The sequence below is a fragment of the Aeromonas sp. R7-2 genome (genome assembly GCF_040908105.1).
Classification (GTDB): Bacteria; Pseudomonadota; Gammaproteobacteria; order Enterobacterales; family Aeromonadaceae; genus Aeromonas; species Aeromonas caviae.
This window is the reverse complement of record NZ_JBFODC010000022.1, coordinates 230,687-288,357: the sequence shown is the minus strand read 5'-3', so window position 1 is coordinate 288,357 and position 57,671 is coordinate 230,687. Positions and strand designations below refer to the sequence as shown.

The following is a 57,671-nucleotide window of genomic DNA, read 5'->3' as shown; positions in this document are numbered from 1 at the left end:
ATCGAACAGCTTGCCCACCCTGGGCTGGGTCGAACCGAACGCCGCCCGCAGCTCGCGCGGCGGCGGCAGCAGGGGCAGGCGCTGCAACAGGGCGCGCATGGCGGGGAAGCACATCACCTTCATGGCCTCGAGCAGCAGCAGGCCCCGTGCGTGGGCGAGCGCCACCAGGGCGTCCCAATCCGCCACCCGGGTCACCGCCGGTTTTTCCACCAGTACGTGCTTGCCCGCCAGCAGCATCTGCCTCACCAGGCCCGCGTGCTCCGGGTGGATGACCGCCACATAGACGGCCTCCACCTCGGGGCTGGCGGCCAGGGCCTCATAGCTGCCATAGGCGTGGGGCAGCCCCAGATCCCGGGCGAACTCGTCCGCCCGTCCCTGGTCCCGGGCGGCGATGGCCACCACCTCGGCTCCCCTGGCGTGCCCGTTCACATCGCGGCAAAAACGCCGGGCGATGGCCCCCGCCCCGGCAATGCCAAAGCGCAGGGGCGCCCTTGTCTCGTCGTGCATCGTCTCTCCTTGCTACCCAATGGTGGACCCCGGCATCACGCCGGGCGCGGGCTCCCGGCCAGGCTGCGCAGCCAGCTTATCTCCTCGCCCCAGATGGACTCGTCGATGGTCTCGAGGATAAGCGGGATGCCGTCGAAACGGTCGTCGTTCATGATGTGGTGGAACACCGCCTCGCCGAGGTTGCCCTCCCGCAGGCTGTGGTGACGGTCGACCCGACTACCGAAGGTACACTTGGCGCCGTTGATATGCATCCCCTTGAGGTACTCGAACCCCACGATGCGGTCGAAGTCGGCAAACACCGCCTCGCACCCCTCGGGGGTACGCAGATCGTAACCGGCGGCGAAGGCGTGGCAGGTGTCAAAGCAGACGCCGACCCGACTCTTGTCCTCTACCCCGTCGATGAGGGTGGCCAGGTGCTCGAACGACCAGCCGAGGTTGGTACCCTGGCCGGCGGTATTCTCGATCACCGCCGTCACCCCTTCACTGCGCTCCAGCGCCCAGTTGATGGACTCGCTCACGAGCTTGAGGCTCACCGCCTCGGGGATCTGCTTGAGATGGCTGCCCGGGTGGAAGTTCAGGTAGCACAGCCCCAGTTGCTCGCAGCGCTTCATCTCGTCCAGAAACGCATCCCGGGACTTGGCGAGGGCATCGGGGTCGGGATGACCCAGGTTGATGAGGTAGCTGTCGTGGGGCAGGATCTGCTCGGGGCGGAAGCCCTCCTTCTCGCAGGCGGCCTTGAAGGCGCGAATGCTGGCCTCGGAGAGGGGCGCCGCCTGCCATTGGCGCTGATTCTTGGTAAACAGGGCGAAGGCGTTGGCCCCGATGGCTTTGGCCCGGGCGATGGTGTTTTCCACCCCGCCCGCCGCACTGACGTGGGCTCCGATAAATTTCATCTCATCTCCTGTGCACTGTGACCGGGTGCCTGCCGCGCTGGCCACCGCACCCGTTGCCGGGGCGCCATTATGCCCAAGCCAACCCCTTGCGCCAAACCGGGATTGTCGATGGGGGCAATGGAAAAGGCGCCCGAAGGCGCCTTGATGAGAGACAGAACATCCCTGTCCGTCAATAGGCCAGACCGGCCCCGTAGGGATAGAGCGGGCTTTGTGAGTCCTTGGCCACATCCGGGGACTGGGCCAGCACCGCCTGCCAGCTCGAGGGCAGCTCGAAGGGGAGCTTGCCGCGTGCCTTCTGGGTGCCGCTCATGACATCGAACAGGGCCTGATCCAGGGCGCCGAAGTTGGCGAGCAGCACCCGGGCCGCCGGGGCGACCTCGGTCAGGATGGCGGGCCTGTCCAGATAGACGGAGAGCACCAGAGGCACCCCAGCCTGCTCGATGGCCTGGATGGCGGCATAGTCATCCGCGCCGCGGTAGACCCCTTCGTGGGCCGTCTCCTGCACCACCTGATCATTGCTGGCAAAGCCGAGCTGGCCGAAGTGGATGCTGCCAAACGGGAAGCGGGGATCCTGCTCGCCCGGGGCGTTGACCCGCACGATGGCAAGCTCCGCGTCGGCCAGGTTCGTCACCACCGTATAGCCGTTGGCCCTGGCCACCTCGGCGTTGACATTGTGCAGATAGACCCGCTTGCCGTCCGCCTTCAGCGGCAGCAGGGCCCCCTCGTTCTTCAGCAGCACGTGAGACGCCGCCTGGGCGGCCTGGGCCTCCTGCTGGAACTCGGCCTTGCCCACCAGGGCCACCGCGGCCTCGGCATCCACATAGGGATTCTCAAAGAGCCCGAGGGCGAACTTCTGTTCCAAGATCCGCTCGGCCGAGGTGGTGATGGCCGCCTCGGTCACCAGGCCGCTCTGCACCGCTGCCAGCAAGGGGGCTGGGTCTTCAACGCCACCAAACTGATCCACCCCGGCGTCGATGGCCTTGGCATAGCGCTCGGCCTTGGTGAGCTTCTCCACCCCCCAAGACATGCCAAAGGGCACGGTCCAGGGGCTCACCCCTGCATTGACTTCATCCTGGGTCAGCCCCTGCTCGCAGCGGCTGTCACAGTCATTGACGATGCCCCAGTCGCTCAGCACCACGCCGTCAAACTTGAAGTGACCCCGCAACAGATCCGTGATGATCTGGCGGTTGAAGCCAAACCCCACCTCCTCGACGGGCTGCCCATCCTGGGTCAGGCCCAGGGGCATGGCGTAGTAGGGCATCACGGCGGCCACCCTGGCCTCGAAGGCGCCCTCGAAGGGCACCAGGTGGTAGGCAAACTGGCCGCCGGGGTAGATCTGCTCCTTGCCCCAGGGGTTGTGGGCATCCAGCCCGTCCTTCTGGGGACCGGCCCCGGCGAAGTGCTTGACCACGGTGACCACGCTCTCCTTGCCTATCCCCTCGCTCCCCTGCTGGAAGCCCTCGATGTAGGCCTTGACCAGGGACTTGGCGAGCAGGTTGTCTTCCCCGAAGGTGCCGTTGATGCGGCCCCAGCGCGGCTCGGTCGCGAGATCCGCCTGGGGCGAGAGGGCCTCGTGGATGCCGACGGCCCGGTACTCCTGACGGGCGATGTCGCCAAAGCGCTGCACCAGGGCGGCATCGCCGATGGCGGCCAGCCCCAGGGTTTCGGGCCACTGGGAGAAGGCCCCGGCACCGATGCTGGTGGCGTTGGGATCATGGGTGAAGTGGTTGCGGGGATCCGTGCTCACCGTCATGGGGATGCCGAATCCCACCCCTTCCAGCAGGGCCTGCAGGGTGTTGTTGTCCGCGGCGATGGCCGCCGGATCACCGGCCATGCGGGTGATGAAGGTGTTGACCCCGTCCTCGCGCAGCATCTTGTCCATGGCCGCGAGGTTCACCCGCCCCGCCCCGTCCAGCACCAGGGTGCCGTGCATCATCAGCCCTGCCTTCTGGGCCAGGGTGAGCCTGCCCACCAGATCCCGGGCTCGCTCGGCGGCGCCGAGGCGCCAGTCCTCGTAGGGGGTCAGGGTGCCGCTGCCATCGAGGTCCTTGAATTGCAGGCCGTCCTGCTCGATGAGGGTGACGGTGCGGTGGCCCAGAACGGGCTGCTCGGGCTTGGGGGTGGAATCGTTGTCGTTGCACCCTGCCAGCAGCAGGGCCCCGATGGCGAGGGCGACACGGGTTCGGGAGAGCGAGTGGTGTTTCATTGTTGTTATCTTCCTTGTGTGTGTAGGAGTCGCCACTCTATGCAAAAGCGGCCCCTCTCACTTGCCCGTCGGGTGCAGGAAGTTGCCGGTTGGGAGCAGGATTGAAAAGTGTGAAAAGGGTTGCAGGGTTACCCTTGGTTACAAATCTGAAACATGAAAGCGGCGCTGGCTCACGGCAATCCGCCGCCGTTGGCCGATGATGGTGGGCCACCGCTGACAAGGATTTTTGCCGTGAAGACCGTCTCCAACCGGATTGCCCTGCACTGCCTCAACCACTGGCAGGCCCGCGGGCGAGATCCTGCTGCCCTCCTGCACCCCTGCGGCATCGCTCACGAAGAGCTGCTGATCCCCCAGGGGCGGCTCGACACCGGGCGCCACTTCCGGCTGCTGGCCGGGGCAGCCCCCCACGTGGATCTGGCCCTCGACTGGACGCCCCCCGCGCTCCCCGGCCTCTTTGCCGACTTCATGTCGCTGGCGAGCCTGTGCTGCAACGCCGCCACCCTTCGCCAGGCCCTGCACTTCTTCCTCGCCTACCGCCCCCTCATCGGCGAGAGCGACGAGATCCGCCTGCAAGAAGAAGAGGGGCAGGCCAGGATCAGCTACCACTCGGAGTCCGATCACCCGGACGTCATCGCCCTGAGCAGCCTGGCCAACCTCTGCCACCTCTATGCCCTGCTCCAGTTCTACCACCCGGGCCAGGGGCTGCTGGTGCTGCCCACCCCGGTACGCCCCAGGCTGTGGCGTGAGCTGGCAGGCTGGCTGGAGGGACGATTGCAACAGGGGGCAACCTTCGAGCTCCGCTTTCCCGCCGCCTTGCTCGATCTCGCCCACGGGCAGTGCAACCTGCCCCTGCAACCCCTGCTGCTCGGGGAGCTCGACCGGCAGATGGCCCAGCTTCGCCCAAGCAGCCGCTACCGGGACAGGGTGATGACACTCATTCGCCAGCAACTGTGGCAAGAGAGCGCCGAGGCCTCCTCTCTGCTCGATGGGGTGTGCGAGCACCTCAAGCTGACCCGCTGGACCCTCAACCGCCATCTGCGGGAGGAAGGGTGCCACTTCTCGGGCCTGCTGGAGCGGGTACGCCGGGAGGAGGCCTGCCGCCTGTTGCAGGATCCCGCCCTCCCCCTGCAGACTGTGGGGGAGCGCCTGGGTTTTGCCCGCCAGAGCAGCTTTACCCGCTTCTTTCGTGAGGCGTTTGCCCTCTCGCCCCGCGAGTTTCGCTCAAGGCGCAGCCGCCTCTGAGGCGCCCCCGAGATGGGCGGCGAGCAACCCCGCCAGCCAGTGGATGAAGAGCTGGACCCTGGGGGCCAGTTGGCGGCGATGGGCATAGAGGGCGTGGATGGGGAGCGGCGGCGCCTGCCACTGGGGCAGGATGCTCACCAGCTCGCCCCCCGCGAGCAGGGATTCGACCCCCACCCGCGGCATCTGGATGATGCCAAGCCCCGCCAGCGCCGCCGCCAGGTAGGTCTCGCTGTCATTGACCATGAGGGCCCCCGCCATGGGCAGCAGGGCGCGGCGGCCATCTTCTGCTAGGTATTCAAAGCCGGGCTCGCTGCGCCCCTGCCCGGCACCAAACCCGGGACCATAGTGCACCAGCCGGTGGCCCGCCAGATCCCCAAGGGTGCGGGGCACCCCGTGGCGAGCCAGGTAGCCTGCGCTGGCACAGTTGATCTGGCGATAGTGACCAAGGGGCCTGGCCACCAGGCTCGAGGGCTCAAGCGCCCCGACCCGCACCACGCAGTCAAACCCCTCGCGCACCAGATCCACCCGCCTGTCCGTGCTGCTCAGCATCAGTTGCAGGGCGGGATGCTGCGCCAGAAAGTCCGGCAGGGCCGGGATCACCAGGTGGCGGGCCATCCGGCTTGGCATGTCGACCCGCAGTTGTCCCGAGATCTGCCCCCCCTGGCGAAACAGGCCGTCAAACTCCTCCATGTCCGCCAAAAGCTCCCGACATCTGGCATAGCAGAGCTGGCCGTCCGTGGTGAGCTGCACCCGCCGCGTGGTACGCAGCAGGAGCCGGGTCCCCATGCGCTCCTCCAGCCGGCGGATGGCGGCAGAGAGGGTCGCCTTGGGGATGCCCGTCTGCTCGGCGCAGCGGGTAAAACTCTCCAGCTCGGCAACCCGCACGAAGGCTCTCATCGCATCCAGTTGATCCATGGCCTGATTGTCTCGATAAACGGAACAGTGATTCTATTATCACGCTATTTATCCAGTTTAAAAGGAACAATACAGTGATCTGGTCGGCTCGTATCGAGCCTGTGTCCGCCACCCTGACAGGAGTCATACCATGACCAGACCCATCGCCCTCATCACCGGGGCCAGCCGCGGCCTTGGCAAGCACGGGGCCCTGGCCCTCGCCGCCAAAGGCGTCGACCTCATCATCACCTACCGCAGCCAGACCGCAGAGGCGGAGGCGGTGGTGACCCAGGCCCGCGCCCTCGGCGTTCGGGCCCATGCCCTGGCTCTGGACGTGGGCGAGAGCGCCACCTTCGCGGCCTTTGCAGAGGAGGTGACGCAACTGCTCGCCCGGGAGTGGCAGCGCACCCATTTCAACTTCCTGGTCAACAACGCCGGGATCGGCATTCATGCCAGCTTCGAGCAGACCACGGAGCAGCAGTTCGACACCCTGCTCAACATCCACCTCAAGGGGACCTTCTTCCTGACCCAGGCGCTCCTGCCCCTCCTGGCAGATGGCGGTCGCATCCTCAACCTCTCCACCGGCCTCACCCGCTTCGCCATGCCGGGTTATGCCGCCTACGCCGCCATGAAGGGGGGCGTCGAGGTGCTCACCCAGTATCTGGCCAAGGAGCTGGGCCCCAGGGGCATCGCGGTCAACGTGCTGGCCCCCGGCGCCATCGAGACCGATTTTGGCGGCGGCGTGGTGCGCGACAACAAGGGGGTCAACGACTTTCTCGCGAGCCAGACCGCCCTTGGCCGGGTGGGTCAGCCCGACGACATCGGTGGCGCCATCGCCGCCCTGCTCTCCGATGACTGCCGCTGGATCACCGCCCAGCGCATCGAAGCCTCGGGCGGCATGTTTATCTAGGCGGTCATGGTTGCCTGCTGCACAAACAAGGAAGGCCCCCTCCGATGAGGGGGCCTTCCGGCATTGGGCAGACGAGGTGCGGCGCACCGGGCCCGTTACAGGGTCTTGCCACCGCTTGCAATGACCTGGCTGTACCAGTGGAAGCTCTCTTTCTTGATGCGACGAAGAGACCCTCCCTGCTCGTCCCTGTCCACGTAGACAAAGCCGTAGCGCTTCTGGTAGCCGTTGAGCCAGCTCAGGATGTCGGTGAAGGACCAGGCGCAATATCCAATCAGCTCGACCCCGTCCTGCATCGCCTCCTGGCACGCCTTGAGGTGGCTGTGCAGATAGGCGATACGGTAGTCGTCGTTCACCTTGTCCCCGGCTTCCAGCTTGTCGAACTCCCCCAGGCCGTTCTCGGTGATCATCAGCGGCAGGGCGTAGCGGGAGGAGAGCCGACGCAGGGCGATGCGCATCCCGGTGGGATCGATGGCCCAGTCCCAGTTGCTGGTCTCAAGGTGCGGATTGGGGGCCGTCTTGTAGAGGCCGGGAATGCCGCTGGAGGGCGTAGTGCCCTTCTTGCCCGTGGTGTTGATGCGCTGCATCGTCTGGCCGCCGAGGGGGTTGTCGGTGAAGGTCAGGGTGTAGTAGTAGTTGACCCCGATGTAGTCGGGGGTGCCTTCGCGCAAGAGCTCGAGATCGCCCGGCAGGATCTCCGGCGCCTCGCCGGTCTCCCGCAGATAGGCGAGCGCCGCCTGGGGGTAACGGCCGAAGCAGTAGGCATCCAGCCACCAGAGGTTGGTGAACTCCTCGGCATTCTCGAACGCCAGCATGTCGCTCGGGGCGCAGGAGGCCGGATAGGCGGGGGAGTACGCAAAGCTCGGCCCGATCAGGCCGTTTGGCACGTGCTGGCGAAACGCCTTGATGACCCGGGCATTGGCGAGAAACGCGATGTGGTTGGCGGCGAAGAAACGCTTTCTGTCCTGCACGGCGGGAGGATGGGTGCCAAGCTGGTAGGCGTTGGTCAGGTTGTAGTTCTGCTCGTTGAGGGACACCCAGTACTTCACCTTGCCGGCGAAGCGCTGATAGAGGGTCACGCAATAGCGCTCGAAGTCGTCGATGATGCGCCTGTCTTCCCAGCCGCCGTACTCATCCTGCAGGGCCTGGGGGAGATCCCAGTGATAGAGGGTCAGCACAGGCTCGATGCCGTGGGCCAGCAGGGCGTCGATGAGCCTGTCATAGAAGTCGAGCCCCGCCTCGTTCACCTCGCCACGCCCCGTCGGGTAGATGCGCGGCCAGCTCACCGAGAAGCGATAGGCCTTGAGCCCCATCTCGGCCATCAGCGCCACGTCCTCTTCCACCCTGTGGTAGTGATCCACCGCCACGTCTCCGTTGCTCCCGTCAAAGGTCTTGCCCGGCAGCTTGGTGAAGCTGTCCCATACCGAGGGGCCCTTGCCCTCCTCGTTCCAGGCCCCTTCCACCTGATAGGCGGCGGAGGCGGCGCCCCAGAGGAAACCGTTCGGGAAGTCATTGAACTTGTGATGATGCATCTGGTGTTGCTCCTTCTGCGCGGATGGCGGGGGCCATCCTGTGATACGTCGGCCCCGTACAGGGGCCCGAAATGAGTTGGCACCAGCATCCAACACTTCTAGAATTCCGTCCAATGACAAATATGGCCACCTATCATTCCTATCTGGAATCAAGCGAGGCACCATGGAGTTGAGAGACCTGAAAGCCTTCGTCACCCTGGGGGAGGTATTGCACTTTGGTCAGGCGGCGGCGCGCCAGCACGTCACCCAGTCGGCCCTGAGCAAGCAGATCCGCCGACTGGAGGCGGACCTTGGCGGCGAGCTGTTCGAGCGCAACGCCGGCAGCACCCGGCTGACGGTGCTCGGGCGCGCCCTCTACGCCGACGCCTGCACCCTGGTGGCCCAGAGCGAGCAGCTCGCCCGCAGCGCCCGCGACGTGCTGGCGGGCCACGCGGGTACCCTGCGCATCGGCTTCGGGGTCGCCACCAAGCTGCTGGTGCCCGCCGCCATCGCCCGCTTTCGGGCCAGCCGCCCCGGGGTCGCCATCGAGCTCAACGATCTCTCCACCCATCACCAGTTGCTGGCGCTGGCGGAGGGCCGCCTGGATCTCGGCTTCTGCCGCCTGCCCGCCCCCAAGGGCTGGCCGGTGCTGCCCGTGGTGCGCGCCCATTTCGTCGCCGTGCTGCCCGCAGGCTATCAGGGGGTGGCAGGGCTCGCCGATCTGCAGGAGAAGCCGCTCGCCATCCTGCGCCGGGACAAGGCCCCCTCTTTTTACGATCAGTTCATCCATTACCTCGCCCAGAGCGGCCTGCGCTTTCAGGACATCCAGTACGTGAACGACTTCGCCGCCGGCATCGCCACCGCGGCGGCCGGCATCGCCTGGACCCTGGTCCCCTCCTCCACCACCATTGAGCATCCCGATGTGCTGACCCTGCCCCTCGGGGAGGCCGACGCGAGCTGGATCATCGGGCTCATTCGCCCGCCGGGCAACGACAATCCCCTCGTCGCCCCCTTCTGGCAGACGGTGGCGGAGCTGGCGGATCCCGCCCTCACCGGCCTCATGACGACAGGGGACGGAACATCCCCCCGGGACACGCCATGAAAGGGAACCATTCGAGAATCACATTAACGATGGCATTGGGCGGTCACCCCCCTTAAAATTGCCGCACTGCCCCGACGCCACGACAAGGATCCGTTTCGTTCATGCACTCTCACTGGCTGCTGAGGTTTGATCTGCATCGCCTCATCCTTGCGCTGGCCGTCATCGGCGTGCTGGCTACCTTTGGCAACAGCTTTTACGCCATCTATCAGGCACAAAGACAACTGCTCATCGACAGCACCCTGGAGGCAAACCGGGTCTATGCCACCAAGCTCGCCGCCTCCACCGAGACCATGCTGCGTTCGGCCCAGGGACAGCTGGCCTATGGCGCGGCCCGGCTCGCCCCCTTGCTGCAGGGCAACGACCTCCATGGACTCGAGGAGGTGGCGGGCCAGTTGCGCCAGCAGACCAACACCTTCAACTCGGTGGCCATCGTGAACACCGATTCCGTCATCGTCGCCGTCTCTCCCGAGGCGTTGCATGTGAAAGGGGTCAAGCTCACCTCAGCCAATGCGAGCCGGACCCTGGCAAGCCAGCAGCCCCTCATCGCGGATCCCCTGGTCTCCCTCACTGGCAACTACCTCATCAGCCTCTCCCACCCCATCTTCTCGGCAGACAAGCGCTACCTCGGCTATGTCGCCGGCACCATCTATCTGGAGTCCGCCAGCGTGCTCTCCAGCCTGCTGGGGCAGCACTACTACCAGGATGGTTCTTATCTTTATGTGGTGGACCGCCAGCGCACCCTCATCTACCACCCGAACCCGGAGCGCATCGGCCAGAGGATTGGCAAAAACCGGGTGGTGGATGCGGTGCTCAAGGGGCAGGATGGCGCGCAAAGCGTGCTCAACTCCCGGGGCAGCGAGATGCTGGCAGGCTTTGCCCCGGTGGCGGACGCAGGCTGGGGGGTGGTGGCCCAGCGCCCCCGCAGCGCCACCCTGGCCGGTCTGGATGAACAGATGCTGGAGATCCTCAAGGGGATGATCCCGGTCACCCTCTTCATTCTCTTCGTCATCTGGCTCTCGGCCACCATCATCGCCAGACCCTTGCGGCAACTGGCCAACCGGGCCGGACTCATGGATCAGCAGGGGGCCGCCACCAGCATCTCGGGGATCCGCGCCTGGTATTTCGAAGCGGCCCAGTTGAAGCAGGCCATCCTCAAGGGGCTGGGGCTGCTCAACACCAAGATCGACAAACTGCACACCGACAGCCACACCGATCCCATGACGGGCCTGTTCAACCGCCGGGCCATGCAGCAGATGCTGGACGAGTACGAGGTCGAGCGTCAGCCCCTGACGGTGATTGCCCTGGACATCGATCACTTCAAGGCCATCAACGACCGCTTCGGTCACGACGTGGGGGATGCCGTCATCGTCTCCCTCGCCACCCTGATGCAGCAGGATCTGCGTTCCGATGCCGCCTTGTGTCGAAGCGGCGGCGAAGAGTTCCTGCTGCTGCTGCCCGGGGTCTCCCTTGTACAGGCGCAGAAGATCGCCGAGCGCCTGCGTACCCGGGTGGCGAGCCACGACATGGAGGTAGCAGGCCACATCACCATCTCCCTCGGCGTCGCCCACTGGGGGGCGGATGCCACCAGCATCGCCGCCGTGCTCAAGGAGGCGGACAAGGCGCTCTATGATGCCAAGAGCCAGGGCCGAAACTGCGTGGTGGTGGCCCTGGGCTGATCGGCCCAGGCTTTGCCGGACACCGTTCGGCCATAAAAAAACCCCTGCCATGGCAGGGGTCGGACGGTATCCATGTCAGGAGATCAGAGCGTGACAGCCAAGCTCTCGACCGAGGCGGCGCTCGGGGTCACCAGTACGGGCACCGATTTGGAGGTGGGGGTGAAAGAGCCCTCCCCTATGCTCTCGATGGCCACCAGGGGGTTGGTCTCCGGGTAGTAGGCGGCGATGTTGCCTTTCGGGATCTCGTAGAAGATGACGCTAAAGCCCCGCACCACCCGCTCGCGCCCGTCGTTGCACACCGCACTCATGTCCACCCGCTGCTCCTCGGCGAGCCCCAGCCTCCTGGCATCCTCCTCGTTCATGAAGACCACGTTGCGTCGCCCCTTGATGCCGCGATAGCGGTCATCCATGCCATAGATGGTGGTGTTGTACTGATCGTGGGAGCGCAGGCTCTGAAGCAGCAGCACGGGCTGGTCCACCATCTGCTCCGCGTGGCTGGTGCACTCGGGCAGGATGGAGTCCGGCAAACGGCTCGCCCTGAATTCGGCGCGCCCGCTCGCGGTGTTCCAGCGCAGCAGGGCGGCGCTGTTCTCCAGATGGAAGCCGCAGGGCTCCTCGATGCGGCGGTTGAAGTCGCCAAAGCCCGCGATGGTCTCCTCGATGAGATCCCGCAGCCGCCCGTAGTCATCCCGCAGCGCTAGCCAGTCCACCCGTTCGCTGCCAAGCGTTGCCTCGGCCATGCGGGCCACGATGTCTATCTCGGAGAGACAGAGCGGCGAGACCGGCTCGTTCATCCCGGTGGAGGCGTGCACCATGCTGAAAGTGTCCTCCACGGTGATCTTCTGCACCCCGGTGCGCTGCTGATCGAGCTCGGTACGGCCCAGGCAGGGCAGGATCAGGGCATCTTTTGACACCATGAGGTGGCTGCGGTTGAGCTTGGTGCTGATCTGCACGTTGAGCTCGCTCCTTCGCATCGCTTCATAGGTGAACTCGGTATCCGGCGCGGCGGCTGCCAGGTTGCCCCCAAGGCAGATGAGCACCTTGCTCTTGCCGCCATGAAGGGCTTTGAGGGCCTCGTAGACGTTGTGCCCCGGCGTGCGCTTGAAGCCCACCGGGAAGCGGCGCTCCAGGCGATCGAGGAAGGCGGCATTGGGTTTCTCGTTGATCCCCATGGTGCGGTTGCCCTGCACGTTGCTGTGACCGCGCACCGGACAGAGTCCGGCCCCCGGCTTGCCAATCTGGCCGCACATCAGGTGCAGGTTGACGATTTCGCGAATGGTGTCGACCGAATGCTTGTGCTGGGTGATCCCCATGGCCCAGCAGCTGATCACGCTCTCGCTGCTTGCGAAGATCTGCGCCGCCCGGGTGATCGCCTCCCGACCGAGGCCGGATTGCGCCTCGATCTGCGTCCACTCCGTGGCCTTCACCTGGGCCAGGTAGTCGTCAAAGTGCGCGGTATGCTGCTCGATGAAGGCGAGATCGATGCGCCCCCCCTCCTCTTCCAGGATGTATTTCGCCATGCCGCGAATGGCCGCCATGTCACCGCCAAGTTTTGGCGTGAGGTACTGGTGGCTAATGGTGGTGGCCGCCGGGGTCAGGAGCTCCGCCGGGCTCTGGGGGCTTGCGAAGCGCTCGAGGGCCACCTCTTTGAGGTTGTTGAAGGTGACGATCTGGCACCCCTGGCGTGCCGCCTTGCGCAGGGCGTTCATCATGCGCGGGTGGTTGGTGCCCGGGTTCTGGCCAAAGACGAAGATGGCTTTGGCGGCGTCGAAATCATCGAGCACCACGGTGCCCTTGCCCACCCCGACGGACTGGATAAGCCCCACCCCGCTCGCCTCGTGGCACATGTTGGAGCAGTCGGGGAAGTTGTTGGTGCCATAGAGGCGGCCAAACAGCTGATAGAGGTAGGAGGCTTCGTTGCTGGCGCGTCCCGAGGTGTAGAACTCCACCTCGTCGGGGCTGGCCAGACTCTTGAGTTTGTCGGCGATGAGGGCAAACGCCTGATCCCAGCTCACCGGCTCGTAGTGATCGGTGGCCGGGTTGTAGCGCAGGGGCTCCGTCAGTCGCCCCTGATATTCGAGCCAGTAGTCGCTCTGGGTGGCGAGACGGCGCACCGAATGCTCGGCGAAAAAATCGGCCCCCACCGTCTTGCCGGTGGATTCCCAGGCCACCGCCTTGGCGCCGTTCTCGCAAAACTGGAAGGCCCCCTGCTTGTTGTCACCCCAGGCGCAGCCGGGACAGTCGAAGCCGTCGGTCTGGTTGACCCGCAGCAGGTTCTTGATGTTCTGGCGGGTCTTCTGGCTGCGCAGCACCTGCTTGAAGGTGGACTGCAGGGAGGAAAAGCCGCCGGCCTTGGCCGGTTTCTCAATATGACTGGACATGGGAATCTCCAACGTGATCCTGGGCGCGGGGGCTGGCATAGCAGACCGGGGCATCGGATCGGGGCACATGGATCAGGGTCAGGTTGTACTTCAGGGCCAGTCGCACCGCGAGCTGGCTGGGTGAAGCAAGGCTGATGAGGTGAGCGGCGCCAAATTGCACCGCCTTGTGAATGAGTTCGCTGCCGCAGCGACTGGTGATGACCAGGGTGGCGGCCTGCACCGGCTGGCGCAGCTGCATGCCGATGAGCTTGTCCAGGGCGTTGTGCCGCCCTATGTCCTCCCGGCAGGCCAGGATCTCGCCGCGGTCATCCAGCGCCAGGGCGGCATGAAGGGCGCCGCTCTGGCGGGCCTTGCTCTGCCAGGGGACGATGCGCTCCCGCAGATCCTGCAAAGAGGCGGTGTCGAAGGGGGCGCCCGGGGTCAGCGGGGTGAGCACGGGCAACGCATGTTCGATGGCCTCCACACCGCAGATGCCACAGCCGCTGGCACCGGCCAGGCGGCGCTTGCGCTGACCAAGCACAGCCAGACAGCGGTTGGCGATGGTGACATCGAGCACGATGCCGTGCTCGGACGGGGTGCTCTGGATATCGTGTACATCGTGGTTGCCCCCGATGATCCCCTCGCCAAACAGAAAACCGATGGCGAAATCGTCGAGATCGTCCGGGGTGGCCATCATGACGGCATGGTTGATGCCGTTGATGTTGACGGACACGGCCACCTCCTCCACCAGCTCATCCAGACTGGGCAACCGTGAATTGAAAGGGATCATGCGAGACGCTTATAAGCTGTATTCGGGCCTCAAGTTTAGATAAGCCGCCGCGCCAAAACCAATGAAACAAATCTATTCACCAATAGATAACTTCTATTGCCATCGGGATGTCGATTGATTAAATTTGTCGCTCATTGCCTTTGCCTGCTGCCATTACCACGATGAATATCAAGCAGTTGCACTATTTCTACGAGCTGGCCCAGCACCGTCACTTCGCCAAGGCGGCCAAGGCTTGCTTCATCACCCAGCCGACCCTGTCGGCCAGCATCACCGCCCTGGAGAAGTCACTTGGCACCGAACTGGTGGTGCGCAACAGCCAGTTCGTGGCACTGACCCAGGCGGGGGAAGTGGTGCTGCACCACGCCGAGCGGATGCTTCAGGAACAGGATGCCATGCGCCAGGAGCTCAGCCTCTTTCGGGGCGGGCTGTCGGGTGCGCTGCGCATCGGCGTCGTGCCCCAGTCGAGCATCGACATCATGCCGCTGCTCAAGGGGTTCAATGACGCCTACCCCAAGGTGGGCCTGCACCTCTGCGTGATGACCCATGCCACCCTGATGGAGCAGCTGGATCTGCATCGCATCGACATCGGGCTCGGCTTTGACGAGTTGCTCACCGAGCATCAGCGCCGGGCCCTCGACGTCCAGCTTCGCCACCCCAACCCCATGGCCCTGCTGGGCCCCCTGCCTGCCCACTGCGCCCCGACCGGGCCACTGACCCTGGCGGACTTGCAAGATCTCCCCCTGATCCTGCCAAGCACCACCATGCAGTTTCGCCGCTACCTGGACGAGGCCGCCGCCCGCCAGCAGATCAGCCTGCGGGTGGTGCTGGAGACCGACTCCCTGTTCCACCTGGTCAACGGGGTGAGCCACGGCCTGGGCTGCGCCGTGGTCAGCGCCGGCATCGCCGCCACCGCCCAGCAGCTCTTCAAACTGCCCTGCCATCCCCTGAGCGATGCGAGCGCAGGCACCATCGCCTTCATCACCCGAAAACACAGTGTCACCCCCGCCATGAAGGCGTTTCTCGCCAAGGCTGGGGCATGAAAAAGGCAGCCCATGGGGGCTGCCTGCACTGATCAAGGGGGGAACTTGCGCCTCTCCTGGCGTCAGCCTGCCCCTTGCTGTTTGTCCAGCGCCGCGATGAAGGCGCTCGCCAGGGCATGGTCGGAGAAGGGGTTTTGACCGGTGATAAGCTCGCGATCGATCACAACGCCAGGCTGCCAGGGTGCCACGAACTGCATGCTGCCGCCGGCCTGGGCCATGGCCTTCGCCGGGTAGTAGCGCAGCGTGTCACCCCCCAGGGAGCCTTCAAACACCGCCTCTTCCTTGTCGGAGAAGATGGTCATCCTGTAACCGTCGTAGATCCACTTTCTGGCGCCGTCCCCCTTGCCTGCAATAACCGACTGCTCGAACCCGGCCGGATCCGCCTGCGCCGCCAGCAGCGCGATGGGGCCGTGGCAGATGGCGGCCGTGGGTTTGTGGTTGTCATGGAAGTGGCGAAGCAGGGTCCCCACCTCGGGATCCTTGGCAAGATCGATGAGGGGCGCATGGCCGCCGGGAATGAAGAGGCCGGCATAGCGCTCGGGACCGGATGCCAGCACCTCCCTCAGGGAGAGCACCTTGCCGGCGCCAAGCAGCCCCTCCACGACGGCGCCGATGCGCACCATCTCCTGCGGGTTGCCACCAAAGTACTGGGGATCGACGGAGTGTTTGTCGACAACGGGCCGGTTCCCTCTCGGGGTCACCGGGGTCAGGGTATAACCGGCCTCCAGCAGGGCGGCGGCAGGCACCCCCAGTTCATTCTGGTAGAAGCCGGTGGTCAGGCTCTTGCCCCCTTGCAGCGGCAGTTCGGTCTCGCTCGAGAGCAGCACCAGGATCTCGCCTTTCGGGGCGGCGCTGGCCGCAGCGGAGGTCGCCAGCAGCAGTGAGGCCAGCACGGCCTTGAGGGTGTTCTTCATCGTGATCTTCCTTTTGATGGCAGTGATCGATCGGGCGGCCACCGGGCCGCCCTCGATGAGCAATTTACTGATTACCCAATGACGAATAAACTCACACCATTGAACTTGATTATTTACATGGATGAACATATGTCCCGTGCCTTCGACCCCGTCCAGCTCGGCACCATAGAGCTCTTTTGCAAGGCAGCCGAACTTGGCAGCTTTACCGCCACGGCTCAGGTGCTGGGGGTGACGCCCGCCTCGGTGAGCCGCTCCATCCAGCGTCTCGAGGCCAGGCTCGGCGTCAAACTCTTCCATCGCACCACCCGCAGCGTGCGCCTCACCCATGACGGGGAGCTCTATCGGGAACAGTGCCAGCAAGCGCTCGAGCAGATCGCTGAGGCCGAGCGGGCCATCACCGGCCGCCAGCGCCACCCCAGAGGAGTGCTGCGCATCAGCGTGGGCACCGTCTATGCCCACCACCGTCTGGTGCCCCTGCTGCCGGGCTTCATGGCGGCCTATCCCGAGGTCGAGCTGGAGCTCAATGTCTCCAACAGGAACATCGACTTCGTGGAGGATGGTTACGATCTGGCCATCCGGCTGGGGGAGCCGCGCGATGGGAGGATCATCGCCCGCAAGCTGGAGGATGCCAGCCTCGGGGTCTTCTGCGCCCCCGATTATGCCGCCCGCCGCCCCGCGCCAACCTCCCTGGAGATGCTGTCGCAACATGATCTGATCCAGTTCATCACCCCGAGCACGGGTCGCCCCTTCCCCTGGCAGTTCGTGAACGAGCAGGGGGACCCTGTCGACCTTCATGTTCAGAGCAGACAGCGGGTGCTTGACGATGTGCTGGCGGGCCTGGGCTGGGCGGTGGCTGGGGGCGGTCTGTTCCAGATCTACCATTTCGTGGCAGCCGAGGCGCTGTTGCAAGGCAAGCTGATCGAGGTGATGACCCCCTTTGCGGGGCGATCCCGCCCCTTCTACGCCCTCTATCCACAGCACCGTCACCTCTCGGCCCGGGTCCGGGCCTTCGTGGATTATCTGCTGGCAGCGGTGCACCCCGAAGGGTCGCCTGTGCCAGGGGAATATCCCCCTCTTCGTTGACGAGGGCCCCTCATCTGCGTGCCTGCGCCCCCGATACCGGGGGCAAAAAGCAGGTGGCACTCTGGACACAATGGTTGCCTAATTAAATAAATATGCATAAAAATCAATACAGGCAGGGCTCGATATATGAACTCCTCTGCTGTTTGTATGAAGCATCGTGCTGCTGAAAATTTTCTGTGAGCCACCTCCCGCCGTTTAATTCAAGAGCCTATAACCTTGACCCGTACAATAAAAACCTGACGTGTTCCGGTTTATTTCACCATGCATCACAAAGGAGTGTCATATGTATAAAAAAGTGAAACTGGCGAGCATTATCAGCACCCTTATTCTCTCGGCCACTGCATATTCTGCAGAGATGACCGTGGGCTTCTCGCAAATTGGTTCTGAATCCGGGTGGCGAGCTGCAGAAACATCGGTCGCCAAGAGCGAAGCCCAAAAACGCGGCATCATCCTGAAAATTGCCGATGCCCAGCAGAAACAGGAGAACCAGATCAAGGCCATTCGCTCCTTTATTGCCCAGGGGGTGGATGCCATCTTTATTGCCCCCGTGGTACAGACTGGCTGGGAGCCGGTATTGCAGGAGGCGAAAGAGGCCGAGATCCCGGTCTTCCTGCTGGATCGCAATATCACGGTAAAAGATGACGGTCTCTTCATGACCGGGGTCGCCGCCGACAGCGTCCACGAAGGGGAAGTGGCAGCCCAGTGGCTCATCAAGCAGCAGGATGGCAAACCGTGCAACGTGGTTGAATTGCAGGGCACGGTGGGTGCCAGCGTGGCGCTGGATCGCAAGAAGGGCTTCCTCGACACCGTCTCGGCCGTGCCCACCATCAAGATCATCCGCACCCAGTCCGGCGATTTCACCCGCAGCAAAGGCAAGGAAGTGATGGAGAGCTTCATCAAGGCGGAAAATAGCGGCAAGAATATTTGCGCCGTCTACGCCCATAACGATGACATGGCCATCGGCGCCATCCAGGCCATTAAAGAGGCCGGGCTGAAACCGGGCAAGGATATCAAGATCATCTCCATCGATGGCGTGCCGGATATTTTCAAGGCGATGATCGCAGGCGAAGCCAATGCCTCGGTGGAGCTCACGCCGAATATGGCGGGACCGGCCTTCGATGCCCTGCTGGCCTATAAGAAAGATGGCACCCTGCCCCCCAAACATATCAAGACGGAGTCCAAACTGTTTGAGCCCGGGAGTGCCGAGGCGCAGCTCGAGCTGAAAAAAGACATGGGTTATTAATCCCGCTCCCCCGCCAGACTGTCACATAGCGCGCCATATAAGTGATTGAACTTGTATGGCGCGCTATATCGGAGAGCCAATGTTCATGTCAGAGAACACTCACGATGTCGTATTGAATGCCCGCGGAATATGCAAGGCGTTTCCCGGAGTACGGGCCCTGCATCAGGTGGACTTCTCCCTGCGCCGGGGAGAGATCATGGCGCTGCTCGGCGAGAACGGGGCCGGCAAGTCCACGTTGATCAAGACCCTCACCGGTGTCTATCAGCGAGACGCCGGCCGTATCGAACTCGATGGCGTCCCCATTTCCCCGACAGACACCGCCCATGCCCAGCGTCTGGGGATAGGCACCGTCTATCAGGAGGTCAACCTGCTGCCGAATATGTCGGTGGCGGACAACCTCTTCATCGGCCATGAGCCCCGCCGTTTCGGCTTCATCGACCGGGGCGCCATGACCCGGCAGGCCAGCGCCATCATGGCCAGCCACGGCTTCGAGATGGATGTCACCCTGCCCCTCGACCACTATTCGGTCGCCATGCAGCAGATCGTGGCCATCGCCCGGGCGGTGTCACTCTCCGCCAGGATCCTGATCCTGGACGAGCCCACCGCGAGCCTGGATGCCAGCGAAGTCCAAATGCTCTTCTCCCTCATGACGCGCCTGCGGGATCAGGGGGTGAGCCTCATCTTCATCACCCATTTTCTCGATCAGGTCTACGCCATCAGCGATCGCATCACAGTGCTGCGCAACGGCGAGCTGGTCGGCACCCGCGACACCCAGGCACTGCCACAACTGGAGCTGGTCAAGATGATGCTGGGACGCGAGCTGGACGACAATGCCCTCAAGCGGGCGGGCAAGACACTGCGCAGCAACCAGCCCATGGTGTCGTTCAGGGACTATGGCAAGCGGGGAGTCATCGCCCCCTTCAGTCTCGACGTCATGCCCGGGGAGATAGTGGGTCTCGCCGGCCTGCTCGGGTCCGGTCGTACCGAGACCGCCGAGCTGATGTTCGGCATAGTGCCGAGCGACAGCGGCGAGTGCCGGGTGCGGGACAAGCCGGTGACCATCCGCTCTGCACGCCAGGCGGCCGCCAACGGCTTTGGTTTCTGCCCGGAGGATCGCAAGAGCGCCGGCATCATCGCCTCGGCCTCGGTGCGGGAGAACATGGTGCTGGCCCTGCAAGCCCAGCGGGGCTGGTTGCATCCCCTGTCTCGCAAGGAACAGGACGAGATCACCGCCCGCCTCATCGAGCAGTTGGCCATCAAGACCCCGGGACCGGAGCAGCCCATCCAGTTTCTCTCAGGGGGCAACCAGCAAAAGGTGCTGCTCGCCCGCTGGCTGCTCACCAAACCCCAGTTCCTGATCCTGGACGAGCCCACCCGGGGCATCGACGTGGGGGCCCACGCAGAGATCATCCGCCTCATCGAATCCCTCTGCGCCAACGGGCTGGCCCTGCTGGTCATCTCCTCCGAGCTCGAGGAGCTGGTGGGCTATGCCGATCGGGTGATCGTCCTTCGTGACAGAAAACAGGTGGCAGAGCTTGCGACGGACGCCCTGAGCGTCCCTGCCATCATGAACGCCATTGCATGTGAGGCCTGATATGACGTCATCCATTCTTCCCCTCGCCAAGGGGTCGCGCGCCCGCAGGGAGTGGCCCACGGGCTCGGCCCAGTGCGCCGCCCTGGTGTGCGTGCTGCTCATCAATGCCCTGGTCGCCGACAACTTCTTCGCCATCCACATCCAGGATGGGCGGCTGTTTGGCAGCCTCATCGACATCCTCAACCGCTGTGCCCCGGTGGCCCTGCTCTCCCTCGGCATGACGCTGGTGATCGCCACCGGCGGCATCGACCTGTCGGTGGGCGCCGTCATGGCCATCAGCGGGGCCACCATGGCCAGCCTGGCCACCGGCGGTCACAGCCTGCCGGTCATCTTCGCCGCCGTCATCGGGGTGGGCCTTCTGTGCGGCCTGTGGAACGGCCTGCTGGTGGCGGTGTTCAAGATCCAGCCCATCGTCGCCACCCTGATCCTCATGGTGGCGGGCCGGGGCATCGCCCAGCTCATCACCGAGGGACAGATCATCACCTTTAACAACGACGCACTCGCCTGGATCGGCAGCGGCTCCCTCTTCTATCTGCCCACCCCGGTCATCATCACCCTGGGCATGGCGCTGCTGCTCTGGCTGCTGACCAAGCGCACCGCCCTCGGCCTCTTCATCGAAGCGGTGGGGATCAACATCAAGGCCGCCAAGAACGCCGGGCTCAACACCCCCATGGTGGTGATCGCCACCTACCTGCTGAGCGGCATGATGGCCGCCGTCGCCGGCATGATAGTCGCCGCCGACATCCGGGGTGCCGATGCCAACAACGCCGGGCTCTGGCTCGAGATGGACGCCATTCTGGCGGTGGTGATAGGAGGCACCTCCCTGATGGGGGGGCGCTTCAACCTCGCCCTCTCCCTGATCGGCATACTGATCATCCAGGGGGTAAACACCGGGATCCTGCTCTCCGGCTACCAGCCCCAGTGGAACCAGATCGTCAAGGCCCTGGTGGTGCTGGCGGTGCTGGTCATGCAATCACCGGCCCTCAACCACCTCTTCCAGCGAGGGACTCGCCATGTTTAAACGCAACCTCCCTCTGATGGTGACCATCATGGTCTTCGTGCTGGGCTATCTGCTCTGCCTGGCCTCCTTCCCAGCCTTCATGTCCACCCGCATCATCTGCAACATCCTGACGGACAACGCGTTTCTGGGAATAGTGGCGGTGGGCATGACCTTCGTCATTCTCTCGGGGGGCATCGATCTGTCGGTGGGGGCCGTCATCGCCTTCACCGGCGTGTTGCTGGCAACCCTCATCGGGAAGCTGGGGGTCAGCCCCGTGCTGGCCATCCCTCTGGTGCTGGTGCTCGGAGCAGGCTTTGGCGCCCTCATGGGCTGGCTCATCGACACCCTGAAGATCCCCGCCTTCATCATCACCCTGGCGGGCATGTTCTTCCTGCGGGGGGCCAGTTTTCTCATCTCCGAGCAGTCCCTGCCCATCGATCACCCCAGCTTCACCTATCTGTCGAGCCTGTCGTGGAAGATACCGGGGGGTGGTCGCCTGAGCCTGCTGGCCCTCATCATGCTGGCGGTGGTGGTCTTCGGCATCCTGCTCGCCAACCGCACCCGCTTTGGCAACAACGTTTACGCCATCGGCGGCAACGCCACCTCGGCGGCCCTGATGGGGATCTCGGTGCGCCACACCACCATTCGCATCTACCTGCTCTCCAGCACCCTGGCGACCCTGGCAGGCATCGTGTTCGCGCTCTATACCTCGGCGGGCTATCCGCTCGCCGCCGTCGGGGTGGAGCTCGATGCCATCGCCGCCGTGGTCATCGGCGGCACCCTGCTGAGCGGCGGGGTGGGCACCGTCTTCGGCTCCCTGTTCGGGGTGCTGATCCAGGGGTTGATCCAGACCTACATCAACTTCGACGGCACCCTCAGCTCCTGGTGGACCAAGATCATCATCGGCCTGCTGCTGTTCAGCTTCATCGCCCTGCAGCGCCTGCTGATCCTGGTTTCGGAACACCGCAAGGCCAACAAGCCAGGTCCCTTCAAGCGCCAGGTTGCCGCCCAGCCCGAGTGAGGTATCAGCAAGACTCTGATGGCAGAAGATAACGCGGCAAGGCGCTCCCGTGCGCCCTCCCCGCCTGGCCGTCACGGGTCCGGCGCAGAGGATGGGGAGGCAACGGGGCCCTCACAGGGCCCGGCCCCAACCTCCCGCACGCCCCTTTGAGGGGTGATACCGTCCTTGGAGGGCACTCAGGTCAATCGCACCACCAGGGGCTGCCCTCATGGGGGCTCAACACCTCCAGTGGCTCCCCCATGACAGGTGTGGTCAGGGGGATCTGTTGCTCGGCAGCCAGGCGGGCAATCTGCTCAAGCGGATCGTTCCAGCGGTGCATGGCCAAATCGAAGGTGCCGTTGTGCACCGGATAGAGCCATTTCCCCCCAAGATCGTGAAACGCCTGCGCCGTCTGAGCCGGGAGCATGTGCACCAGCTCCCAGCGCTTGTCGTAGGCCCCGGTCTCGAGGAAGGTCACGTCGAACGGACCGTAGCGCCTGCCAATCTCCTTGAAACCGTCGAAGTAGCCGCTGTCACCGCTGAAGAAGAGGTTGACCCCCTCGCCGCGAATGACCCAGGAGGCCCAGAGGGTCTGGTTGCCGTCCCCGAGGCCACGGCCGGAGAAATGCTGGGCCGGGGTCGCTACCAGGGTGACACCGCCCACTCGGGTCTGCTGCCACCAGTCCAGTTCGCGGATCTTCTCCTTCGCAATCCCCCAGGCCACGAGGCGCGCCCCCACCCCGAGGGGCGTGATGAAGTGGTCGACCTTCTCCTGCAGCGCCAGTATGGCCCCGTGATCGAGATGGTCGTAGTGATCATGGGAGAGGATCACCCCCTCGATGGGGGGCAGCGCCTCCAGGGTGATGGGCGGTTGATGCCAGCGCTTGGGGCCGAACCACTGCACCGGCGAGGCCCGCTCGCTGAACACGGGATCCGTCAGCCAGAACGTGCCCTGCAACTTGAGCAGCAGAGTGGAGTGGCCGATGCGCCACACGCTGTTGTCCGGCGCCGCGATGAGCCCCTCCCGGGTCATGACCTGTACCGGAATGGCGCGATCCGGCACCGTGCCCCCAGGCTTGGCGAACAGGAAGTCCCACCAGAGCCTGGCCCCTTCCCAGAGGCTTCGCGCCTGGGGTGTCACGGCATTGTTGAACCGCCCCCCCTGATATTGCGAGGAGTCCGGGTGTTCGGGCAGGCCCGGTTTGAGTAGAGATGCGATCATGCCAATCATCAGGGCTCCTTTGAGCAACCACAGAAAACGGCGCCCCTCAAGGGCGCGAAAAGAGGCTGACGGGTTCTGTGCCAGCCTGGTATCTGGTGAGTCGGGAGCAGCCCCTGCACGGGGCCGCACCTTCCATAAAACAGAACGGGAGAGTCGCACGGTATGAAACCGGTTCCCGACATCTCCAGTAACGGCAAGATAGCCTGCCCGGGCTCCCGCCACCAGAGGGGTTCGCGTTGCCGCGTGGCCCCGGCATGGTGTCGCGTCAAGCGCATGGCCTCACCTGCTCTGTCGGCGCCAACAAAAGGAGGCGTCAGATGGCGTACTGCAAGAGCTTGCAGTGCTGAAAGTCAGAAGATGGCTGGGCCATAGAGGCCACGGGAGGTGACTGAGGGAAAGCATGATCTCAAGGGGACAGTGCTGAAGATCAAGAGGAAGTTTGAGCCAGGCGCGGTCTGAAGCCTGATAAACGCCCATAGGGCACAGGCTCACCATGCGGTAGAGCAAATAGCATGTGAAGAGAGCTGAAAATTCACTTTGAAGACTCCTGATTCATCCACATGAAGTGGATTACCAAGAGGTCTGAAGGGGGGTATTAGCTGTAACTTGTTGAATAGCAGAAACAGGTGGTGGCCCTACCAGCCACATCCCGGCACTCGAGTCCCCCGCCTTGGCTGCTACCTTCCGGTCCTGACCAGGTCGACGGGTTATCAATGCGAGAGGACCAATAGGACCACCGGCGAGGAGAATAGGCAAACTGGCCCCTCAATGCAATGGCTTTCTACCGCATCGCGAGCCGTTCGCCTTATTTTTCAACAATCTGGCCAAGGGTTCAGCTAAAGAGCATGAATTTGGCACCCACCAGCAACATGAGCAGGGCAAAGGCCTGCTTGAGCCGCCGGGGTGACATTCTGTGTGCCAGTCTGGCGCCCAGACGGGCAAACTGGGTGCTGGTGAGCACGATGCCAAGCAGGGCCGGCAGATAGATGAATCCGACGCTCCACTCGGGCAGATCGACGTCTCCCCAACCGGCATAGAGGTAGCTGAGGCTGCCTGCCAGGGCGATGGGCATGCTGCAGGCGGCGGAGGCGGCCACGGCGTTGCGCATGGGCACCGAATTCCAGGTGAGGTAAGGCACGGTCAGCGAGCCGCCACCGATGCCGAACAAGGCCGACATCCAGCCGATGACGGTGCCGGCGATCCCGGTACCAAGGGGGCCCGGCATGTGTCGCTCCGCTTTTGGCCTCAAATTGAGCCCCATCTGCAGGGCCATGGTCCAGGCGAAGCAGCCGATGATGATGTTGAGGGTGCTGGCGCTGAGCAGGTTGGCGGTCATGCCGCCGAGCCAGGCACCCACCAGCATGCCGGCGCCCAGGCGCCGTATCATTCCCCAGTCCACCGCCCCGGCCTCCTGGTGCGCACGCAGGGAGCTGAAACCGGTGAAGATCATGGTGGGCAGCGAGGTGCCGAGGGCCAGATGGGTGATGATCTCCGGCGCCACGCCCTGTGCGTGAAAACTCAGGACCAGCACGGGGACGATGATGAGGCCGCCGCCGATACCGAACAGCCCGGCCAGCATGCCCGCGAAGGCGCCCAACACCAGATAGCCTACAAACAGCATAAACATTCCTTCAATAACGAAACAGCGGTCAACTTGACCGCCATTATCCATAAAAAAGAGATGGCATCTTGCCATCTCTTTATTGTGCCGATTAATGCAGGGGAATGGTACCGTCCATCACCTTGTAGAACGCCAGCACGGCGCAGCCGAGCAGGGCTGCCGTCATCCCCTGCTCCAGCCGATTGAGGCTGCGCAGGCCGTGGTGCTGGCGCGCCTTCCAGTAGATGAAGATCCCCGGGCTGTAGAGCAGCGCCACCAGCAAGAGGTACTCCACTCCGGCGGCATAGACCAGCCAGCAGCCATAGACGGTGGCCACCAGGGCCAGCAGCAGGTCGCGCTTGCGCTGATGGGGCTGGCCCGCGTAGGTCTCCCCTTTCAACGCCAGCTTGAGGCCGTAAGCACCGGAGAAGACATAGGGCACCAGGGCAGCCGAGGTGGCGATGTTCACCAGCGCCAGATAGGTGCTGTTCTGGAAGTAGATGATGATGAGGAAGATCTGCACCAGGCAGGTGGAGCACCAGAGCGACACCTTGGGGGAGCCGTTCTTGTTCTCCTTGGCGAACCAGGCCGGGAAGACCCCGGTCTTGCCGGCTATGTAGGGCACTTCCGCCGCCAGCACGGTCCAGCTCAGCAGGGCCCCCATCACCGAGATCACCAGGCCGATGTTGATGAGCCAGGCGCCCCAGGGGCCGACCACGGCTTCCAGGATCATGGCGGTGGAGGGGTTCTTGAGGGCCGCCAGTTGCGGCTGGTTCATGACCCCCAGGGAGAACAGGGTCACCATGACGTAGAGCGCCAGGGCGCCGAGCAGCGCCAGGACGGTGGCGCGGCCCACGTCCTTGCGATGGCGGGCACGGGCGGAGACCACCACGGCCCCCTCGATGCCGATGAAGACCCAGAGGGTCACCTTCATGGTGGACTTGACCTGATCCATCACGGAGCCGAGCTCGGGACTCCCCTGCCCCCAGAGATCCAGGGTGAAGGTCTCCATGTTGAAAGCGAGCAGGATGGCTACACAGAAGACGATGAGGGGCACCATCTTGGCGATGGTGGTGACGATGTTCACCAGCGCCGCCACCTGGATGCCGCGCAGCACCAGGGCATGCACCGACCAGATGAGCAGGGAGGCGAGCGTGATGGCGACCGGGGTGTTGCCGTCACCGAAGATGACATTGTCCGGCGTGTCGAAGAAATAGCTCAGCGCACTGAACACCACGATGGCGTAGGAGACGTTGGCCAGCAGCTGGCACAGCCAGTAACCCCAGGCGGCGTTGAAGCCGACGAAATCCCCGAACCCCGCCTTGGCGTAGCTGAAGATGCCGCCATCGAGATCCGGTCGACGCATGGAGAGATTCTGGTAGACCAGGGCGAGGCAGATCATGCCGATCCCCGTGATGGCCCATCCCAGGGCGACGGCCCCGGCACTGGCGTGCGCTGCGATGTTTTGCGGCAGACTGAAAACCCCGGCACCGACCATGGAGCCGATCACCAGCGAAATGAGGGCACCCAGCCCCAGTTTCTTGTCCATCTCAAACCTGTTTTATTAGGCGGCGGCTGAGCATCCGTATTCATACAGCGCGCGACATGGGAGGGGCTAAAAATCCGTACCCCGTGAAAAAGGCGGCAACTATATTGCATGACTATTCCGGCCGCAATCCCTCTTGCCGTCAATCATGAGCCGCCTTGACCGCGCGCAATTTTACAGCACTGACCCGGGGTGCCTGTGAGCTGGTTCAAATTAAGAAAGACCCGTTGATATTTCACGACTTTTCATGATGTCGCCCCGCTTTTCAAAAAGCGGACCTGCATGGCTATGCACCCTTGCTCTGGGGCCTTTCCCCTGTAAAAACGCCCCTGCAGGAGGGGCGTCAGAGAGGGTATATGCAGGGGGGGACTAGAGCCTCAAGCCGCCGTCCAGCTCGATCATCCGCCCCGACAGATAGTCGTTGGCAAGGATGAACTGCACCGTCTGGGCCAGCTGCGCCGCCTGCCCCAGGGTGCCCACCGGGATGGCCTGCTGCATGCGGGCCATGGCTTCGGGTTTCATCGCCGCCGTCATGTCGGTGGCAAAGACGCCGGGGGCGATGCCCATCACCCGGATGCCGTGACGGGCCAGTTCCTTCCCCCAGGTGACCACCAGAGAGGCCACCCCCGCCTTGCTGGCGGCATAGTTGCTCTGGCCCATGTTGCCGGCCCGGGCGATGGAGGAGATGTTGATGATGACGCCCCCCTCCCCGCCGGTGGCCATCAGCGCCGCCCCCTCGCGCCCGCACAGGAAAGTGCCGGTGAGGTTGACGTCGATGACGCTCTGCCACTGGGCCAGGCTCATCTTCTCCGTCAGTGCCCCCTCCTTCACCTTGATCAGCATGCCGTCGCGCAGGATGCCGGCACAGTTGACGAGGCCGTGCAGGGCCCCCAACTGATCCTTGATGGCGGCGAAGGTCGCCTCGACCTCCGGCTCGCTTGCCACGTTGCAGACGAACAGGGCGCAGCGGCCGTCACGGCTGCGCACCTCCGCCTCGGTCACCTCCAGATCGGTGCGGTTGACGTCGATGAGTGCAAGCACGGCACCTTGCTCCGCCAGACTCAGGGCGATGGCGCGCCCGAGCCCCCTGCCCGCCCCCGTGATCGCAATGACTTTCCGTGTGATATCCATAAATGCTCCTGGTGAGATGGCCGGTGACTGTCGAGTCAAAGACTCTCGGGTAAAAAGGTAGATAGCGGCCCTTAACCCGGCGCAGTTTTGTCCCGATAGAGCTCGAGGATACTGGAGAAATCCTTGTTCTCCTGGCCCAGGCTCGCGTGCAGGTTGAAGAGGTTGCGGGCCAGGGCCCCCATGGGCACGGCGCTGTGGGCATGTTCCGCCAACGCCATGGCGAGCCCCAAATCTTTGACCATCAGCCGGGTCATGAAGCCCCCCTGATAGCCACGCGACGCCGGCACGTTCTCCATCACCCCGGGCCAAGGGTTGTAGCGCTCCAGGCTCCAGTTGTTGCCCGAACTCTTGCCCATGATGGTGGAGAGCACGGCGGGATCCAGCCCCTCCTTGACCCCGAGCGCCAGCGCCTCGGCGGTGCCCGCCATGTGGATGGCGAGCAGCATGTTGTTGCACATCTTGGCGATCTGGCCAGCGCCGAGGGCCCCGGCGTGAAACAGGTTCTGCCCCATGCAGGCGAGCACGGGTCTGGCCGCTTCAAAATCCGCTTGTTCGCCGCCGACGATGAAGGTGAGGGTGCCCGCCGCCGCACCGGCCACCCCTCCCGAGACGGGTGCATCGAGAAAACGGATGCCGCGCGCCTTCGCCGCCGCCCCCACCTGACGGGCCGAAGCCACGTCTATGGTGGAGCAGTCGATGACCAGGGCGCCGGGCGACAGGGCCGCCAGCAGATCCTGGCCGCCCCGCTCACCGGCACTCTCCCCCAGCCAGAGGCTGCGCACGTGCTCACCCGCCGGCAGCATGCTGATGACCAGCTCGCAGCCGCTCACCGCTTCCCGGGCATTCCCGGCGGCAATGCAGCCGGCCTCGATGGCGCGGGTCAGGCTCTCGGGCACCAGATCAAACACCTGCACCCTGTGCCCCGCCCTGGCCAGGTTGGCGGCCATGGGGCCCCCCATGTTGCCAAGCCCGATAAACCCAATCCTTGTCATGGTGTGCTCCTTGTGTGTGATCCCGCGTCAGCGGGGGCGCAAGGGGTTGTCCCCCTCGGGCCAGCGATAGAAGGCATCCAGCCAGGCCTCGCCCGCCTGCGGGGCCTGCCAGCGAGGGGACTTGTCCTTGTCGATGAGCAGGGCCCGCACCCCTTCCACAAAATCCCCTTTGAGTACGCAGTTGACCGAGAGGGCTAGCTCGTCGGCAAACACCTCGGCCAGCGACTGGCGCCGTGCCTGCCAGAACTGGCGCCAGAGAATGGCGCGGCTGATGGGGCACCCGCGAAGGCAGGTCTCCCGCCCCTGAGCCAGCCCCGGTTCGTCCAGCTCGGCGTCCTCGAGGCGTGCCAGCACCCTTTGCAGGGAGCGGCCGGCCAACAGCGCATCGATGCGTTCCTGGTGGGGCAGCAGTACGGGAGGCGGCAATACCTGACCAGGGGCCTCCTGCAAATCGGTGAGCAGCGCCTCGATCTGCTCGCCGGGGTCGCCTGCGGACCAGTCGAGGGCGGCGAGGCGCGCTGGCAGCTCCATCCGCTCACGGCTCCCCATGGCATGATCCGCGAGCCCCAGGCCGATGGCATCCGCCCCGTTGAAGCGGGCCCCGGTGAGGCCGAGCCAGAGCCCGAGCCGCCCCGGCATGCGGCTCAAAAACCAGCTGGCCCCCACATCCGGATAGAGGCCTATGGTCACCTCCGGCATGGCGAACAGGCTCTTTTCGGTCACCACCCGGAATCCGGCCCCGGCAAAGAGGCCGATGCCGCCCCCCATGCAGATGCCGTCCGCCACGCAGATGAGGGGCTTGCTATAGCGATGGATGTGATGATCGAGCCGGTACTCCTGCAGGAAGAAGTCGCGAGCATAGCCAAACAGTGCCGACTCGCTCGCCTCCTGTTTGCGGTAGTAGAAGGAGCGGATGTCGCCACCGGCGCAAAACGCCTTCTCGCCGGCCCCTTGCAGCAGCACGCAGACGATGGCCGGATCCTGCTCCCAGCGGGTCAACGCAGCCTGCAACAACTGGATCATCTCAAGGCTCAGGGCGTTGAGGGAGGCGGGGCTGTCCAGGGTCAGCATGCCGATGCGGCGGTCATCCGCCGTGGGGCGGGTCTCGATGCGCACGGGCTCACTCATGGGCAGCCCCCGCAGACCGGGTATCTGCCCCTGCGACATGGCGGGTCGCCATCATTACCTCATTCATCCTTCACTCCCTCACTCTTTCGGTTTGGATTGGTCGTAACGCCAGCGCGGGGCCCGCTTCTCCAGGAAGGCCGCCACCCCTTCGCGCTGGTTGGCATCGTCAAACAGGGCGAGAAAGAGGCTGCGCTCGAGTGGCAGCGCCGCGTCCCTGTGGGTGCTTCGCCCCTGATTGATGAGCTGTTTGCAGGCACGCAGGGCGCTCGGGCTCTGGCGCTCCACCAGCTGGGCCATCTGCTGCGCCGCCTCCCAGGCGTGCCCCTCGGTCACCACCTCCTCCACCAGCCCCATCTCGTAGGCCAGGGTGGCGCTCACCTTCTCGCCGCAGAGGATCATCCGCTTGGCCCAGCCCGGCCCCACCAGCTCGGTGAGGCGCTGGGTGCCGCCGGCGCAGGGCAGCAAGCCCACCGAGGCCTCCGGCAACCCCAGCTTGGCCTGCTGCTCGGCGATGCGGATGTCGCAGGCCAGCGCGACTTCGAGCCCCCCTCCCATGGCATAACCGTTGATGGCGGCGATGCTGACCCCGTGAAAGCGGGCCAGCGCCTCGAAGGCGTGGCCAAAGGCCTCGGCCACCTCGCGGGCATGCGCCAGGCTGCCGTCGGCGAACATCTTGAGATCGGCGCCGGCGCAGAAGAATTTCTCTCCGGCACCGCGGATCACCAGGGCCACCACGTCGGGGCGACCATCCAGCTCCACCATCATCTGCAAGAAGGCTTTCAGGCTGGCGAGCGTCCAGGTGTTGGCGGGTGGGTGATCGAGGGTGATGTAGGCCACGTGGCCGTGATATTCGAGCCTGATCCTTGTCATTGCGTTGTCCTTGTCAAAAAAACTGCCCCATGATGACAGGGTTGAATGGAGCCAACCTGCACCTGGCTCACAAAGCATGAGGACGCGCCGACTGCGTCCTCAGGGCCGGCCCCTCCCGCTACTCCAGCGACAGGCCGGGGTCGGCCAGCAGGCGGCGGGCGATGATGAGCCGCATCACTTCATTCGTCCCTTCCAGAATGCGGTGTACCCGGGTGTCGCGCAGATAGCGCTCAAGCGGATACTCGCGGATATAACCATAGCCGCCAAAGAGTTGCAGGGCGTCGTCGCAAATGCGGTGACCCACATCGGTGGCAAAACGCTTGGCCATGGCGCACCAGGCACTCTTGTCCGGGCTGCCCTCATCGAGTTTGGCGGCCGCCTGGCGCACCAGCAGGCGGGCGGCGGCGAGCTCGGTGGCCATGTCGGCCAGGCGAAACTGCACACTCTGGAATTCGCTGATCGGACGCCCGAATTGCTGACGCTGGCGCACGTGCTCCAACGCGTCGTCTAGGGCCTGCTGGGCTGTGCCCAGAGAACAGCTGGCGATGTTGATGCGCCCCCCATCGAGCGCCTGCATGGCGAACTTGAACCCTTCCCCCTCCTCCCCCAGCCGGAAGCGAGCGGGAATGCGCACGACATTGAAGTTCACCTCCCGGGTCGGCTGGCTGTTCCAGCCCATCTTCTCCTCCGCCTTGCCGTAGCTCACGCCGGGGGTCTGGGCCGGTACCATGAAGGCGGAGATCCCCTTGGCCCCCTCGCCACCGGTGCGGGCCATCACCACCAGCACGTCGGTGCTGCCGGCGCCCGAGATGAACACCTTGCTGCCGTCGAGGAGGTAATCTTCGCCATCGCGCACGGCGCGGGTCTTGAGGGCCGCAGCGTCGGAGCCCGCACCCGGCTCGGTGAGGCAGTAGGATCCCAGCAGCTCGCCGCTGGCGAGCCTGGGGACCCACTCCTCGGCCACCTCGGCAGGCAACCAGCTGCCCAGCATCCAGCTCACCATGTTGTGGATGGTGAGATAGGCGGTGGTGGAGGTGCAGCCCATGGCGAGGCGCTCGAAGATGAGGCTGGCATCGAGCCGGCTCAGGCCCAGACCGTCATACTGCTCCGGGGTATAAAGGCCGCACAGGCCCAGCGCCGCCGCCTGCTTGATGGTGGGGATGGGGAACTCGTGCTCCCTGTCCCAGCGCGCGGCGTGGGGTTTGAGCGCCAGATCGGCGAAGGCGCCGGCCGACTCGACACAGGCCCGTTGGGATTCGGTCAGGGTAAAATCCATCTTGTTCGCTTCCTTTGTACTTGTTCCGTCGATCCGTTGCTGTCAATGGGGGCACCCGGGCAAAGTGGGCAACCCCTGCCGTCAGCGCAGCTGAATGGTCATATTGGGGCCGCTGGGAATGTCTTCGTCGAACCAGCGCTCCGTCACCGTCTTGGTCTCGGTGTAAAAACGCACCGCCTGCTTGCCGTAGGCGTGCAGATCCCCGTAGAAGGAGCCGCGCCAGCCGGTAAAGGAGAAGAACGGCAGCGGCACCGGGATGGGCACGTTGATCCCCACCTGGCCCACCGCCACCTCGTGGCGAAACTTGCGGGCGGCGGCGCCACAGCCGGTGAAGAGGGAGGTGCCGTTGCCGTAGGGGTTGGCGTTGATGAGGGCAAGCGCCTCGTCGAGGCTCTCCACCTCGAGGCAGGCCAGTACGGGCCCGAAGATCTCCTCCCGGTAGATGCGCATCTCGGGGGTCACGCCGCGAAACAGGGTTGGTCCCACCCAGTTGCCCACCGGGTAGCCGGGTACGTCGCAAAAACGGCCGTCCAGCAGGCACTCGGCTCCCTCGGCAATCCCCGCCTCGATAAGCCCCTCCACCCTGACTTTCGCCTCCGGGCTGATGAGGGGGCCATAAGCCGCCTCGGGATCGTGCCAGACGCCGGGTTTCACCTTGGCGAACTCGGCGGCAAGCTCCGGGATCCACTCCCGGGCGCTACCCACGAACACCGCCACGCTGATGGCCATGCAGCGCTGACCGGCGGCGCCGACCCCGGCTCCCACGAGGTTGCCGAGTACCTGCGCCTTGTTGGCATCCGGCATGATCACCATGTGGTTCTTGGCGCCGACAAAGCACTGGGCGCGCTTGAGCTGTGACGTGGCGCTGCGATAGACGTGACCACCGACCCGGGCCGAGCCCACGAAACTGACTGCCTTGACATCGGGATGGGCCAGCAGCGCATCCACCTGCTCGGCGCCGCCGTGCACCACCGACAGAATGCCCCTGGGGGCCCCCGCCTCGGTAAACAGCTCGGCCAGGCGCATGGGAGTGAGCGGATCCTGCTCGGAGGGCTTGAGCACGAAGCCGTTGCCGCAGGCCACCGCCAGCGGGAACATCCACAGCGGGATCATGGCCGGGAAGTTGAACGGCGTGATGCCGACGCAGACCCCGAGGGGCTGCACCCAGGAGTGGCCATCCACCCGGCGCGCCACGTTGCCCATGGTCTCCCCCAGGGTCTGGCTCGCAATGGCGCAGGCCTGCTCCACCACCTCGATGCCGCGCCACACATCCCCCTTGGCATCCGCCAGGTTCTTGCCGGTTTCTTGGGCCAGCAGGGTCGCCAGCTCGTCGTGATGCACTTTCAACAGATGCTGGTAGTTGAACATCACCCGGGCCCGCTCGGAGGGAGGCACCTCTCGCCACAGCAGATAGGCGTCGTGAGCGGTGCGCACCGCCAGCTCAATTTCCGCAGAGGTAGCTTTCGGCACCCGCGCCAGCAGATGCTGGTCCGCCGGGTCGGTCACCTCTATCCACTCGTCGCTTGCGGACGGACACGCCTCGCCACCGATGTAGAGCGGCAGATCCCCGTACTGGGTGTGATGCTGGCTCATGCCCCCCTCCTAGCCCGTTGGCAGGCGATGGCAGGCCACCCTGGGCCGGCCACATCCATGTTGCTGTTGCACATCCTGTTCACTCCTTGCGCTCCTCTGCCCGGGTAGCCCCTTGCGGCGGGCTGCCATCGAATTTACCTTAGACTAACAACTCATTTACGTTTACGCTAACGTAAACTTGAATCACGAATGGACTGACCAGTCATCACCCTGATGGCAGGGGAAATCGGCAGTCCACTGCACCAAGGAGAGCACGGATGCATGCCCTGATGGATGAAACCCTCCAGGCCCTGACCGAACAGGTCGAGGCTTTCTGCCAGAAAGTGATCGCACCGCGGGCCAGCGAGATCGATCAGAGTAACGCTTTCCCCCGGGATCTCTGGCCCCGGATGGGTGAGTTGGGGCTGCACGGCATCACGGTGGCGGAGGAGTATGACGGGGTGAACCTCGGCTATCTGGCCCATGTGCTGGTGATGGAGCAGGTGAGCCGCGCCAGCGCCTCGGTCGGCCTCTCCTACGGCGCCCACTCCAATCTCTGCATCAATCAGATCCACCGCCACGGCACCCCTGATCAGAAGGCGAGATATCTGCCTGATCTGGTCAGCGGCAAACACGTGGGGGCGCTGGCCATGAGCGAGCCGGGTGCCGGCTCCGACGTGGTCAGCATGCGCCTCACCGCGGTGCGCGAGGGGGATCACTTCGTGCTGAACGGCAACAAGATGTGGATCACAAACGGGCCCGATGCCGACACCTTCGTCATCTATGCCAAGACCGATGCCGCCGCCGGGCCCAAAGGGATTTCCGCCTTTATCGTCGAGGCGGGAACTCCCGGTTTTTCCACCGCCCAGAAGCTCGACAAGCTCGGCATGCGCGGCTCCAGTACCTGCGAGCTGGTGTTCGACAACTGCCGGGTGCCGCAGGAGAACCTGCTGGGCCCCCTGCACGGCGGGGTCAAGGTACTGATGAGCGGGCTCGACTACGAGCGGGTGGTGCTGGCAGCAGGCCCCCTTGGCATCATGCAGGCCTGCATGGACGTGGTGCTCCCCTATGTGCGCGAGCGCAAGCAGTTCGGCCAGGCCATCGGCGAGTTCCAGCTGGTGCAGGGCAAGCTCGCCGACATGTATACCCGTCTCGCCAGCAGCCGGGCGCTGGTCTATTCGGTGGCGAGCGCCTGCGATCAGGGCCGTACCAGCCGCAAGGATTGCGCCGCCGCCATCCTGTTTGCCGCCGAAAATGCCACCCAGATGGCCCTCGATGCCATCCAGCTGCTCGGCGGCAACGGCTACATCAACGAATACCCCACAGGCCGCCTGCTGCGGGACGCCAAACTCTACGAAATCGGCGCCGGCACCTCGGAGATCCGCCGCTGGCTCATCGGCCGCGAGCTGATGGGAGAGAGCGCATGAGCAGGATCCACTCCCGCCTCGACACCGCGAGCCCCGACTATGAGGCAAATCGGGCCGCCATGCAGGCCCTGGTCGACGATCTCAATGCCCGCCTGGAGGAGATAGCCTTGGGCGGCGGCGCGGCCAACAACGCCCGCCATCAGGCCCGCGGCAAGCTGCTGCCCCGGGAGCGCATCGACCAGCTGCTGGACCCGGGCTCCCCCTTTCTCGAGCTGTCGGCGTTGGCTGGCTGGCAGGTCTATGACGAACCGGTGCCCGCCGCTGGCATCATCACCGGCATCGGCCGGGTCTCTGGGCGCCTGTGCATGCTGGTGGTGAATGACGCCACCGTGAAGGGCGGCACCTACTACCCGCTCACGGTGAAAAAACATCTGCGCGCCCAGGCCATCGCCGAGCGGCTGCGCCTCCCCTGCCTCTATCTGGTGGATTCCGGCGGCGCCTTCCTGCCCATGCAGGACGAGGTGTTCCCCGATCGGGATCACTTTGGCCGTATCTTCTACAACCAGGCCCGCATGTCGGCCCAGAGCATCCCCCAGCTGGCGGTGGTGATGGGGCTCTGCACCGCCGGGGGCGCCTACGTGCCCGCCATGGCGGACGAGTCGATCATGGTCAGGGAACAGGCCACCCTCTTTCTGGCGGGCCCGCCCCTGGTCAAGGCCGCCACCGGCGAGGAGATCAGCGCCGAGGCGCTGGGCGGCGCCGAGGTACACTGCGCCCACTCCGGGGTGGCGGATCACATGGCCCGGGACGATGCCCATGCCCTGGCCATCGCCCGCACCCTGGTAAGCAACCTGGGGGACAACCAGACGGCGGCGTCACCGGCCCCATCCGCTCCCTCCTATGATGAGCCGCACTACCCCATCGAGGAGCTCTACGGCCTGGTGGGCACCAGTCTCAAGCGCCCCTATGACGCACGAGAACTGATCGCCCGGCTGGTGGATGGCTCTGTGTTTGACGAATTCAAGGCGTTGTTCGGCACTACCTTGGTGACGGGTTTTTCCCGCATTGAGGGCATGCAGGTGGGGATCCTCGCCAACAATGGCGTGCTGCACAGCGACAGCGCCCAGAAGGGGGCCCACTTCATCCAGCTCTGCAACCAGCGGGGGATCCCGCTGCTGTTTCTACAAAACATCACCGGTTTTATGGTAGGAAGTACGGCGGAGAAAGAGGGGATCGCCAAGCACGGCGCCAAGCTGGTGACCGCCGTGGCCTGCAGCCGGGTGCCCAAGATCACACTGATCGTCGGCGGCAGCTTCGGCGCTGGCAACTACGGCATGTGCGGGCGCGCCTATGAACCGGATTTTCTCTTCAGCTGGCCCAACAGCCGCATCTCCGTCATGGGGGGCGAGCAGGCGGCCGGGGTGCTGGTGCAGGTGCGCCGGGACAAGCTGGCCGCCGAGGGCAAGACTCTGGGCGAGCCGGAGGCGGCCGCCATTCGTGCCCCGGTGATCGCGCAGTACGAGCGCCAGGGTCACCCCTATTACGCCAGTGCTCGCCTGTGGGATGACGGCGTCATCGACCCGGCCCAGAGCCGCACCGTGCTCGCCCTGGCGCTGGCGGCCTGCCAAGGGGCCGAGCCGGGCCCCGGGCAGTACGGCATCTTCCGGATGTAAGGAGTTCATATGTCAGACCCGCTCTTCAACGATCCCCTTGCCCATTTTCGCCTGGAGCGCCACGGCCCGGTGATCGAGCTGGTGCTCGCCCGCCCGGCCCGTCACAACGCCCTCGATGCCGACCTGATGCAAGGGCTGCTCGACTGCCTCGACGAGCTGGCCCACAGCCAGCCGCTGGCCGACCGCCCCCACGTGCTGCTGCTGCGCGCCGAGGGGCCGCATTTTTGCGCGGGCGCCGATCTCGAGTGGATGCGCAAGATGGCAGGGGAAGCGTTCGACCCCCGCGCCTTTGACAAGAATCGCGAGGACGCCCGGGTGCTGGCCCACCTGATGCAGGCACTGGACGAGCTGCCCTTCCCCACGGTAGCCCTGGTGCAGGGGGCCGCCTACGGCGGAGCCTTAGGTCTTGTCTGCGCCTGCGACATCGTGCTGGCCAGCGAAAATGCCCGCTTCTGCCTCTCCGAGGTGACCCTGGGACTGGTGCCTGCGGTGATCAGCCCCTACGTGGTGCGCGCCATGGGGATGCGCCAGGCCCGCCGCTACATGCTGAGCGCAGAGCCTTTCGATGCCATCACCGCCTGCCGACTCAACGTGGTGCACAGGCTCAGCCAGCCTGATCAGTTGCTGGCGGAGGGACGCGCCATGGCCCTGCGGTTGTGTCGCAACGGCCCCCAGGCGATGAAGGAGACCAAGCGGCTGCTGGCCGCCCTCGAAGGGCGCCCAGGCCACCAGCACGAAGAGCAGACCGTCGAGACCATCGCCCGGGTACGGGTCGGTCTCGAGGCCCAGGAGGGGATCCAGGCCTTCTTCGACAAACGCCCCCCCACCTGGCGCCCCCGTTTCAAGGACGAAGCATGACTCAATACCACCCCATCAAGCACCTGCTGATCGCCAGCTGTGGTCAATATAACGGGAGTGTGGATCAACACGCTTCGCACTTGTGCACCTTGAACAGCAGGGAGGCAGCATGACCAACCACTCTCCCATCAAGCGCCTGCTGATCGCCAATCGCGGTGAAATCGCCGTGCGCATCATCAAGACCGCACGGCGCCTCGGCATTCACACCATCGCCCTCTACTCCGACGCCGACGCCCGCGCCATGCATGCGCGCGAAGCCGACGAGGCCTGGCATCTGGGGCCGGCCCCCGCCCGGGAGAGCTACCTCGACACCGGCAAGGTGCTCAAGATTGCCAAAGAGGCGAATGCCGACGCCATCCACCCGGGCTACGGTTTCCTCTCCGAGAACAGCGACTTTGCCACCGCCTGCGAGCAGCGGGGCCTGCGCTTTGTCGGCCCAAGCGGCGCCGCCATCCTCGCCATGGGGGACAAGTCGGGGGCCAAAGGGCTGATGCAGGCAGCCGGCGTCCCCGTGCTGCCCGGTTATCACGGCGCGGATCAGCATCCCGACTTTTTGCGCGATCAGGCGAGCCAGGTGGGCTTCCCGCTCCTTATCAAGGCGGCCAGCGGCGGCGGTGGCAAGGGGATGCGGCGGGTCGATCAGCTGGCCGACTTTGACGCGGCCCTGGCGGCGGTCAAGCGGGAGGCGAGTGCCGCCTTTGGCGACGACCATGTGCTGCTGGAGCGCTATCTCCCCCGCGCCCGCCACGTGGAGGTGCAGGTGTTTGCCGATGCCCTCGGCAACGCCATCTATCTGGGGGACAGGGACTGCTCCTTGCAGCGCCGCCACCAGAAGGTGATCGAGGAGGCCCCCGCCCCCGACATCTCCCCTGCCCTGCGCCGCGCCATGGGCGAGGCGGCCGTGGCGGCGGCCAAGGCCATCGCCTATCGGGGGGCGGGCACCATCGAGTTTCTGCTATGCGGGGAGGAGTTCTTCTTCATGGAGATGAACACCCGGTTGCAGGTGGAGCACCCGGTTACCGAGGCCATCACAGGCCAGGATCTGGTGGCCTGGCAGCTGGCGGTGGCCGAGGGCAAACCGCTGCCCCTCACCCAGGAGCAGGTGATGCTGCGTGGCCACGCGGTGGAGGCGCGCCTCTACGCCGAGGACGTGGCCGCCGGTTTTCTGCCAGCGAGCGGCCCCATTCACTGGCTCACCTGGCCCAAGGGGGTGCGCATCGACACCGGCGTCACCGCTGGCGATGAGGTGAGCCCCTATTACGACCCCATGATCGCCAAGCTCGTCGCCCACGCACCGAGCCGCAGCGAAGCCTTTGCCACCCTGGCCGATGCCCTGGCAGCCCTGGATCTCGGCCCTCTGGTGCACAACGGCCCGCTCCTGCAGCGCCTGTGCGAAGCGCCAGAGGTGCTGGCGATGCGCCACCACACCCAGTGGCCCATTCCCACCGACACCCTGCCCGTTCCGGCGCTCGCCTGGCCCCTCGCCACCCTCTGGCTCGCCACTTGCGAGCGCGATGCCTCCCCCTGGCAGCAGGCCGCAGGCTTTCGGCTGGGCCCCACCCGCCGCTTTTGCGCCACGGTGCGCATCGGCGAGGAGACCCGCACTCTCACCCTCGCCGAGCGAGGGGGAGCCCTGCTCTGGCAGGGCGAGCAGATCCCGTTTGAACTCGGGTCAGATCAGATCCGCCTGTGCCAGAGTGGACATTGGCAGCGCTATCCGGTGCAGCCCCTCGGCGAGGGTGCCTATTTGCTGCACCTGGCGGGCAGACGCATCCGCTTCTCGCTCGATGATCAGCATCATCAGCTCCACCATGATCACGACACGAGCCATGTCCCGGGCATCCTGGCCCCCATGCACGGCATCGTGGTGGCGTTGCAGGTCGAGGCCGGCCAGCCGGTCAGCAAGGGGCAACCCCTTCTGGTACTGGAGGCGATGAAGATGGAGCACGTCCTCAAGGCCGACCGGGACGGGGTGATTGAGGCCCTGCAGTGCCGCCAGGGGGAACAGGTGAGCCAGGGCGCCGTGCTGGTGCGCTTTGCCGAGGACCATACCGCGCAGGAGGAGCGCTCATGAGCCACACGCACGAGAGCCGGGACGACAAAGTCAGCCTGGTGGAGATGGGGCCGCGGGACGGCCTGCAAAATGAGACCGCCACCCTCTCCCTGGCGCAGCGGCTGGCGCTCATCGCCCGCCTGGCCGAGAGCGGGTTGCAGCGCATCGAGGTGGGGGCCTTCGTGTCGCCCAAAAAGGTGCCGCAGATGGCGGATTCCGCCGCACTCTTCAACGCCCTGCCGCGCAGGGGGCCAACCCGCTATGGCGCCCTGGTGCCCAATCTGCAGGGTCTGCAGGCCGCCATCGCCGCACGCGCCGACGAGATAGGCCTCTTCACCGCCTGCTCGGACGGCTTCACCCGGGCCAACATCGGCATCAGCGTGGAGGAGTCCCTGGTGCGCTTTGCCCCCCTGGTGCAGGAGGCGCGCAGCCTCGGCATCAAGGTGCGCGGCTACCTCTCCACCGTCATCGCCTGCCCGTTCGACGGCCCGACCCGCCCGAAACGGGTCGCCGCCCTGGCCGAGCGGCTGCTGGATCTGGGTTGCCACGAGATATCCCTCGGCGACACCATCGGCGTCGGCACCCCGGGCACCGTGGCTCCCATGCTGGATGCGGTGCTGCACGAGATCCCGGCGGGCCGGCTTGCGGTTCATTTTCACGACACCTATGGCCAGGGGCTGGCCAACCTGCTGCCGGCGCTCGAGCGCGGGATCCGCACCATCGACTGCTCGGTGGCCGGGCTCGGCGGCTGCCCCTATGCCCCCGGTGCCTCCGGCAATGTGGCGTCGGAAGAGGTGGTCTATCTGCTGCACGGCCTTGGCATGAGCACCGGCGTCGACCTCGACCAGCTGGCCGCCACCGGACAGTGGGTGAGCGAGTTGCTGGGGCGCCCCAACGGCTCCCGGGTCGGCCAGGCCCTGCACGGGAGGGGACAGCGCCAAGAGCGCGAGCAGCGCCTCTCGGGAGGCCATCATGCATCATGACCCCGGCCCTTGCCGTAGTGCCAGGACCCCGCCAGCTCATCAGGAGGGTGCACCATGAGAGCCAGACACGCCAGTGGCAAGGAGAGGACCTACAGCATCTCTGAGCTGGCCCAGGAGTTCGACATCACCCCCCGCACCATCCGCTATTACGAGGACGAGGGGCTCATCACCCCGACCCGGGAGGGGCAGACCCGCATCTACAGCCACAAGGACAGGATCCGCCTGAAATTGACCCTGCGCGGCAAGCGCCTCGGGTTCAGCCTGGCGGAGATCCGCGAGCTGTTCGACATGTACGACACCGACCGCTCCAGCCGGATGCAGCTTCACTCCATGATCCAGCTCATCGAAGCCAGACGCCACTCCCTGCGCCAGCAGCTGGAGGACATCCAGATGGTGATGGCCGAGCTCGATGCCGCCGAGCAGCGCTGCATCCACTCCCTCGGCGGCTTGAAAACCGACGGGGATTGACAGACTCTGGGGGTATCTCGCCCCCGGTATCCCGGTTTTCCAGTGGATATTCGCAGTGGCAGGCCCTGACCCGGCAACCCCCTTGTTCCCCACATCGCCCGTCGCGACATGCCGGACAGAGTGGGCGGTTTGGGCAAGCGGCGAGGTGGGGCAAACGGGGGAAATCCGGCCTTGGTCGCACAATAATTCCCCAGCCCGGTCAGAGTGCGGCGCACCTCATGAGTCCTTCCCATGAACCGGGCACGATTAATTGCTACCATATGCGCATCAAATGGAGACCATCATGCTCAAGCCTCTGCCCGCTCGTCTGCTGCGCTATGCCCTCTATCTTCTCGCGCTCCTGCTCATCGGCATCACCATCCTGCTCTGGCAGGCGCCGACCCTCATCCAGCGCCATCTCCCCGGCTGGCTTGCCACCCATTACGGTCTGCACCTCTCCCTTGGCAAGATAGAGGTGGGGATCCGCTCCCCCTCCCTCGTGCTGGGGCCCAGCGCCCTGCTCGATGACCAGCAGCAAGCGCTGGTGTCGTTTGAAGAGCTGAAGCTCATTCCCGCCTTGAAAGCGAGCTGGCAGCAGCGCGCCCTGGTACTGGAAGAGGCCACCCTGACCGCCCCCAGGGCAGATATGGTGCGCCTCGAGGATCTCAAAGGGGAGGCGCGCTTCAACCTGACCGATGCACTGGCCTCCCTGCTCTCCCCTGCGCCGGAGCAAACACCGCCAGCTAGCGCCGAGCCCGTGCTGGTGACCATCGGCAAGCTGTCCGTCGAGCAGGGCCGGCTCAGCTACCGGGACAGCCGCAAGCAGAGCAGCCCGGGGTGGGTGCCGCCCCTCACCCTGGACAAGCTCGCCCTGCACCTGCCCGGATTTTCCAGCGCAGAGGGGGTGCTCAACCCCTATCGCCTGAGCGCCACCGTCAACGAGAAGAGCCCCCTCAAGGCCGAAGGGGAATTCGACATGATGAGCGGTTCCGGCAAGGGCAACCTCAGCCTTGGCAAGGTGGCCATCGCCCCCTTCGCCCCCCTCTGGGCCCCCTATCTCAAGGCGACCCTCGCCAAAGGGGAGGCCAGCGCCGAGCTCGCCTATCGCCTCACCCAGGGCAAGCAGGGACTGGACTGGCAGTTGTCAAAGGGCAAGCTGACCCTGGCCAACTGGCAGCTCACACGCAACAAGGGGGAGGAATTTGCCCGCTTCAAGCAGTTGGCACTGACCGGGATCCGCATCGATGGCAACAAGCAGCGCCTTGAGCTCGATGCCGCCACCCTCAAGAGCCCCGCCATCACCGCCGTCCTCGACCACCAGCAACAACTGGATCTCGCGGACCTGCTGATCCCCCAGAAGACCCCCAAGGGGGGCAAACAACCGGCCACCCCCGCCAAGCCCTGGCAATGGGCCCTCAAGCAGACCCGCATCGACCAGGGCAGCCTCACCCTGACCGAAGCCACCAGCGGCAAGCCCCTGAAACGGGCCATCTCCGCCCTCGCCCTCACCCTGGGGCCCCTTGGCAGCCAGATCGCCCAACCCAGCCCCCTCACCCTCAACGCAACCCTCGACACCAGGACGACGGTGGCGTTTGACGGCACCCTGGGGCTGACCCCCTTCACCCTGAACGGCGCCATCCGCCAGCAGGGGCTGCCGCTCATCCTGGCTCAGCCCTACCTGCAGGATCTGCTGCGCATCAGCGTGCGGGACGGCGAGCTTACCAGCCGCACCAGGCTTGACCTGGTCACCGACCGCCAGGGGGCCATCAGCAAGCTGGAGATAAGCGGTGGACTCGAGGTCGCGGGGCTCAACGTGCTGGATCGAGCCGACAACCAGCGCCTGCTCCAGATAGAGAATCTGCAATTGAGCGGCCTGCACTATGATGGCCTGAGCCAGCAACTGCGCATCGCCGACATCCTGCTCAGCAAACCCTATGCCCGTATCGAGATCAACGAAGAGGGGATCACCAACGTGCAGCAACTGCTGCTGCCGCAACCCGCCGCGAACGCCAGGGAGAGCGCCCCCGCCCCGCACATCGTCATCGATCAGATCCGTACCGCCCAGGGCAACCTGCGCTTCGCCGATCGCAGCCTGAGCCCGGAGTTCGTGGTGGACATCGCCTCCCTCGACGGCCAGAGCCGCCATATCAGCAACACCCCGGGGCAGCGCTCCGAGCTCGCCTTCAACGGCAAGGTGGACCGCTACGCCCCCGTCACCATCCGGGGGGGCGCCAACCTGCTCATCGAGGATCCCGTGCTGGATGTGGCCGTGGCCTTCAACAATCTGGAGCTCACCACCTTCACCCCCTACTCCAGCACCTATGCAGGCTATGCCATCGACAAGGGGCAGCTTTCCATGAAGCTCAACTACAAGCTGCAGGGCAACCGGCTAGAGGGGGACAACGACATCACCATCAAGAAGCTGCAACTCGGGGAGAAGGTCAAGAGCGAGCAGGCCAAGGATCTGCCCCTCGGCCTCGCCATCGCCCTGCTGAGCGATTCGAGCGGCGTCATCAAGATGAACCTCAAGGTGAAGGGCAATCTGGATCAGCCTGATTTCAGCCTGGGCAACATCTTCTGGGACGTGCTCGGCAATACCCTCGGCAAGGCCATCACCTCCCCCTTCTCCCTGCTTGCGTCCCTGACGGGGGGCACCAAGGATCTCGACGAGCTCCCCTTCCTGCCTGGCGATCCCGCCCTGACCCCGACCCAGCAGACCAAGCTGACCACCCTCGCGCAGGCCCTCAAGGAGAGGCCCAAGCTCAGCATGAACATTCGCGGCAAGGTCAACTTCAACGAAGAGCGTCCCATCCTCCAGCGTCAGAAGCTTGAGCGGCTGCTGGCCAAGATCACCGGCAGCCCGGTGGATTTGACGCTGCTGGAGCAGGATCCCGCCATGCAGTCCGCACTGGCAGAGGCTTATGAGGCCAAGTTCAACGAAGATCTCGGGGATCTGGCCGACCGGTTGCGACTCGATGAAGGGAGCGAGGCCCTGCGCGCCCAGGCGGTGCTCCTGCTGCGGGATCAGCAGCTCATCACCGCCAAGTCCCTGCGAAACCTCGCCATGCGCCGCGCCCAGAACACCAAGGAGTATCTGGTGGATACCCAGGGCATCGCGCCGGAGCGCCTCTTCGTGCTCGACAGCCAGGTGAAGGAGACGGACAAGGAAGCCAAGGTGGTGCTGACCCTGGACAACTGATCCGGCGCCCGCCGGATGCCCCTCTTGTTTGCCCCGACGGCACATGGCCCGAGGGGCTCCCTCCCCCGACCCCTGCCATCAGGATATGTCTCTCGCTAGCCGCCCCGAACAATCCGGTTATCCCTTTATCCAGCATGTCGGCATGTCGGCATGTCGGCATGTCGGCATGTCGGCATGTCGGCATGTCGGCATGTCAAAATAGATGGCCCGATCAGATAGACAGTGTCTAATCGGGCCAATCCTGAACACCCTCTCCCGCACGCCACAGGGCCAACCCCGCGCCCCCTCTTAAATTTCGCAGCCTCTTCACTGGCCCTCCGTGCTGCCGTGTCTGCATGTTGAAGCCTTCGGCCACAGGGCGATCCCTTGGCTCAACCTCTTGCGTCTTGGTTTTTGTCATCTGGGCCCATGGCCCATCCCGCCTCTGGCTTTTTGACAAGGGCAGCCTCTGATCCTGCCCGTTGATCTTGCGCCCCTTTCGCCCGTGGCAGTCAACACAGCGCGCTTGCGGGTTTCTCAGGCGCCCCGCCCTTGTGTAGGGAACACGGTGGCGAGCGCGGGGTTGACGAGAAAATGGGGAGCGCAACGGACACTGCGATGGCAAGCGATACGGGAGGCCGATGGGCTACAAACAGGAGGTAAACACTCTTGTCTGATGGCATATGAACTCATTTTTCAATCAAGCCGCCATGACGCGACCATCCGGGGCGCGTTTCCCTCACCAGTCCCAGTCACCATCGTCGTTGCCGACTTTCATGCCAAGGTGCCTTTTATACAAAATTGCAACGTTGAAAACGTTTTTCATTCACCGCTCGTCTACCTGAATGGCACGAATGGTTGGCCACTTAAACTTTCGTGTTCTTTTTTTACCATTTCTGTGTGTCCCCCCCTTGCCCGGGACCCTGAGCCTGCCTAAAATCGCGCGTCTTTTATCAACCCCACCTCTATTGTTGGAGAACACCACGTGAGCGAAAAATTGGCCAACCCTGCCCCTCTGGGTCTGATGGGTTTCGGTATGACCACCATTCTGCTGAACATCCATAACGCAGGTTTCTTCCCCATCAGCGCCATGATCCTGGCCATGGGTCTGTGCTATGGCGGTCTGGCCCAGATCATCGCCGGCATCATGGAGTACAAGCGTGGTAACACCTTCGGTGTCACCGCCTTCATCTCCTACGGCACCTTCTGGTGGAGCCTGGTGTTCCTGCTGGTGATGCCGACCATGGGTCTGGCCGAGGCCACCCCGCACGCCTACATGGGCTGGTACCTGCTGATGTGGGGCATGTTCACCCTGTTCATGCTGATCGGGACCGTCAACTTCCCCCGCGTGAAGCAGTTCGTGTTCGCCTCCCTGACCGTGCTGTTCTTCCTGCTGGCCGCCCGTGACTTCACCGGCAGCACCCTGATCGGCACCATCGCCGGTTTCGAAGGCATCATCTGCGGCGCCAGCGCCATCTACCTGGCCATGGCCACCGTGATCAACGAGCAGTTCGGTCGCACCGTGCTGCCCATCGGCGAGCAGAAGAAAGCCGCTCCCGCCCAGCTCAAAGCCGCTGCCTAAGCACCCGGCGACATCGCTGTCACGAAAAAGGCACCCTCGGGTGCCTTTTGTGTTTCTGCCGCCCGGACACAGTGCCGGTCAGCCCTGCGCCCCGGGATCCCCAGCCAGCAATCGGGTGGCGGGGTAGCGGGCGGCGGGATCCTGGCCGTAGAAGCGGGCGAACTGGTCATAGACCGCAGGGTAGACGGCGCGCAGACGCAACGGATCGGTGAAGAAGCTCTCGCTGCACACCGCGAAGAATTCGGCGGGGTGCGAGGCGGCGTAGGGGTCTATCTCGGTCACCTCCTCTCTGGTCAACTGATCGTTCATCTCGTCAAACGCACCTTGCAGCGCCCGGGTCCATTGCTGGGGATCCATGCCCCGCGGCAGGGGCGGTGCACCGTCCGCATCCCCTCCCAGCATGTCGAGCTTGTGGGCAAGCTCATGGATCACCAGGTTGAATCCGTCCCAGTCCCCGTCCTGCTGCAATTCGCTCCAGGCCAGCACCAGCGGCCCCTGGGGCCAGGATTCACCGGCGTTCTCCTCTTCAAATTGGCTCACCAGCCCGAACTCGTCCTGCACCTCCTGACGACGGGTCACGGGCTCGGGGATGATGATCACCTCGTGGAAACCTCGATACCAATCGAACCCCAGGTGCAGGATGGGCAGCACTGCCTGCAGGGCCAGCACCCCCTGCTGGCGGGGCGTCAGTTCCACCCCGATCTGGGTGAGGGTCTTGCGCGAGAGAAAATGGCGCGCCAGCTCCATCAGCCTCTGCGCCTCTTCTTCTTCAAGCCCCTGCAAGATGGGCACCGCCGCCAGCGCCTCGCGCCACTCCTGCTCTTCGGGGAGACGGGGCTCCCGGGGAGATGCACCACCCAATACCTCTTTCAACCTGGACCAGAACACACAGACTCCTCTTGCCAATCAGACAGCTTTCACAAAACGTTTCGGACGCTCGCAATACCCTTGCGCCAGATAAAATCGGTGCGCCCCTTCGCGCTTGAGGCTGCTGGAGAGCTCCAGCTGGCCGCACCCCAGGGCTGCCGCCCGCTGCTCTGCCGCCGCCAGCAGCAGGGCCCCGATGCCCCCGCCCCTTGCACCCTCATCGACAACCAGCGCCGAGATCAGGCCCCAGGCTGGTGCAAGGTGCATGGGCTGCAGGCGATGCCACACCAGCACCCCCACCGGGATCCCCTCGCACAGGGCCAGCAGTACCTCCCGAGCCGGATCGGGCTGGGCCAGCCTGGCGCTGACCGCCCCGTCAGGGTTGGGGTAGCCCAGCTGGGCAAACAACCCCGTCAATCCGGTCCCATCTTCCTCCCCGGCGAGGCGAATGATGCACCTGTTTTCCCTTGTTGCCACTCCTGGCCTCCTATTTGCATTACCTCAATCAGCCCTCTGGGCATGGCAAAGCGGCAGATGATGGGTATGTACCGAATCTTGTCCAGTTCCATTCACCATTTGTTAATGTCAATTCACAAATTAACAAAGTCACAACACTTTTCACTAGGAAGGCCCTGAACAAACCGATATGTTAAATCCCGCGGACTAACCAGTCGAAAGTCCCGCACAATCCTGAGTGACCCCCTTGGTCACCGCATATTTCAATGTTAAGGGAGCGAGGCATATAGACCTCGCCAAGACAGCGCAACAAAGGAGTTGTTGTACATGAATGAGATCGTCAATGCCATCAATGGCGTGATTTGGAGCCCAGCGCTCATTTATCTGTGTCTGGGGGTAGGCCTCTACTTCTCCCTGCGCAGCCGTTTCCTGCAACTGCGCCACTTGAAAGGCATGATACGCCTGATGTTTCAGGGCAAGGGCAACGATGCCGGTGTCTCCTCCTTCCAGGCACTCTCCATGACCCTGGCCGGTCGCGTCGGTACCGGCAACATCGCCGGTGTGGCCACTGCCATCACCTTCGGCGGCCCGGGCGCCCTGTTCTGGATGTGGATGGTCGCCTTCCTTGGCGCCAGCTCCGCCTTCGTGGAGTCCACCCTGGGCCAGGTCTACAAGGAGAAGATCAACGGTGAATATCGCGGCGGTCCGGCCTTCTACATCGAGAAGGGCCTGGGAATGAAGTGGTATGCCTGGACCTTCGCCATCGCCACCATCTTCGCCTGCGGCGTGCTGCTACCGGGTGTACAAGCCAACTCCATCGGCTCCAGCCTGCAGACCGCCTTTGACATCGATCCCAACGTCACCGCCGCCGGTCTGGCGCTGCTGCTCGGTTTCATCATCTTCGGCGGCGTCAAACGCATCGCCAATTTCGCCAGTACCGTGGTGCCCTTCATGGCGCTGGGTTACATCATCGTGGCCTGCGTCATCATCGCCCTGAACATCGGCCAACTGCCGGGCGTGATCCTGCTCATCTGGAAGAGTGCCTTCGGGATGGAAGCCGGCTTCGGCGCCATTCTGGGTCTGGCCATCATGTGGGGTGTCAAGCGCGGGGTCTACTCCAACGAAGCCGCCCAGGGGACTGGCCCCCACGCCTCCTCCGCCGCGGCGGTGAGCCACCCGGCCAAGCAGGGCCTGGTGCAGGCGTTCTCCGTCTACATCGACACCCTGTTCGTCTGCTCCGCCACCGGCTTCATGCTGCTCATCACCGGCCTGTACAACGTGCAGGGCCCGGACGGTGCCGCCCTCTACACCGGCATCGCCGGCATCGCGGCAGGCCCCGGCTATGTGCAGACCGCCATGGAAAGCATGATGCCAGGCTTTGGCAACTACTTCGTCGCCATCGCCCTGTTCTTCTTCGCCTTCACCACCATCGTGGCCTACTACTACATCGCCGAAACCAACATCGCTTTTGTCAACCGCAAGATTAACCGCCCCTGGCTCACCTTCTTGCTGAAGATTGCGCTGATGGCTGCCACCGTCTACGGCACCGTCAAGACCGCCGATCTGGCCTGGGGCCTGGGTGACATCGGCGTCGGCCTGATGGCCTGGCTCAACATCGGTGCCATCCTGATGCTGCAAAAGCCGGCTTTCGCCTGTCTGAAAGACTACGAGGCACAGCTGGCCAAGGGTCTGGATCCCGTGTTCCACCCGGAAAAGCTCGGCATCAAGAACGCCGACTACTGGATTGAAAACCGCGCCGAAGTGAACCTGATGCGCGAGCAAACCGGCCACCCCTTCGAGGCGGACCCGGATACCGTTGCCAAGTAATCAGACGGCACAATGCAAAATGGCAGCTTCGGCTGCCATTTTCATTTGTGTTGGATGGGTGAGGGGTTCAAAGCGCGTTGCGGCGCGGTCCGAATGGCAGGCGCCAGCGAAACAGGCTGTTGAGGGTCGCCCGCCACTGGTTGGGGCGCCCCAGGATCTGCCTCTGCAACCGGGTCTCTTCCTTGAGCATGGCCTCGTCACTGCGAGCCCAGGCCTGGGTGTAGAGCTGCTTGATCCCCGCCAGCGCATCCGGCGACTTGGTGATCAGGGTCCGGGCAAAGGCCCGCGCCTCTTCCAGAGGATCCGCGCACACCCGGCTCACCAGGCCGAGGGACTTGGCTTCGCTGGCTTCCAGCTCGCGCCCGCTCATGGCAAGCTCCATGGCGGTATCCATCCCCATCAGGTTGCGCAGGGTGACGCTGCCGCTCATGTCGGGGATGATGCCCCACTTGATCTCCATCACCGAGAAGCGGCAATCCGGGGTGCTGAAGCGAAAATCGGCGCCGAGCGCTATCTGCAGGCCGCCGCCAAAACAGACCCCCTGGGTCACCGCAATCACGGGCACCGGCAGTTGATGCCAGCCATAGGCCACCCGCTGGGCCAGGTTGGTCGCCTCGTCCGCCTCGCGCTTGAGGATCTCAAGCGCCGCCACCGGCTGCCTCAGCATGGATTTCACATCCAGCCCGGCGCAGAACGCCCGCCCCTCCCCGTGCAGGATCACGGCCCGCAGCCCTTTTTGCCGGGATACCGTGTTCAGCGTCTCGTCGATGGCGTCGAACATGGCCCGATCCAGCGCGTTGAGCTTGTCTCCCCGGCAGAGCATCACCTCGGCGATCCCCTCCTGAAACACCCATTTGACCCTTGGCTTTTCCATCTCCGTCTTCGTCCTTTTGATTCAACTGGTCATACCACAACGTTACCAGAGTGTTATGGGCAGGTACAGGGAGGCCGCCCCGGGCCTGCGACTAAAGTCGGCTGGCCCGGTGGTGGAGCCTTTGTCAGACTGGCCCCATGGTCACGGTGGAGCCTCTCATGTCACTTCTGTTCAATTTTGCCCGTCCACCGTTCGACGGCCTGGACGAGGAGGCACGCCAGCGGCTCGGTCAGCACCTCAGCATCTGCTACTTTCGCGCGGGCCAGACGGTGCAGCACGCCGAGGAGGAGCCCGCCGGGCTCTACCTCATCATCAAGGGGGCCGTGGAAGAGTCTGCCCCCCATCAATCCTTTGGCGACTATGGCGAGGGGGACATGTTCGACGTCCGTGCCCAGTTTGACGGGCACTGCCGCCACCGTTTCGCCGCCCTGGAAGATACCCTCTGCCAGCTCATTCCCCGCCCCGTCTTTCTGGCCCTGTGCGACGCGCACCCCCATATCGCCCGCTACTTCACCGCCACCCTGGCGGAGCGCCAGCGGGAGCAGGAGCGGCGCGGCCAGCTCGGACAGCAGAACCTGGCAGAGTTCATCCTGACCCGCATCGCTCCCGACCATCTGCAGGCGCCGCTCATCGTGGAAAGCAGCCTCTCACTCCTGGCCGCCACCGAGACCATGGTGGCCAGGGGCACCGACTGCCTGCTCTATCCCGGAGCAGATGGCAGCCTGAGCCTGGCGACCCGCAAGACCCTGCTCCACGCCCTCACCCTCAAGGGATTGCCGCTCAGTGCGCCGCTGGCGGTGCTGACCCCCACCCCGCTGACGGGTCTGCCACTGGGGAGCTATCTGTTCGATGCCCTGCTGCTGATGACCCGCCACCGCATCAAGCGCCTGGTCATCTGGCAGGGGCAGGAGGTGGCAGGCATCCTGCATTTGACCCAGGTGCTCGGGCTCTTCTCCACCCACTCCCATGTGTTGACCCTGCGCATCGCCCGCGCCGACTCCCCGGCCGCCCTCGAGGCGGTCGCCCGGGAGCAGCAGCAGCTCATTCGCTCCCTGTTTGCCCAGGGGATCCACACCCTGTTCCTGATGAAGCTCATCGCCACCATCAACGAGCAGTTGATCGCCAAGGCCTTTTCCCTGGTGATCCCCGCGGCGCAGCAAGAGCAGGTGTGCCTGCTGATGCTGGGGTCGGAGGGGCGTGGCGAGCAGATCCAGAAAACCGATCAGGACAATGCCCTGATCCTGCCGGATGGCCTGCCGTGGCCCACCCAGTCGGCGGATCTGGCCGCCTTCAGCGCCCTGCTGGCGCGCCTGGGTTATCCCCCTTGCCCGGGCAAGGTGATGGTCAACAACCCGGCCTGGGTGAAGCCGCTTGACGGCTGGCTGCAAGGGATAGAGCAGGCCTGTGTGCGCGCCAGCGAAGCGGATCTGCTCTGGCTCGCCACCCTGGCCGATGCCCAGGCCATCACGGGAGATCGCGCCCGGCTCGCCCCCGTCGCCCGTCACCTGCGGGCCTGCCTCGCCGACCGGCCGGATCTGCTGGCGGAGATGGCAAGGGCCGCCGTCGCCTTTCACGCCCCCCTCACCCTCTTTGGCAGACTGGAGCAAGCCCCGGAGGGGCTGGATCTCAAGCGGGGCGGCCTCTTCCCCCTTGTCCACGGCGTCCGGGTACTCTCCCTGGAGGCGGGGATCCTGGAGACCTCGACCACGGGGCGCATCGAGGCCCTGGTGGGCCAGGGACGCCTCAGCCGGGACTATGGCACCAATCTGGCGGAGGCCTTCCGGCTGTTCATGCGGCTTCGGCTGCGCAGCCAGTTGCAGGAGGGAGACGGACGGGTGCGGGTGGCAGACCTCGGCCCCGCAGAGCGGGATCTGCTGCGCCATGCCCTGCACCAGGTGAAGAAGTTCCAGCAATGGCTCACCTTGCACTTTCGTCTTAGGCAATAGCGATGTGGATGCACTGGCGCCGTCGCTGGCTTGGCAGGATGTTTCGGGAGGGGGAGTTTGCCCCGCTCTTTGCCCGCCCTGCTGGCGACGAGTGGGTGGCGCTGGACTTCGAGACCACCAGCCTGGATCCGGCGCTGGCGGAGATCGTCTCCATCGGGGCGGTGCGCATCCGGGGCAACCGGATAGAGACGGGCGATGCCCTTGCCATCCGGGTCCAGGCTCCCGCCAGCCTGAGCGCCGGGTCCGTGGTGATCCACGGCCTGCGCCATCAGGATCTGCAACAGGGAATGGCACTGGAGCCCGCGCTGCGCGCGCTGCTGGAGTTCATCGGCCCCCGTGAGCTGGTGGGATATCACATCGCCTATGACCTGCGCATTCTCAACCTCGCCTGCCAACGGCTGTGGGGGCTCACCCTGCCCCAGCGCGGCATCGAGGTGAGCCGCCTCTATCACGATCACCTCTATCGCCGCTATCCCGATGCCGCCATCGATCTGCACCTGGCCGCGATCTGTCGCCATCTGGCGCTGCCAGCCCTGCCCCCCCACGACGCCCTGAGCGATGCCGTCACCGCCGCCCTTGTCTTTGTACGCCTGCATCAGGGCGGCCCCCTGGCTTATCCCAAAGTCTAATTGTTCGGAAATAACATTTAATTCACATTTTGCTTACATGGACAGCCGTGCTGTCCGGTAGGGAACCCCTCATCCACCGCTGACATTCACTGTCATGGAGAACTGCAATGGAACAGCAACCGTATCTTCGGATCCAGCAAGATCCCAACTTCCAGGCACTGGTCGCCAAACGCCAGCGTTTTGCCTGGACCCTCTCCATCCTGATGCTGGGGCTCTACCTGGCGTTCATCCTGCTCATCGCCTTTGCGCCGGGCTGGCTTGGCACCCCCTTGAGTGAAGGCTCCAGCATCACCCGTGGTATCCCGGTCGGGATTGGTCTCATCGTATCGGCCTTCGTGCTGACCGGTATCTACGTATTTCGTGCCAACGGCGAGTTCGACGAACTGAACCAGAAGATCCTCAAGGGAGCGCAATCATGAAAGGCAAGTTTCTGCTGCCGCTGGCAGGTCTGATCTCCACCCCTTTGCTGGCGGCCGACGCCATCAGCGGCGAGGTGCAACGCCAACCCCTCAATATCTCGGCCATCGTGATGTTCGTGATCTTCGTGGCCGCGACCCTGTTCATCACCTACTGGGCCTCCAAGCGCAACCGCTCGGCTTCCGACTACTACGCCGCCGGCGGGCGCATCACCGGCTTCCAGAACGGTCTGGCCATCGCCGGTGACTACATGTCCGCCGCCTCCTTCCTCGGCATCTCCGCCCTGGTCTATACCTCGGGCTACGACGGTCTCATCTACTCCATCGGCTTCCTGGTGGGCTGGCCCATCATCCTGTTCCTGATCGCGGAGCGGCTGCGCAACCTCGGCAAGTACACCTTTGCCGACGTGGCCTCCTACCGCCTCAAGCAGACCTCGGTGCGCAGCCTCTCCGCCAGCGGCTCCCTGGTGGTGGTCGCCCTCTACCTCATCGCCCAGATGGTCGGTGCCGGCAAGCTCATCGAGCTGCTGTTCGGCCTCCAATACCATGTGGCCGTGGTGCTGGTCGGCATCCTGATGGTGCTCTACGTGCTGTTCGGCGGCATGCTGGCCACCACCTGGGTACAGATCATCAAGGCGGTGATGCTGCTCTCCGGTGCCTCCTTCATGGCCATCATGGTGATGAAGTCCGTCAACTTCGACGTCGGTACCCTGTTCAGCGAAGCGGTCAAGGTGCATGCCAATGGTGCGGCCATCATGAGCCCGGGTGGCCTGGTCGCCGACCCCATCTCCGCCATCTCCCTTGGGCTGGCCCTGATGTTCGGTACCGCAGGTCTGCCCCACATCCTGATGCGCTTCTTTACCGTGAGCGATGCCAAGGAAGCCCGTAAATCGGTGTTCTATGCCACCGGCTTCATCGGCTACTTCTACATCCTCACCTTCATCATCGGCTTTGGCGCCATCCTGCTGGTCAGCACCAACCCGGACTTCAAGGACGCCACCGGCGCCCTGCTGGGGGGCACCAACATGGCGGCGGTCCATCTAGCCGACGCCGTGGGTGGCAGCCTGTTCCTGGGCTTCATCTCCGCCGTGGCGTTTGCCACCATACTGGCGGTCGTGGCCGGGCTGACCCTGGCGGGGGCCTCCGCGGTCTCTCACGACCTCTATGCCTGCGTCATCAAGGAAGGCAAGGCCAACGAGGCCGACGAGCTGCGCGTATCCAAGATGACCACCCTGGTACTGGGTGTGGTCGCCATCGGCCTTGGCATCCTGTTCGAGAAGCAGAACATCGCCTTCATGGTGGGCCTGGCGTTCTCCATCGCGGCGAGCTGCAACTTCCCGGTGCTCTTCCTCTCCATGTTCTGGTCCCGCCTGACCACCCGTGGCGCCGTCTATGGCGGCTGGCTCGGTCTCATCAGCGCCGTGACCCTGATGATCCTGGGCCCCACCGTCTGGGTGAAAGTACTGGGCCATGCCCAGGCGATCTTCCCCTACGAATACCCGGCGCTCTTCTCCATGGGGCTGGCCTTCATCGGGATCTGGTTCTTCTCGGTCACCGACAAGTCCCAGGCAGCCTCCGACGAGCATGCCAAGTTCTTCCCGCAGTTCGTCAGATCCCAGACCGGGCTCGGTGCCTCCGGCGCCTCCGCCCACTAAGTGGCATCCCACGCATCCAAGCCGGCCCAGTGCCGGCTTTTTTCATGACCGCCCCTCGCCTCGCCTCTGCAAGAGAGGCCGGAGCCCGTTGCCGGCCTGGTCGTGAAACCTTACCCCCTGCAATGGGGCCAGATCACAGTTCCTGCTAAAACTTTCGGGGGATCTGTGCCATAATGCGCGCCATTTGACAGACCAACCGGGACATTCCAGTGCTTTCAAGCAACAACATCACCATGCAGTTCGGCGCCAAGCCGCTGTTTGAGAACATCAGCGTCAAGTTTGGCGGCGGCAACCGCTACGGCCTCATCGGTGCCAACGGCTGTGGCAAGTCCACCTTCATGAAGATCCTCGGCGGCGATCTCGAACCCACCGGCGGCAATGTGAGCCTGGATGTCAACGAGCGCATCGGTAAGCTGCGCCAGGATCAGTTCGCCTACGAAGAGATGCGCGTGCTGGACGTGGTCATGATGGGCCACACCGAGCTGTGGGCCGCCATCGCCGAACGCGATGCCATCTACGCCAACCTGGAGGCCACCGACGACGACTACATGAAGGCCGCCGAGCTGGAAGGCCTGGTCGCCGAATATGATGGCTACACCGCCGAATCCCGCGCAGGCGAACTGCTGCTGGGTGCCGGTATTCCCATCGAGCAGCACAACGGCCCGATGAGCGAAGTGGCCCCGGGCTGGAAACTGCGGGTACTGCTGGCGCAGGCGCTCTTCTCCAACCCCGACATCCTGTTGCTGGACGAACCGACCAACAACCTGGACATCAACACCATTCGCTGGCTGGAGCAGGTGCTCAACGATCGTGAAAGCACCATGATCATCATCTCTCACGACCGTCACTTCCTGAACTCCGTCTGCACCCACATGGCGGATCTGGACTACGGCGAGCTGCGGGTCTACCCGGGCAACTACGACGAGTACATGCTGGCTGCCACCCAGGCCCGCGAGCGCCTGCTGGCCGACAACGCCAAGAAGAAGGCCCAGATCGCCGATCTGCAATCCTTCGTCTCCCGCTTCAGCGCCAACGCCTCCAAGTCCAGCCAGGCTACCTCCCGCCTCAAGCAGATCGACAAGATCAAGATTGAGGAAGTGAAGGTATCCAGCCGTCAGAACCCCTTCATCCGCTTCGAGCAGGACAAGAAGCTCTACCGCAACATCCTGGAAATCGAAGGCGTCTCCAAGGGTTATGGCGACGGTCCCCTGTTCAAGGGGCTCAACATGATGCTGGAAGTGGGCGAGAAGGTCGCCATCCTGGGTACCAACGGGATCGGTAAGTCCACCCTGATCAAGACGCTGGTCGGTGCCCTGGCACCGGATACCGGCACCATCAAGTGGTCCGAGAACGCCCAGATCGGCTACTACGCCCAGGATCACGCCGAAGATTTCGACACCGATCTCAATGTGTTCGACTGGATGGCCCAATGGAAGCAGGAGAACGAAGACGAGCAGGCGGTGCGCTCCGTGCTGGGTCGTCTGCTCTTCTCCCAGGACGACATCAAGAAGCCGGTCAAGGTGCTTTCCGGTGGTGAACAGGGCCGGATGCTGTTCGGCAAGCTGATGATGCAGCGCCCCAACATCCTGATCATGGATGAACCGACCAACCACCTGGACATGGAATCCATCGAATCCTTGAACCTGGCGCTGGAGATGTACAAGGGCACCCTGATCTTCGTCTCCCACGACCGCGAGTTCGTCTCCTCCCTGGCGACCCGCATCCTGGAGCTGACCGAAGACGGCATCCGCGACTTCGGCGGCACCTACGAGGATTACCTGCGCACCCAGGGTGTGGTGTAATCCCCCGCCTTCAAGCAAAGCGATCAGAACCGGCGCCTCGTGCGCCGGTTTTTTTTATGCCTCCTTAATCACGCCACAGCAAGAGAAGAATTGGGGATAGGGAGAGCAAGAGTACAGCGCGCTGTCATACACCTGTCCCGCTCATCCCCAGCCAGGATAGGCAGCACAAGCCCGTGCCTGGCCCTTCCCTCCTGCGCCCGCCCGCTCTGCCGGGCTGTCGATGGCACAAAAAAACGGCTCCATCATGGAGCCGTTTTCACACTTGGGGCCGTGAGGCTGACTTACTCGACAGTGGCTTCCACGTCGGTGAAGTATTCGATCTTGGCCGCCTTGCGCAGCTCGTCGATCAGCGACTTGTAGTCGGCCTGTGCCTTGCCCTGACCCAGCTGACCTTGCAGCAGGCTAACCATCTGGGACGGCTCCTTGATGACGTTGACCTTGTCCAGCGCCACCACCACACGATCACCGTTGGCTTCGGTCACCAGCTCGACGCTCGGCTTGCCATCGGTCGGATGGGGCATGCGGAACGCCTGGGTCACCAAGTTCTGGTCCATCTCCTGGGCGAAACGGGATACACCGGTATGGGTATCCACTTTCAGACCCAGCGCGGTCAGGTCGGCCTGAACGTTCTCACCGGCCTTGAGCTTGTCCAGCAGACCCTGGGCCTTGCCACGGGCCACTTCACTGGCCTTGTCGTGCTTGATGGCGGTGATCACCTGCTCTTTCACCTCGGCAAGCGGCTTGGCCGCCTTCGGCTGGTGACCCATGATGTGCAGCACCAGCGCCTTGCCGTCGGCCAGCTCGATCACGTCGGAGTTGGTGTTGTCATCGCGCAGCTGTTCGGAGAATGCCACGGAGAGCACCTTGGGATCATTGAGCGGTGCCGGCGCATCGGCCTGGCTGAAATAGCCGGTGGACTGCACCTGGAGGCCCATGGCTTCGGCGGTCAAGTCCAGGGAGTCCGGGTTCTCGAAGCTGCTGTCGGCCATCTTCTGCTGTTCGGCGAAGAACTGCTCCTTGGCCTTCTCAGACTGCAGACGGGCGATGGTATCGCTCATCACGTCCACGAAGGGCTTGGTCTTGGCCGGTTCGACTCCCAGCAGCTTGATGATGTGGAAGCCGAACGGGCTCTTCACCACGGCGGAGAGATCGCCGGCCTTGGCCAGCGCGAACGCGGCTTTCTCAAAGGCAGGATCCATCACCCCTTTCTCGAACCAGTCGAGCTCCCCGCCCTTCTTCGCGGAGAAGGTATCGGAGGAGTCGGCCTTGGCCAGCGCGGCGAAATCGTCACCTGCCTTGGCCTTGGCCAGCACGGCCTCGGCTTTCTGCTCGGCGGCCTTTTCATCCTTGCCAAACGGGATCAGGATGTGCGCCACCTGACGGCGCTCGGGACGCTGGAACAGATCCTGATGCTGGTCGTAGTAATCCTGGGCATCCTGCTCGGTGACCTTGATGTTCTTGCCAAGGTTCGCGGCATCGAGCAGCAGATAGTCGACCTTGACCGTCTCGTCGTTCATGAAACGAGCGCTGTTGGCCTTGTAGAACTGCTCCACCTCGGCATCGCTCACCTCGATCCCGTCCACATAGGCGGAAGCGGCCAGACGGATCAGGCGCAGGTCACGGGTCTGGTTGTAGAGGCGATCCAGTTGCTCGGCTTCACCCTTGAGGGCGAACTCCGATCCCAGCACGGCGCCCATCAATTGCTGGCGCACCATGTCCTGGCGCAGGGAGTCGCGGAACATCTCGGGGGTCATGCCGG

The 57,671-nt window shown here is 64.3% G+C and carries 45 protein-coding genes and 1 other RNA gene (2 of these 46 running past the window's edge); 24 read left to right on the top strand and 22 right to left on the bottom strand.

Going from position 1 to position 57,671, the window contains the following annotated elements; all coding sequences use genetic code 11:
* From AB5Y47_RS08565 to AB5Y47_RS08555, 3 genes are all read right to left on the bottom strand, one after another.
* Window positions 1–507 carry the 5' portion of a Gfo/Idh/MocA family protein gene (locus AB5Y47_RS08565; protein ID WP_368220137.1) on the bottom strand. Its footprint begins 471 nt before the window's first position, so only the first 507 of its 978 coding nucleotides appear in the window; the start codon lies at window positions 505–507; its stop codon lies beyond the left edge, outside the window.
* A gap of 35 nt (window positions 508–542) precedes the next feature.
* Window positions 543–1,400 (bottom strand): deoxyribonuclease IV, encoded by an 858-nt coding sequence (gene nfo, locus AB5Y47_RS08560; protein WP_041215226.1) that lies wholly within the window; start codon window positions 1,398–1,400, stop codon window positions 543–545.
* A 169-nt stretch (window positions 1,401–1,569) separates the two neighbouring features.
* Window positions 1,570–3,606, bottom strand: coding sequence for a glycoside hydrolase family 3 N-terminal domain-containing protein (locus AB5Y47_RS08555; protein WP_319872727.1), 2,037 nt, complete (start codon window positions 3,604–3,606; stop codon window positions 1,570–1,572).
* A 231-nt stretch (window positions 3,607–3,837) separates the two neighbouring features.
* On the opposite strand from AB5Y47_RS08555, the gene AB5Y47_RS08550 reads away from it, so the two are divergent.
* Window positions 3,838–4,848: a helix-turn-helix domain-containing protein gene (locus AB5Y47_RS08550; protein ID WP_368220136.1), complete on the top strand. Its 1,011-nt coding sequence runs from the start codon at window positions 3,838–3,840 to the stop codon at window positions 4,846–4,848.
* Here the strand turns inward: AB5Y47_RS08550 and AB5Y47_RS08545 are convergent.
* Window positions 4,828–5,763, bottom strand: coding sequence for a LysR family transcriptional regulator (locus tag AB5Y47_RS08545; protein WP_213319362.1), 936 nt, complete (start codon window positions 5,761–5,763; stop codon window positions 4,828–4,830). The genes AB5Y47_RS08550 and AB5Y47_RS08545 overlap by 21 nt on opposite strands.
* Window positions 5,764–5,893: 130 nt before the next feature.
* Between AB5Y47_RS08545 and AB5Y47_RS08540 the strand changes: the two genes are divergently transcribed.
* Complete coding sequence (locus tag AB5Y47_RS08540) at window positions 5,894–6,652, top strand: SDR family NAD(P)-dependent oxidoreductase (RefSeq protein WP_368220135.1); 759 nt, start codon at window positions 5,894–5,896, stop codon at window positions 6,650–6,652.
* 95 nt (window positions 6,653–6,747) lie between these two features.
* Here AB5Y47_RS08540 and AB5Y47_RS08535 read toward each other — a convergent pair whose 3' ends face one another.
* The gene (locus AB5Y47_RS08535; protein ID WP_368220134.1) at window positions 6,748–8,181 is read right to left on the bottom strand and encodes a glycoside hydrolase family 1 protein; all 1,434 of its coding nucleotides are present in this window, start codon (window positions 8,179–8,181) and stop codon (window positions 6,748–6,750) included.
* Window positions 8,182–8,344: 163 nt separating this feature from the next.
* On the opposite strand from AB5Y47_RS08535, the gene AB5Y47_RS08530 reads away from it, so the two are divergent.
* Window positions 8,345–9,262 carry a LysR family transcriptional regulator gene (locus AB5Y47_RS08530; RefSeq protein ID WP_151028239.1) on the top strand — a complete coding sequence of 306 codons (918 nt, stop codon included), beginning with the start codon at window positions 8,345–8,347 and terminating at the stop codon, window positions 9,260–9,262.
* A 101-nt stretch (window positions 9,263–9,363) separates the two neighbouring features.
* Window positions 9,364–10,938 carry a sensor domain-containing diguanylate cyclase gene (locus tag AB5Y47_RS08525; RefSeq protein WP_368220133.1) on the top strand — a complete coding sequence of 525 codons (1,575 nt, stop codon included), beginning with the start codon at window positions 9,364–9,366 and terminating at the stop codon, window positions 10,936–10,938.
* An 83-nt stretch (window positions 10,939–11,021) separates the two neighbouring features.
* On the opposite strand, the gene AB5Y47_RS08520 is transcribed toward AB5Y47_RS08525, so the two are convergent.
* Both AB5Y47_RS08520 and fdhD read right to left on the bottom strand, forming a co-directional pair.
* Window positions 11,022–13,319 (bottom strand): FdhF/YdeP family oxidoreductase, encoded by a 2,298-nt coding sequence (locus tag AB5Y47_RS08520; protein WP_368220132.1) that lies wholly within the window; start codon window positions 13,317–13,319, stop codon window positions 11,022–11,024.
* Window positions 13,303–14,088 (bottom strand): formate dehydrogenase accessory sulfurtransferase FdhD, encoded by a 786-nt coding sequence (fdhD, locus tag AB5Y47_RS08515; protein ID WP_045524794.1) that lies wholly within the window; start codon window positions 14,086–14,088, stop codon window positions 13,303–13,305. The genes AB5Y47_RS08520 and fdhD overlap by 17 nt, the downstream gene beginning before the upstream one ends.
* A gap of 161 nt (window positions 14,089–14,249) precedes the next feature.
* Here fdhD and AB5Y47_RS08510 point away from each other — a divergent pair, with 161 nt between their 5' ends.
* Window positions 14,250–15,128 (top strand): LysR family transcriptional regulator, encoded by an 879-nt coding sequence (locus tag AB5Y47_RS08510; RefSeq protein WP_048208684.1) that lies wholly within the window; start codon window positions 14,250–14,252, stop codon window positions 15,126–15,128.
* Window positions 15,129–15,190: 62 nt separating this feature from the next.
* Here the strand turns inward: AB5Y47_RS08510 and AB5Y47_RS08505 are convergent, their stop codons facing one another.
* Window positions 15,191–16,042 (bottom strand): type 1 glutamine amidotransferase domain-containing protein, encoded by an 852-nt coding sequence (locus tag AB5Y47_RS08505; RefSeq protein WP_368220131.1) that lies wholly within the window; start codon window positions 16,040–16,042, stop codon window positions 15,191–15,193.
* Window positions 16,043–16,159: 117 nt separating this feature from the next.
* On the opposite strand from AB5Y47_RS08505, the gene AB5Y47_RS08500 reads away from it, so the two are divergent.
* The 5 genes from AB5Y47_RS08500 (at window position 16,160) to yjfF (ending at window position 21,983) form a co-directional block, all read left to right on the top strand.
* The gene (locus AB5Y47_RS08500) at window positions 16,160–17,125 is read left to right on the top strand and encodes a LysR family transcriptional regulator (RefSeq protein WP_234916744.1); all 966 of its coding nucleotides are present in this window, start codon (window positions 16,160–16,162) and stop codon (window positions 17,123–17,125) included.
* 283 nt (window positions 17,126–17,408) lie between these two features.
* Window positions 17,409–18,368, top strand: coding sequence for a galactofuranose ABC transporter, galactofuranose-binding protein YtfQ (gene ytfQ, locus AB5Y47_RS08495; protein WP_010674607.1), 960 nt, complete (start codon window positions 17,409–17,411; stop codon window positions 18,366–18,368).
* 85 nt (window positions 18,369–18,453) lie between these two features.
* Window positions 18,454–19,962, top strand: coding sequence for a galactofuranose ABC transporter, ATP-binding protein YtfR (ytfR, locus tag AB5Y47_RS08490; protein WP_039039167.1), 1,509 nt, complete (start codon window positions 18,454–18,456; stop codon window positions 19,960–19,962).
* Between the two features lies 1 nt (window position 19,963).
* Entirely contained in the window at window positions 19,964–20,983 is a 1,020-nt protein-coding gene (gene ytfT / locus AB5Y47_RS08485; protein WP_010674605.1) for a galactofuranose ABC transporter, ATP-binding protein YtfT, read from the top strand.
* The gene (gene yjfF / locus AB5Y47_RS08480; RefSeq protein WP_368220130.1) at window positions 20,976–21,983 is read left to right on the top strand and encodes a galactofuranose ABC transporter, permease protein YjfF; all 1,008 of its coding nucleotides are present in this window, start codon (window positions 20,976–20,978) and stop codon (window positions 21,981–21,983) included. The genes ytfT and yjfF overlap by 8 nt, the downstream gene beginning before the upstream one ends.
* Before the next feature lie 181 nt (window positions 21,984–22,164).
* On the opposite strand, the gene AB5Y47_RS08475 is transcribed toward yjfF, so the two are convergent.
* From AB5Y47_RS08475 to AB5Y47_RS08430, 10 genes are all read right to left on the bottom strand, one after another.
* Window positions 22,165–23,193: an MBL fold metallo-hydrolase gene (locus AB5Y47_RS08475; protein WP_045524790.1), complete on the bottom strand. Its 1,029-nt coding sequence runs from the start codon at window positions 23,191–23,193 to the stop codon at window positions 22,165–22,167.
* 624 nt (window positions 23,194–23,817) lie between these two features.
* An RNA gene (gene ffs, locus AB5Y47_RS08470) (signal recognition particle sRNA small type) lies at window positions 23,818–23,914 on the bottom strand.
* Between the two features lie 102 nt (window positions 23,915–24,016).
* Complete coding sequence (locus AB5Y47_RS08465; RefSeq protein ID WP_045524789.1) at window positions 24,017–24,805, bottom strand: sulfite exporter TauE/SafE family protein; 789 nt, start codon at window positions 24,803–24,805, stop codon at window positions 24,017–24,019.
* A 91-nt stretch (window positions 24,806–24,896) separates the two neighbouring features.
* Window positions 24,897–26,333 (bottom strand): arginine-ornithine antiporter, encoded by a 1,437-nt coding sequence (gene arcD / locus AB5Y47_RS08460; RefSeq protein WP_010674600.1) that lies wholly within the window; start codon window positions 26,331–26,333, stop codon window positions 24,897–24,899.
* Between the two features lie 366 nt (window positions 26,334–26,699).
* On the bottom strand, window positions 26,700–27,461 hold the full coding sequence (locus tag AB5Y47_RS08455; protein ID WP_103243199.1) for an SDR family oxidoreductase: 762 nt from the start codon (window positions 27,459–27,461) through the stop codon (window positions 26,700–26,702).
* 71 nt (window positions 27,462–27,532) lie between these two features.
* Complete coding sequence (gene mmsB, locus AB5Y47_RS08450) at window positions 27,533–28,453, bottom strand: 3-hydroxyisobutyrate dehydrogenase (protein ID WP_368211317.1); 921 nt, start codon at window positions 28,451–28,453, stop codon at window positions 27,533–27,535.
* A 27-nt stretch (window positions 28,454–28,480) separates the two neighbouring features.
* Window positions 28,481–29,581: an enoyl-CoA hydratase/isomerase family protein gene (locus AB5Y47_RS08445; RefSeq protein ID WP_368220129.1), complete on the bottom strand. Its 1,101-nt coding sequence runs from the start codon at window positions 29,579–29,581 to the stop codon at window positions 28,481–28,483.
* Window positions 29,582–29,659: 78 nt separating this feature from the next.
* On the bottom strand, window positions 29,660–30,451 hold the full coding sequence (locus AB5Y47_RS08440) for an enoyl-CoA hydratase (protein WP_010674596.1): 792 nt from the start codon (window positions 30,449–30,451) through the stop codon (window positions 29,660–29,662).
* 118 nt (window positions 30,452–30,569) lie between these two features.
* Entirely contained in the window at window positions 30,570–31,727 is a 1,158-nt protein-coding gene (locus AB5Y47_RS08435; protein WP_368220128.1) for an acyl-CoA dehydrogenase family protein, read from the bottom strand.
* 81 nt (window positions 31,728–31,808) lie between these two features.
* The gene (locus AB5Y47_RS08430) at window positions 31,809–33,320 is read right to left on the bottom strand and encodes a CoA-acylating methylmalonate-semialdehyde dehydrogenase (protein ID WP_368220127.1); all 1,512 of its coding nucleotides are present in this window, start codon (window positions 33,318–33,320) and stop codon (window positions 31,809–31,811) included.
* Window positions 33,321–33,577: 257 nt separating this feature from the next.
* On the opposite strand from AB5Y47_RS08430, the gene AB5Y47_RS08425 reads away from it, so the two are divergent.
* The 8 genes from AB5Y47_RS08425 to AB5Y47_RS08390 all read left to right on the top strand — a co-directional run bounded on the left by AB5Y47_RS08425 (window position 33,578) and on the right by AB5Y47_RS08390 (window position 45,440).
* Window positions 33,578–34,726 carry an isovaleryl-CoA dehydrogenase gene (locus tag AB5Y47_RS08425; protein WP_151028040.1) on the top strand — a complete coding sequence of 383 codons (1,149 nt, stop codon included), beginning with the start codon at window positions 33,578–33,580 and terminating at the stop codon, window positions 34,724–34,726.
* The gene (locus tag AB5Y47_RS08420) at window positions 34,723–36,339 is read left to right on the top strand and encodes a carboxyl transferase domain-containing protein (protein ID WP_368220126.1); all 1,617 of its coding nucleotides are present in this window, start codon (window positions 34,723–34,725) and stop codon (window positions 36,337–36,339) included. Before AB5Y47_RS08425 ends, AB5Y47_RS08420 begins: the two co-directional genes overlap by 4 nt.
* A gap of 9 nt (window positions 36,340–36,348) precedes the next feature.
* The gene (locus tag AB5Y47_RS08415) at window positions 36,349–37,197 is read left to right on the top strand and encodes an enoyl-CoA hydratase-related protein (RefSeq protein ID WP_124244116.1); all 849 of its coding nucleotides are present in this window, start codon (window positions 36,349–36,351) and stop codon (window positions 37,195–37,197) included.
* A 109-nt stretch (window positions 37,198–37,306) separates the two neighbouring features.
* Window positions 37,307–39,271: a biotin carboxylase N-terminal domain-containing protein gene (locus AB5Y47_RS08410; protein WP_319896651.1), complete on the top strand. Its 1,965-nt coding sequence runs from the start codon at window positions 37,307–37,309 to the stop codon at window positions 39,269–39,271.
* Window positions 39,268–40,233, top strand: coding sequence for a hydroxymethylglutaryl-CoA lyase (locus tag AB5Y47_RS08405; protein ID WP_319896652.1), 966 nt, complete (start codon window positions 39,268–39,270; stop codon window positions 40,231–40,233). Before AB5Y47_RS08410 ends, AB5Y47_RS08405 begins: the two co-directional genes overlap by 4 nt.
* A gap of 54 nt (window positions 40,234–40,287) precedes the next feature.
* Complete coding sequence (locus tag AB5Y47_RS08400; RefSeq protein ID WP_010674587.1) at window positions 40,288–40,701, top strand: MerR family DNA-binding transcriptional regulator; 414 nt, start codon at window positions 40,288–40,290, stop codon at window positions 40,699–40,701.
* Window positions 40,702–40,984: 283 nt separating this feature from the next.
* Window positions 40,985–43,879: a DUF748 domain-containing protein gene (locus AB5Y47_RS08395; protein WP_319896653.1), complete on the top strand. Its 2,895-nt coding sequence runs from the start codon at window positions 40,985–40,987 to the stop codon at window positions 43,877–43,879.
* A gap of 964 nt (window positions 43,880–44,843) precedes the next feature.
* Window positions 44,844–45,440 (top strand): GPR1/FUN34/YaaH family transporter, encoded by a 597-nt coding sequence (locus tag AB5Y47_RS08390; protein WP_029314465.1) that lies wholly within the window; start codon window positions 44,844–44,846, stop codon window positions 45,438–45,440.
* Between the two features lie 78 nt (window positions 45,441–45,518).
* Here AB5Y47_RS08390 and AB5Y47_RS08385 read toward each other — a convergent pair whose 3' ends face one another.
* Both AB5Y47_RS08385 and AB5Y47_RS08380 read right to left on the bottom strand, forming a co-directional pair.
* Window positions 45,519–46,328, bottom strand: coding sequence for a M90 family metallopeptidase (locus AB5Y47_RS08385; RefSeq protein WP_161470457.1), 810 nt, complete (start codon window positions 46,326–46,328; stop codon window positions 45,519–45,521).
* Window positions 46,329–46,346: 18 nt separating this feature from the next.
* Window positions 46,347–46,715 carry a GNAT family N-acetyltransferase gene (locus AB5Y47_RS08380; RefSeq protein ID WP_223919952.1) on the bottom strand — a complete coding sequence of 123 codons (369 nt, stop codon included), beginning with the start codon at window positions 46,713–46,715 and terminating at the stop codon, window positions 46,347–46,349.
* Between the two features lie 375 nt (window positions 46,716–47,090).
* Between AB5Y47_RS08380 and AB5Y47_RS08375 the strand changes: the two genes are divergently transcribed.
* Window positions 47,091–48,590 carry a sodium:alanine symporter family protein gene (locus AB5Y47_RS08375; protein WP_043156472.1) on the top strand — a complete coding sequence of 500 codons (1,500 nt, stop codon included), beginning with the start codon at window positions 47,091–47,093 and terminating at the stop codon, window positions 48,588–48,590.
* 67 nt (window positions 48,591–48,657) lie between these two features.
* Here the strand turns inward: AB5Y47_RS08375 and AB5Y47_RS08370 are convergent, their stop codons facing one another.
* Complete coding sequence (locus AB5Y47_RS08370) at window positions 48,658–49,464, bottom strand: crotonase/enoyl-CoA hydratase family protein (RefSeq protein ID WP_124244110.1); 807 nt, start codon at window positions 49,462–49,464, stop codon at window positions 48,658–48,660.
* Window positions 49,465–49,622: 158 nt separating this feature from the next.
* On the opposite strand from AB5Y47_RS08370, the gene AB5Y47_RS08365 reads away from it, so the two are divergent.
* From AB5Y47_RS08365 to AB5Y47_RS08345, 5 genes are all read left to right on the top strand, one after another.
* A complete protein-coding gene (locus AB5Y47_RS08365) occupies window positions 49,623–51,410 on the top strand; it encodes a putative nucleotidyltransferase substrate binding domain-containing protein (protein ID WP_128297283.1) in 1,788 nt (595 codons plus the stop codon).
* Between the two features lie 2 nt (window positions 51,411–51,412).
* The gene (locus tag AB5Y47_RS08360; protein WP_128297282.1) at window positions 51,413–52,039 is read left to right on the top strand and encodes a 3'-5' exonuclease; all 627 of its coding nucleotides are present in this window, start codon (window positions 51,413–51,415) and stop codon (window positions 52,037–52,039) included.
* A 107-nt stretch (window positions 52,040–52,146) separates the two neighbouring features.
* On the top strand, window positions 52,147–52,458 hold the full coding sequence (locus AB5Y47_RS08355; RefSeq protein ID WP_039039049.1) for a DUF485 domain-containing protein: 312 nt from the start codon (window positions 52,147–52,149) through the stop codon (window positions 52,456–52,458).
* A complete protein-coding gene (locus AB5Y47_RS08350; protein ID WP_010674577.1) occupies window positions 52,455–54,110 on the top strand; it encodes a cation acetate symporter in 1,656 nt (551 codons plus the stop codon). The genes AB5Y47_RS08355 and AB5Y47_RS08350 overlap by 4 nt, the downstream gene beginning before the upstream one ends.
* Before the next feature lie 209 nt (window positions 54,111–54,319).
* Window positions 54,320–55,912 (top strand): ABC-F family ATPase, encoded by a 1,593-nt coding sequence (locus AB5Y47_RS08345; protein ID WP_010674576.1) that lies wholly within the window; start codon window positions 54,320–54,322, stop codon window positions 55,910–55,912.
* 281 nt (window positions 55,913–56,193) lie between these two features.
* On the opposite strand, the gene ppiD is transcribed toward AB5Y47_RS08345, so the two are convergent.
* Window positions 56,194–57,671, bottom strand: the 3' portion of a protein-coding gene (ppiD, locus tag AB5Y47_RS08340; protein WP_042016078.1) for a peptidylprolyl isomerase. It continues 436 nt past the right edge of the window; 1,478 of the gene's 1,914 nt are visible here — the last part of the coding sequence; its start codon lies beyond the right edge, outside the window — the gene reads right to left on this strand; the stop codon is at window positions 56,194–56,196.

Bases quoted from the DNA above. Each gene is read 5' to 3' on its own strand.
- nfo (WP_041215226.1), bottom strand. From the start codon at position 1,400: ATGAAATTTATCGGAGCCCACGTCAGTGCGGCGGGCGGGGTGGAAAAC.
- AB5Y47_RS08555 (WP_319872727.1), bottom strand. From the start codon at position 3,606: ATGAAACACCACTCGCTCTCCCGAACCCGTGTCGCCCTCGCCATCGGG.
- AB5Y47_RS08545 (WP_213319362.1), bottom strand. From the start codon at position 5,763: ATGGATCAACTGGATGCGATGAGAGCCTTCGTGCGGGTTGCCGAGCTG.
- AB5Y47_RS08540 (WP_368220135.1), top strand. From the start codon at position 5,894: ATGACCAGACCCATCGCCCTCATCACCGGGGCCAGCCGCGGCCTTGGC.
- AB5Y47_RS08535 (WP_368220134.1), bottom strand. From the start codon at position 8,181: ATGCATCATCACAAGTTCAATGACTTCCCGAACGGTTTCCTCTGGGGC.
- AB5Y47_RS08530 (WP_151028239.1), top strand. From the start codon at position 8,345: ATGGAGTTGAGAGACCTGAAAGCCTTCGTCACCCTGGGGGAGGTATTG.
- AB5Y47_RS08525 (WP_368220133.1), top strand. From the start codon at position 9,364: ATGCACTCTCACTGGCTGCTGAGGTTTGATCTGCATCGCCTCATCCTT.
- AB5Y47_RS08520 (WP_368220132.1), bottom strand. From the start codon at position 13,319: ATGTCCAGTCATATTGAGAAACCGGCCAAGGCCGGCGGCTTTTCCTCC.
- fdhD (WP_045524794.1), bottom strand. From the start codon at position 14,088: ATGATCCCTTTCAATTCACGGTTGCCCAGTCTGGATGAGCTGGTGGAG.
- AB5Y47_RS08510 (WP_048208684.1), top strand. From the start codon at position 14,250: ATGAATATCAAGCAGTTGCACTATTTCTACGAGCTGGCCCAGCACCGT.
- AB5Y47_RS08505 (WP_368220131.1), bottom strand. From the start codon at position 16,042: ATGAAGAACACCCTCAAGGCCGTGCTGGCCTCACTGCTGCTGGCGACC.
- AB5Y47_RS08500 (WP_234916744.1), top strand. From the start codon at position 16,160: ATGGATGAACATATGTCCCGTGCCTTCGACCCCGTCCAGCTCGGCACC.
- ytfQ (WP_010674607.1), top strand. From the start codon at position 17,409: ATGTATAAAAAAGTGAAACTGGCGAGCATTATCAGCACCCTTATTCTC.
- ytfR (WP_039039167.1), top strand. From the start codon at position 18,454: ATGTCAGAGAACACTCACGATGTCGTATTGAATGCCCGCGGAATATGC.
- ytfT (WP_010674605.1), top strand. From the start codon at position 19,964: ATGACGTCATCCATTCTTCCCCTCGCCAAGGGGTCGCGCGCCCGCAGG.
- yjfF (WP_368220130.1), top strand. From the start codon at position 20,976: ATGTTTAAACGCAACCTCCCTCTGATGGTGACCATCATGGTCTTCGTG.
- AB5Y47_RS08475 (WP_045524790.1), bottom strand. From the start codon at position 23,193: ATGATTGGCATGATCGCATCTCTACTCAAACCGGGCCTGCCCGAACAC.
- AB5Y47_RS08465 (WP_045524789.1), bottom strand. From the start codon at position 24,805: ATGCTGTTTGTAGGCTATCTGGTGTTGGGCGCCTTCGCGGGCATGCTG.
- arcD (WP_010674600.1), bottom strand. From the start codon at position 26,333: ATGGACAAGAAACTGGGGCTGGGTGCCCTCATTTCGCTGGTGATCGGC.
- AB5Y47_RS08455 (WP_103243199.1), bottom strand. From the start codon at position 27,461: ATGGATATCACACGGAAAGTCATTGCGATCACGGGGGCGGGCAGGGGG.
- mmsB (WP_368211317.1), bottom strand. From the start codon at position 28,453: ATGACAAGGATTGGGTTTATCGGGCTTGGCAACATGGGGGGCCCCATG.
- AB5Y47_RS08445 (WP_368220129.1), bottom strand. From the start codon at position 29,581: ATGAGTGAGCCCGTGCGCATCGAGACCCGCCCCACGGCGGATGACCGC.
- AB5Y47_RS08440 (WP_010674596.1), bottom strand. From the start codon at position 30,451: ATGACAAGGATCAGGCTCGAATATCACGGCCACGTGGCCTACATCACC.
- AB5Y47_RS08435 (WP_368220128.1), bottom strand. From the start codon at position 31,727: ATGGATTTTACCCTGACCGAATCCCAACGGGCCTGTGTCGAGTCGGCC.
- AB5Y47_RS08430 (WP_368220127.1), bottom strand. From the start codon at position 33,320: ATGAGCCAGCATCACACCCAGTACGGGGATCTGCCGCTCTACATCGGT.
- AB5Y47_RS08425 (WP_151028040.1), top strand. From the start codon at position 33,578: ATGCATGCCCTGATGGATGAAACCCTCCAGGCCCTGACCGAACAGGTC.
- AB5Y47_RS08420 (WP_368220126.1), top strand. From the start codon at position 34,723: ATGAGCAGGATCCACTCCCGCCTCGACACCGCGAGCCCCGACTATGAG.
- AB5Y47_RS08415 (WP_124244116.1), top strand. From the start codon at position 36,349: ATGTCAGACCCGCTCTTCAACGATCCCCTTGCCCATTTTCGCCTGGAG.
- AB5Y47_RS08410 (WP_319896651.1), top strand. From the start codon at position 37,307: ATGACCAACCACTCTCCCATCAAGCGCCTGCTGATCGCCAATCGCGGT.
- AB5Y47_RS08405 (WP_319896652.1), top strand. From the start codon at position 39,268: ATGAGCCACACGCACGAGAGCCGGGACGACAAAGTCAGCCTGGTGGAG.
- AB5Y47_RS08400 (WP_010674587.1), top strand. From the start codon at position 40,288: ATGAGAGCCAGACACGCCAGTGGCAAGGAGAGGACCTACAGCATCTCT.
- AB5Y47_RS08395 (WP_319896653.1), top strand. From the start codon at position 40,985: ATGCTCAAGCCTCTGCCCGCTCGTCTGCTGCGCTATGCCCTCTATCTT.
- AB5Y47_RS08375 (WP_043156472.1), top strand. From the start codon at position 47,091: ATGAATGAGATCGTCAATGCCATCAATGGCGTGATTTGGAGCCCAGCG.
- AB5Y47_RS08370 (WP_124244110.1), bottom strand. From the start codon at position 49,464: ATGGAAAAGCCAAGGGTCAAATGGGTGTTTCAGGAGGGGATCGCCGAG.
- AB5Y47_RS08365 (WP_128297283.1), top strand. From the start codon at position 49,623: ATGTCACTTCTGTTCAATTTTGCCCGTCCACCGTTCGACGGCCTGGAC.
- AB5Y47_RS08360 (WP_128297282.1), top strand. From the start codon at position 51,413: ATGTGGATGCACTGGCGCCGTCGCTGGCTTGGCAGGATGTTTCGGGAG.
- AB5Y47_RS08355 (WP_039039049.1), top strand. From the start codon at position 52,147: ATGGAACAGCAACCGTATCTTCGGATCCAGCAAGATCCCAACTTCCAG.
- AB5Y47_RS08350 (WP_010674577.1), top strand. From the start codon at position 52,455: ATGAAAGGCAAGTTTCTGCTGCCGCTGGCAGGTCTGATCTCCACCCCT.